The following is a 57,671-nucleotide window of genomic DNA, read 5'->3' on the forward strand; positions in this document are numbered from 1 at the left end:
CACTTGCCGTCCGCGTCCACCGCTGCGCTGCCGACGAGCTCGCCGTTGTCATAGATGTTGACGTGATCGATGTCGGCGGTTGCGTCGCCGGAAAGAGTCGGCCGCGCGTCATCGGTGACCGAGCCGCTGGCAATCTCGCCGGTGATCGCACCGACGTCGTCCGTCAGGGTGATGCTGTCGATGACCAGGCCCGAGGTCTGGTTATCCGGCGGCGTGCTGTCGCCGGGGCCGTCGATCACAACGCTGTTGCTGTTGCCCGCCTCGTCGGTGGCTTCCACCACGACGTCTTTGGCGTCCACGCCCGCCGGATTCGGCTGGATGCTCCAGTGACCATCCGCGTCCGCCACCGTGCTGGTCACGCTGTCGCTGACCGGATCGGTGATCACGATCACCGCGCCCGGCTCGGCGTTACCGGCCAGCTCGTCCTCGGTGTTGTTCGTGATTTCCGGAGCCGCCGTGCTGGTGTCAACGGTAAAGCTCCAGTCGCCGTCTGCCTGCGGGCCTTCGTTGCCCGCCGCATCCACCGCCGCAACCGTCAGGTCGTGAGAGGTGCCGTCCGCCATATCCTGCTCCGGCGTCCAGCTCCACTTGCCGTCCGCGTCCACCGCTGCGCTGCCGACGAGCTCGCCGTTGTCATAGATGTTGACGTGATCGATGTCGGCGGTTGCGTCGCCGGAAAGGGTCGGCCGCGCGTCGTCGGTGACCGAGCCGCTGGCAATCTCGCCGGTGATCGCACCGACGTCGTCCGTCAGGGTGACTGAGTCACTGACAATGCCGGAGTTGATGTTATCTGGAGGAGTTATGTCCGGTCGGGAACCGTTGGACGGCGGAGAGACATTACCCGCAGGATCGACAACCACGATAGTTACGTCGGTATCCCCTTCATGGACAGGGTTAGGCTGGATACTCCAGTCACCATTTTCATCAACTACAACCGTGGTGGTTTCACCGGTACTGCCATCGGAAATAACCACAGTTGAACCAGGTTCTGCTTTACCTGAGATTTGTTCATCATCATTGCTATTTATAACCGCCGCTTCTGGCGAAGAGGTGTCAGTAAACTCTTCAGTCAGGCTACCGCTATTGCCCGCACTATCAGTTACCGTAACAGTGACGGTGCCATTTGGTTGTGAAGTCGGTGCTTCCACATACCAGTTACCTTCACTGTCCGTCTGGGTCGTGATCTGGGTGCCATCAGGCAGTTGAATGACAACCTGTGAGTCAGGGCTATTCGATGTTCCGGAAAACTCTGGACGACCATCATTATCACTGTCCGCAACAGGATCAAGTGTCACCGATACACTCTTAGCGGAAGAGTCATGGCCACTGCTACCACGCCCGGACGCACCAATAGCAACGCCGCCTGCCGCGCCGCCCAGCAGCATAAAGGGCAACCAACCAAAATTGTTGTCACTGGCAGTCAGCGGATCGGCACTGGCATATCCTTCACCACCTAATACCTGTTCACCGCTCTGACCTTCAGTTAAAGCTGGCGGGTATTCAGCCACATCGCCGGAAGTCGGCACATATTCATAAAATTGACCGTTTTCGCCCAGCCCAATCAGATGAACGTTTTCATTATCATAATAATCTTCCAGCACAATATCAGGATGCTGAGAATCATCCTGGCTAAAGAAAAGCTGCAGATTATTGCCAACGCGCCTGGTTACAACCATTTGCGGAGCATGTCCTGTAGCGCTATCGATCAGTTCTATATTTAATGCACCCTGATGCGGAACTTTGATCGTTGTAGGATTTTCAGATTTTGTATCAACAGTGTATGAAGAGATAATACCCTTCACACCACGCAAGTTCACTTTCAACATAACAACCTTCTTAATTAACGAGGATTGATTAAATTCAATAGAAATAAGGCTTTCACAAACCCTTAATCTCTATATTCATATACTTCGAATAACCGTGATTTTATGACGAGATAATCTGCAATCCTGACATTGCTTCCAGCACAACTCTTGATTCTGGAGTCAGTGAACGGCATTATCAGAACTGATTAATAAAAAATATGGTGCCAGATTGCATCAATGCAGTGAGTATGCAGCGCCCTGAGCTTTACTGCTTTTATCAGCTATCTTCATAGCATTGCTCTGAGCATGACTACTGTCAGAATTTAATAGTGAAGAAGCCACCGGGTGATTCAATAGTTTTGACTCGCCCGCTTCAGAACAAGAACGTTCATTTACTACACGCGATAACGTACGTGATTGTGCTTTGAGACTGGTTAAAACAGATTCAGCTTCCTTTGCAGGCACCAGACGCGCCGTGATTTTCTGCTGATCATTTACCGCTAACTGATAGTAATAGCGCTCACCTGATTTCAGCGCTGGTGTGGATACTTCAATTTTTGCTGGCTGGACAAAATCATGCTGGCTGAACATGACGTCCAGTTTTTTCTGGCCAGGGCACACACTAATTTCAGTCCCTCTATCACCTGACATTACGCTCGTATAGTATTGATTATTAATAAATACGTTAACTAGGCGTTTTGATACGGCAGGATTTTTTTCATCAATACGGTAGACAATAATGTGCGCACGCGGGTCGCGTATCTGCTCCGGCGCCTTGTCAGTGTTGACCTCTTTAAACAACGATGGCGCAGGAGCGTTCTGCGATGGCGCCGCCTCAACATAATTGCAGTACAGGTAGCCTGTAAGTAATAAAACCATACTCAGCATTGCTCCCTGCATAAATTTAAAGGGACTATTCGATGCTTTGCATGTTAAACGTGAATTATTTTCCATATAACTCTCCTTAAGGTGCTTAACCTTTATATTTAAAACACCTTATATCCGATGTTGAACAGGAGCTGACAACTCCTTAAAAAATAAAAAATGGGAAATTTAAACAGCGCAGAAGGGTGAGCCTACGCCTCTGGATAACGTTAAATCTCATTTACATTGATAACTCCTTTGTAAAGTTCAAGCAACGAGACATCATTGATAAATGCATTAAATTCTTTATCTCCTTTCAGAGCGAACTTTCTCATCACATTATATTTATGTGCATAGATTGTTTTAACTGACAAATCTAACCTTTTTGCTGTCTGGATTACACTGTATCCTTTCTTCAAAAAACTAAGCACCTGAAGTTGCACCACGGTGATACGTGCAAATTCGCACCGTAAACAGTCTGAAGGCAGATATCCCATAACTCTTCCCTGAGTGTTTAACCAGGCCTTGGTTATTTTCTCAGTGATTAAACGTACCGAATCCCTTTTTGACACTTCAAGCAAAGATTGATAACAAAATGGTAACGGGTTTTTAATTTTCTCTCCGAAATCATCGGTAAATACCAATATGATACTGCCAGGCTTTCGCTCGCGATAAGCGGGTTGACACATATAAAGACGCCATTGCGAAACATTGATCAGGATGAAGTCAGCCTGCCGCAGGTTATGACTATCAAAACCTGATAAAAATTTTACTTCTGCATCAGATAGCAGTGCCTCCTCAATTACCTTTGATATGCCCAGTCTGAAGAAGTAATTGTCATCCGTACAAACCACATTAACATCCATTTTTTCCCTTCAGCATCACAAAATTCACGATGACAAATATTATATTCAGGTGAACTTACCGTTAATCAGTACCAATTCGCCTTTCTCTTTTAGTTCCTTGAGCACTCTGCAAATGGAACTTTTTGATAAATGAGAACTATTTTCAATAAGATATAGTGCTGAAAATCGTTTCTTTAAATGAGTCGGCAGTTTTTTCCATCTTTCAATCAAAGAAAGAACTTCATCATATGAGTTACTTTTTGGTAACTGAATGTAATTCATCAGATCAGAATACTGTCCTGATAAAATAGACATTGCGTCATTAAAAAGATCTTTCTCAAAAACCAATCGCCAGAACACGTCATAGTCAATGAAACTGACTTTTCCATAATCGACTCGTTCCAGATAGACTGGCGGCTCGTCTAAAGCTGGAGTGACGCCGACAACAAACGGAGCGGATAAGATATTCAAAACCTTATTCTCGCCTTTAAGTTTAAGTAAAAAATCGCCGTCAAGAATGAACATAACGCGACGTACATTATCTTTAGTCAAATGATAACGGCGCTTGCCTCTTGAAATTTCATCTGGATTAGCAATCTGCGTAAATCCTGCTAATGCATCGATGATCCGTTCATGATTTTCAGTCACTCTATACATATTAATTAACTCAATCTAACTGACGTATTGGTCAGTGATTAGCAACAATTCGTAAAATCAGTTTTTTATAGTCTCTTTCTCTTTCGCCTGGTGTACTCGCTTACCTGAGCTCGCCTCCATAACTCGGGCAGTTAAAAATAGTCTTTATCGGTTCCACTATAATAAAACCGCCCCAACAAAATTCAAAACCGCAAATACAAACAAATAAAGACACTCAGGCTAATAAAAGAAACAATAACCAGATCTTACACCATTTAAATGCTGTTTAGTTAGCACATAAATCTACTTTGTGGCACCTTACAGGCAGTGTTATAACTTTTTTCCTAAAAAAAGAATTTCCCATTACCATTTGAAAGATGATGTTATGAGCATGCTATTTTAAAAGCCCGTATTTAAACACCTCTCTCAATTTTCCAGCATGGCTGAAAAGAAACAAATCAAATTGGCATCAATGTTAATGCTCCTTACTAAAGTTACGCTGTCAGGCAGCATTGCATGGAAGGAATTAAACAACGGCACCCATCGAACAGATACTTAAATTGATTATCTTTATATATTTAGTTTTTTATCCTGATAAATATAATTTAATTAGCTTAAAGCACCAGAAACTGGCAAATGGGATTTTTCCCTTTTTAATTCCACTTCTCAAATGACTTCACATTCAGGCAAGTGAAATCATTAACTCATGGCTTTATACACAAGCTTATTCATAGATAAATCAGTTTCACTGAACCGCGTTCATGGCATGCGCTTCCCGGATGCCAGATAATTTTAAGCATCAGGCATAAGCAGTGCTGTTAATGGTTAAATCACGCATAAGAATAATGTACGCTCAAAAAATTCCAGAATACTAACAGCAGTTAATATTATGTAAAAATATAATAGCCATATCCTTGCTTACGATAACAAAAGAAGAATTATGGATGTTTTACTATTTCATTTTTTATGACCACCCATTCTAATAGCGCCGTTCGCTAGAAGCGGCATAAATAATAATATTGAAAAAATGATACATGGAGATATCGATGAGAGAGTTAACATCTTTTGAAATGCAAAACGTTTCAGGAGCAGGTTTTTTTGACTTTATTGGCGCTGTAGTTGTCGGTGCCGTTACGGGTATTAGTTCTTTTGGTCTTAAATGGGGAATGAGTGGCGGAAGCACCGGTGGCGTGTTAGGCGTTGGTATTGTCTCTGCCGGTGTAGGTCTGATTGTCGGCGCAGTCCTTGGTCTTGTTGATGGTGCTTTATATGGTGCTATGAATGGCTGGGATAGCACGGCAGGCTGGTTTAACGCGGTCGTTGAAAACCAGTTTGATCCTAATGCATCTGTAATTACAGCTTAAGGAAACAACATGCGTGAATTGAACAATAAAGAAATCGAAGGCGTTAGCGGTGGTTCATTAACTTCGGTGATCCTGGATTTCTTTAAGCAGCTAGGCGCAAGCTCAGAAGAGAAAACTGAATGGACGCGCCCAGACTCCATTCCAGCAGCGAACCCGGTTAGTGGGTCTGCCTTTGGCATGGGTATTGTTGGTGTCGCAGCAGCAGTCGTATTTGGATTGCTGATTTTCTAATTCTCTTGTGAGGAATGAATCCTCCAGGGAAGTGAACGATTATTAAACCGTTCATTAATTGATGTTATTAATTATTTTATACAAAGGAAAGTATATGAAAAAGTTATCTATGGTTGCTCTTGGTCTGATGCTGGCTGCTGCTCACGTTAATGCTGCTGAAGCTTCAGATGGCACCATTAACTTCACAGGAAATATTGCGTCTCAGACTTGTACTGTAAGCGTAAACGGCGGCGGCAGCACTGCAACCGTTACACTGCCTAAAGTAGCAAGTAGTATTTTAAGCACATCTGGTCAGACTGCAGGTAACACTCGCTTCACTATGGCGCTGAGCAATTGCTCAGCTACGACTGGTGACGTGTACGCTTACTTTGAACAAGGTGCCAACGTCAATGCTGATGGTCGTTTGACCAATACTGGTACTGCAACGAATGTTGACCTGCAGCTGCTGGATAGCGGAAATGGCGTGTTGAACGCGGGTAGCACTGAGCAGACCACCTCTCCAAAAACTGTCGCTCTGACTGCTGGTGCAGGTACTCTGACCTATTCTGCTCAGTACTATGCAACTGGTGCAGCTACTGCTGGTACCGTCTTATCAGCTGTGAACTATTCAATCAATTACCTGTAATTGATTATGGTGGGAGCATCTGTTCCCACCTCCCTTCCTCTATCATCATTTCTGTCAAAATCATGAAAAAAAAAAGTTTTAAATTTTTGATCTCCTGTCTGCTGGCTTTTACGGTGACCTCATCGGCTTTTGCCAGCGTGACGATTATCGGCACCCGGGTAATCTACCCCGCAACAGAAAAAGAAGTCACAGTCCGCTTAGATAACCATGGCAATCAACCTGCGCTGGTACAGGCCTGGATTGACAATGGAAATCCTGATGAAGCACTGGATAAAATAAACGTACCGTTTGTCTTGCTACCGCCTGTTTTCCGTATGGAGGCTAACAAAGGACAGACATTACGTATCGTTTATACCGGTTCAAACCTGCCCAAAGATAAAGAGTCGGTATTCTGGCTTAACGTACTCGACATCCCTCCTCGCGATAAAAGCCTTGCGAATCAAAATCAGTTGCAAATGGCTATTCGTAGCCGCATCAAAATTTTCTTTCGCCCAGCCCGGTTCGATGCGATGCAAGCAACAGAAGCAGCGTCGGGTCTTATCTGGCATCAAGGGGAGAAAGCGAATCAGCTGACAGCAACCAATAACTCTTCGTTTTACGTCAACGTTTCACAGATCAATGCCGAGGATAACGCGGGGCGAAAAGTAGTCAGTGAAAAGGGAGATATGCTTGCACCAGGCGAAACAAAAAGCTTCTCCCTAAAAGGATTGAACGCAAATCAAATAAAAACAAACTTTCATTATCAATATCTGGATGATTATGGCGCTGCACGCAATGTAGACGCCAAAATTAGTCAGTAACTTTGGTAACTCATCAGGGGTAATAATGATGGCAAGGATGATTAAAAATAATAAACCAACGGCAAAAATATTTTACCGATCTTTTCTGGCGCTTTTTTTAACTGCATCAACAGGCGCCGCATTTGCAGAAAATTCGTATGATTTTGACGAATCATTTGTGAAGAATCTACCGGGCGTTAAAGTTGATGTGGCCCGCTATGCAACCGGTAACCCTATTGATCCTGGTACTTATACGCTGGATATTTTCCTGAATGGTCGTCAGATTGGTCGGGAAAATGTTCAGGTCATTCGTGAAGGGGCGGGAACCAAAGCGTGCCTTTCCTATGATCTGGTCAAAAGCTTGTCACTTAAGGACACAGTTTTTAGCCCGGGACAAGCTGAAAATTTGCGCTCTGGTAAACAGTGTATGGCGCTGGAGGAGGTGGTTAAAGAGAGTCATGCAGCTATCAATTCTGCCGATATGCAGATGGATATCTCAATTCCGCAAATTTATCTGTTGCGATCTGCGCGCGGCTACGTTGCGCCAGAATTCTGGGATAAGGGTGAAACAGCACTTACGCTAACCTATAACACCAACTATTATCGCTCTGTAAATCACGGTCAGCCATATGACTCATTTTATGGCCGTGCACTGGCGGGTTTTAACCTTGGCGGATGGATGTTCCGTCACGATGGTTCTCTCAGCTGGCAACGTCAAAAAAACAACGAGTATCATCATTACGATGCAATTAATACCTATGTCCAGCGTGATATTCCGCAAATAAAATCACGGCTGTTATTAGGTGAAGGCAATACCAGTGGCGAAATTTTCGATACGCTTTCTTTTCGTGGTGCGCAAATATCTACAGTTGACCAGATGTGGCCAGACTCTCAGCGAGGCTATGCACCAGAAATCCGCGGCGTAGCCCGAACCAACGCTCAGGTAACTGTATCGCAAAATGGCAACAAAATTTATGAAACGACGGTTTCACCAGGCCCTTTTAATATCACCGATCTTTATCCTACAGGCTACGGTGGTGATTTAGACGTGACCGTGAAAGAAGCTGACGGCGGTGAGACCCGTTTCTCAGTTCCTTACGCAGCGATGACGCGTCTGAAACGTCCGGGCATGACTTTTTATAGTCTGACCGGTGGTGTATCCCGAAAAGACAATATGGTTTATACACCTTCGGTCTATCAGGGCACTATTCAGCATGGTTTTAGCAATAGTCTGACCGGTTACTCAGGTATTCTGGGATCAGATAACTACACCTCTGTGCTGTTGGGAGGTGCATTTGGTTTACCTGTTGGTGCGATCTCACTGGATATTACTGGGGCTCAGACAAAATATGGTGATGAGAAAAAGCAAGGTGTAAGTTATCGGGCAACTTATAGTAAGAAGGTTTCTCAGACTAACACGAATTTTACTCTGGCGGCTTACCGCTTCTCATCATCCGGTTATTACAGTTTTGATAATGCATTACAAATCAATAACTATTATAAAAAAAATCATAAAAACAGTTCGTCAAATTATCTTTCGCGCCCCAAACAACGTTTTTCTATGACGGCAAGCCAAAATTTTGGGGAGTCATATGGGAATATCTATCTTACTGGTTTTGTTCAGAATTACTGGGATTCTGCCGGAACAAATACGCAATTTCAGCTGGGTTACAATAATACAATTGGTCGGGTCTCCTATACTTTATCAGCAAACCGATTATTATATTCAACCGGCGGGCATGACACTCAACTGTCACTCGACTTCTCGGTGCCAATTGGCAGCGATAGTCAAAGTTATGTAACCGGAAGTGCGACACATAATAAACAAGGTGTGAATGCACAAACAGCAGTTAATGGTGTTCTGGGTGAACATGACCAATATAACTATAACGTTGGAATAGCGCGCGATACTGATAATGAGAAGTCCGGTTCAGTTAGTGGGCAGTACCGTTCGCCCTACAGTATGCTGACGGCGTCTTATACTAAAGGGGAAAACTATTATTCTGCCTCGGGTGGTATCAGCGGTGCGGTAGTCGCTTTACCTGATAGCATTAATTTCAGCGCTTATCAGTCTACGACTTATGCTGTTGTTACCGCAGAAGATGCAGAGGGCGCGCGTGTACTCGGCTATCCCAATATTGTGTTAAACGGCAGCGGCAAAGCTATTGTGCCAAACCTTAACCCGTACCGGATAAACGAACTGGCCATCGACCCAAAAGGAATTCCACTGGATGTTGAGCTTGAATCAACTCAGCAGCGCGTTATTCCTGTTGAGGGTGCAGTCGTCAGACTTGATTATAAAACCAGCAAAGGAAAGCCACTGTTAATTCGGGCTAATCAGCCGAACGGAAATGCCTTGCCATTTGGTGCAACGGTTAATGATGAAGACGGTAACCTTATCACCACTGTTTCACAGGGTGGTCAGATTTATGTGAGGTTAAATAAAGATGTCAGCCGCCTGCATATTTCCTGGGGTAAAGCAGCCAGTGATAAGTGTCTGGTTAACCTGGAGTCCGGTATTGTTAATTCCAGTGAAAACAACACCCTTGCAAGGCTCACAACAACATGCAGCAGCGATCAATCAAAACCTGTTCGCTACGTGTCTAACGGCGAAATGAACAAAGATAATCAGGGTTAATCGGGTGACATTATGATGTTTATTAACTTTAGAAGGACACTGACCAGAATAGTCAGCATCATGATTATGGTATCTGGTTTCGTCATGCTAGCACCAATTAATGCGAACGCGGCAGATGATGTCACACTGACGTGCAAAAAATCTCTTTCTGATGCGGTATTAGATTTCCGCTCACTGGGGATAAATATTTCGGCAGCTGTTCCGGTGGGCACGGTCGTTTATAGTGGCAATTTAACAGTCACGTTCAAATGTGCCCTGGATAATCTGCAACAGTTTTTTGATGGTTTAACGGGAGAAGTGTACTTAAAGCGTAAAACAATTGCTGAAGATGCACTCGGTTATGGCTTAACCATTTATACCGGTTACGGTGGTGAAATGTCCACCGACGCTGCCAATATTCCTACCGGCAACAAGATCGCTACTTACGCGTTAACCAGTGGCGGTACAGTCGGTGCTTATACTGATGTCACATTGAATGTGCCTTTTCAGATTGTGCGGACGTCAAACTCGATGGCTGGCCCCAATTTGCTTCCGGACTATGTCAACGTATTTGATGTAGGCTCATTGGTACCAGGAAATGACCTGAAACTTTATGTCAGATATATTAAAAGCGGCATCACTGTGAGGGATCAAACCTGCTCAGCAGCAGGCGATGTTAACCCGAGGGTGTCATTAGGGAGTTACACAGCGAATACCAGCAGTGGGTTGGGTTCCGGTATTGGACAAACCAGCCCATCTACCGCTTTTAATCTTCAGCTTAACTGTGAGGCACTTCTTTCAGGTACCTTTGACGTTATGATGCAGTTGGATGGGGATGCGGCTGATGGGCTATCGGATGTCGGCGTAGTTTCTCTGAACTCGACCTCAACTGCCAGCGGAGTGGGTGTTCAGATTCTGAATGAAAGTCAGCAACCTGTTGCACTGGCAGCACCATACAGAGTTGCAGCTTATCCACTGTCGTCAGCATTGATAACAGTGCCCTTATATGCACGTTATTACCAGACTGCTGCCACAATAACCCCTGGTAGTGCTAACGCAGTTGCTACCTATACCATTAGTTATCAGTAACCATATGGGCTCTTGGGACCCTTTACCAGACTTTATAAACTGAGAAAGGATTTTATCAGTGGATAGGCCATTAAAAGGAAGGAGGTTTAAAGTTGGTGTCTCTGATGAGAGTCCTTTTATTTTTTATTCAATACAAAAAATACTCTCAACCGGATTTCACAACCTGGACATTGCAGCATACCCGGTAGAAGCAGAAAATCTTTTTGTAAAAATGAATAGCGATCCTCCTGATATATTAATTACTGATTTTTGCTTTAACTTTGAACGTAATGATTTGAACGGCGTTAGAAAGCTAGAAGAAATTTACAACCATAATGCTAACCTTAAAATCATTATCTTTACGGCACAGAATAGCCCGGCCATTTTGAAAAGAATATTGCAAATTCCGGTAAATGCAATAGTGAGCAAACGTGATGATATACGGGATCTGGTAGAAGCTTTGCACTGGGTTTGCTCATCGAATTCTGAAATATTTTATTCAGAAAAGATGAAAGATCTGGCGCATTCTGCTTCAGAGGAGCCCGCACAGACTCTTTTATCACCCGCAGAAGTTGAAGTAATCAGACTTTTTGCTATCGGGTACAGTTTAATGGAGATAGCTAAAGCACGTAAACGTAGTATCAGTACGGTTGCAACGCAGAAATATAACGCCATGCGTAAACTTCAGCTGCAGTCTAATACTGATTTGATTAAATATGTCTTTGCCCAGCAACTCATTTAATTTCGGGCTTAATTTTTAAGAAACAGCGAGCATCATGAAATTTTATAATTTTAAAATTGCATTTATTGTACTGTCCTGCGTGCCATTTGGATCTTATGCGACCAGCTTACAGCAGGCTGCCCGAGCCGCATTAACCTATGACTCTGCATTGCAATCCAGCCAGATGACCAGTGAAGCCGATCAGCAAAAATACTGGCAGGGTATGGCCGGAATGTTGCCCACATTGACGCTCGAAGGAAACTGGGATCGTCAGGAACAGCCGGATAAAAAATATCAAAGTGGTGTAACAAATCACAGTTACGATCTCAGTGTCAGACAACCCCTGTTTGATATGAGTAAATATGCTGGCTGGCGTAAAGGCGTTGCTATTGCCAATACCGCTGAAGCCCAGTCAAAAAAAGCTGAAGAAAAGTTATTAAATGCGATCAGTAATGCCTACTTTTCGGTGCTCTATCAGCAGGAAGTTTTACAGGCTGCGAAAGCTGCCAGTCACAACTTCAAACAACAGCAGCAAAAACTGCAGGCCGGTATTCTGAATGGACAAAACACTCGTACAGAGCTGGATGAAGCTAAGGCCAATTACGCTCTTGCTCAGGCCAAAGAAATAGAGGCGAGTAGTCAGTTATTGCTGGCTGGAGAAGCATTTCGTCGCTTATCGGGTGTCAGCCCGGACACTGTCGAGCCGGTAAACTTTCAGTGCCTTAACGCTTCGCCCTACGCTTCTTTAACTGATGCGATTAATGCCAGCCAGCAACGTAACACTGAAATCAAAATTGCCCTGTTTCAGAATGATCAGGCCGATGCTGATGTATTGGCTGCAGATGGCGCACATATGCCTGTCGTGTCACTTTACGCCAGATATGGCAAAAACTGGAGCCGTAACGATAACGACGATAATTTACTTTATGATGCTATTTTTGGCACTAACTCTAAAAGTAATAATCTGCAGTATGGCGTTAACGTTTCTATTCCATTATTCGCGGGTGGCAGCCAGATTTCACAATCTTATGAAGCAGCCTATCGCCGTCAGGCAGCGAAATATTCCACCATGGAAGCACAACGCAAAGCGGCTACAGATACACGTTCAGCATGGCTTAGTCTTACGAATGGAAAAGCGTTAATCAACGCGCAGAAAAATGCCGTCGAGTCTTCACGCGAAAAAGTGGTGTCTGTTCAATATGGCCGGGAAATGGGTTTCCGTACGGTAAATGATGAGCTTGATGCTCAGCAAAAATATTTTAGCGCACTTAAAGATCAGGCTGAAGCTCGCTTCAATTACCTGAACGCCCTCATTAATCTGGCACAAAGTACCGGATCACTATCAATCGACATGCTGAATTTTTTTCAGTGCCGTTAATCCCTTACTCATGATGATTATATAAATGGAACAGTCACTATTCCGTCAGGAGGCACTTGATGCAGCCAACCGTGGAAACCTGGGTATCGTGGCGCTCTATTGCCCACCTTATCGCTGGTTAGTTATTTCCGTTGTAGTGCTGATCACTGCCGCGACAGCGCTGTTTTTTATATTTGGCAGCTATACAAAATATGAATCCTCTACCGGAGAACTGCTGCCTAAAAATGGCATGCTGATCATTCCGCCCCCCGTAAGCGCTACGGTGGTCGATATTCCGGTAAAAGAGGGCCAGCATGTTGAAAAAGACGATGTGCTGATGGTGTTGTCATCAGAGGTTTCTACACAGTTAGGTCAGACTCGTCAGGTTATTGCCGAGAATCTGAAAGGCCAGCGTGAAAGGCTTCAGCAGGATCTGGTGACACTTGAAAAGCTTCATCAGGTTGAAATGAAGGGCCTGACCGACACTATCGCCAGTCTGAAACTGCAGCAGGAGCAGTTGAAGCTGCAACTGACACACCGTCGGAAACAGGTTTCCCTGGCGAAAATGCAGTTGGACAAGCTGGAAGCCATGCACAACGAAGGGTATGCCTCAAGCCGTCAGATGGAAGAGCAGGAGTCTAATCTGCTCGATAGCCAGGCGCGCTACCAGGAATATCAACGTCAGCTGTTGGACATCTCGCAAAAAATTGTTCAGACCGAGCAACAGCTGCATGAAAAACCGCTGGATGACGAGAAAAAGCGTAACGATATCGAGCGCCAACTGGCTGATAACCGTCAGTCGATGGCTGAAAATGAAGCGCGCCGCTCGTTTGAATTACGTGCGCCTAAAAGCGGGTATGTCGGCATGATTATGGTCAAAAATGGACAGATGCTCACCGCCGGTCAGTCAGCCATAGCAGTTTTGCCAAGCAATACTGAACTGGTCGCCCGCATCATGGTAAACACGCAGTCCATTGGTTTTATCCAACCGGGACAGCGGGTGGTGCTGCGCTATAAAGCGTTTCCTTATCAAAAGTTTGGTCAACAGTATGGAAAAGTTATCGAGGTTTCACGCACCGCTCTGTCTCCTCAGGAAGTCACTACGTTAACCGGCAAAAACAATATTCAGGAACAGCAGTACCGCGTGCTGGTCTCCCTGGATAAACAATCAATTACTGCTTATGCGCAGAATGAAAAACTCAAGCCGGGTATGGCGCTGGATGCTGATTTTATCGTCGACAAACGTCGTCTTTATGAATGGGTGCTGGAGCCAATTTTTGCGCTTGGACACAAAATCTCTCTCTGATTAAAAGGTCTGTTCTGTGTTGTTATTAGAGAAACTCAATTTTAAATGGTTTAACCGCCTGCCGATGATTCGTCAGTCACAGGCGACGGAATGTGGTCTTGCTTGTCTGGGGATGATTGCCAATTACCACGGTCATGAAATCGACATGATCACCCTGCGTCGCAGGTTCGCAACGTCGCTTAAGGGTGCAACACTTAGTGATGTCATTGCCATGGCACAACAACTCAATATGAGTTCCCGTGCGTTACGCGTTGATATGGAAGAGCTGTCTAAATTACGCATGCCCTGCATTCTGCACTGGGAATTGAACCATTTCGTTGTGCTAAAAAAAGTGCGCGGCAATAAGATCACGCTTCACGATCCTGCACGCGGCATTCGGGAACTGACATTTAAAGAAGCATCACCGGCGTTCACCGGCGTTGCACTGGAGCTGGTTCCCTCCTCCACTTTTGAGGTCAAAAAAGAAAAAGAAAGCATCTCGATGATGAAGCTGGTGGGCAGTGTGACAGGGGTGAAATCTGCCTTTGCTCAGGTGCTTATCCTGTCCATCGCTCTGGAACTTTTCGGCGTACTCTCCCCCTTCTTTATGCAGTGGGTGATGGATATGGTGCTGGTCTCCGCAGATTACTCGCTACTCTCCTTGCTCGGGATCGGCTTTATCATGATTGCGTTGTTTCAGACCATGATTACAGCGCTGCGCTCATGGGTGATGAGCTGGTTCTCAAGCCAGCTCAGCGTGCAGTGGACGGTCAATGTCTGTCACCATATGTTAAAGCTGCCACTTGAATGGTTCGAATCCCGTCACGTTGGTGACATTCTGTCCCGCTATGGCTCGCTGAACACCATCCAAAGTACGCTGACCAGCCGCTTCATTAGTACTGTGCTGGATGGGGTAATGTCGATCGTGACAGTAGTGATGCTGTTTATCTATAACGCTAAGCTTGCCTGGCTGGTAATTGGCCTTTTTGTCGCCTATGCACTGTTACGCTTCATGGCTTATGATCCTGTTCGCCGCGCTAACGAAGAGCAAATCATCAGTTCAGCCCGCACGCAATCTTCATTACTGGAAACGCTTCGCGGTATCCAGGCAGTAAAAACCAATAACAAGCAGGTGCCTCGTCTCTCCGCCTATATGAATTTCCTGGTGGATACGACCAACAAAGGCATTGTGATTCAGAAGCTTAACATTTTGTTTGGTTCCGCCCAGGGATTGCTCACTTCTGTAGGCAGGGTAGTACTGGTCTGGCTGGCTGCGCTGCAAGTACTGGATGGCAACTTCTCTGCAGGTATGCTTACCGCCTTTATTAGCTTCTCCGATCAGTTTATGAGCCGCGGTGCAGGTCTGATCAACGCCGTAATCGACTTCAGAATGCTGCGTATGCATGGTGAACGACTGGCCGATATCGTGTTGTCAGAAACTGAAGTCAGCTCAGAAGCCAGTCCGGTACTGGTGAGTAAAGATACGCATGATGAGACAGAAACGCCGCAGGATATCAAACTAACGGATATCCGCTTCCGCTATGCACCTACCGAACCCTGGGTAGTAAATGGTGCCAGTCTGGAAATTAAGGCTGGCGAAAGCGTTGCGATTGTCGGCCCTTCAGGTCAGGGAAAGACCACCATGGCCAAAATCATTCTGGGTCTGCTGCACCCGGAAGGTGGAACAATCACCGTGGGCGGAATGGACATTACCCAGACAGGACTTGAACACCATCGTAACCGTATCGGCTGTGTTATGCAGGATGACATCCTGTTCTCAGGCTCGATCAGTGAAAATATTAGCTTCTTTGATAATAATCCTGACCACGCAAAAATTACCCGTGTAGCACGCCTGGCGCAAATTCACGGCGATATCATGAAAATGCCGATGAACTATCAAAGCCTTGTCGGTGATATGGGATCGTTTCTCTCTGGCGGGCAGCTGCAGCGTATTCTGCTAGCTCGCGCCCTCTACCGCGAACCAAAAATACTGGTACTGGACGAAGCAACCAGTCATCTGGATATCTATAACGAAGCACAGATCAACAATGCAATAAAGCAAATGAAAATCACCCGAATCATGATTGCACATCGCCCGGAAACCATAAGAAGTGCAGATAAAATCGTCCTGTTAAATAACGGTACGCTCAGTGAAGTTACCGCAGAGCAGTTATTTGGCCAGACAGAAAAAACTAAAGAAATGGAGATTACACATGGATAAAAATATTTGCCGGTTTAGCGAAGGTATGATTACTTTACCGGAAGGCTACTGCGAGCGAACCCTGAACACGCTGGCGGATCCCCGTTCAGCGATGCCACCCGTCACTATTTCTCGTGATAAACTGGCCAATCACAACAATCCAGAAGAATATATCAGCAGTCAGCTTGCTATTCTGCAGAGACAAATGAAAGACTGGCAGCAGCAGGCAAATCAACCCGTGGTGTTGGGCGATAATCTGAGCACAGGCATCATGATTACTTATGATTTTCTGCGCCCGGATAATATCCGGCTTTATCAAAAGCAGGCGATTTTCACCTTAAACCTGGAGGATGTATTAATTTTCTCTTTGTCAAAGGCTGCCCCCCTGACCGATGAAGAAATTCAGCTGTTTAATAATATCCTGAAGAGTTTCCAGAGCTGGCCCTGATACTTTTCCTCAGCAAAGCCTGACGACATAACGTTAAAAGAAAAACCGGGCAGGATAAACCCTTCCCGGTTTCATGCATTCTGAACACCGCTAAATTAGCCGTTTACAGAGCTTAGTAACGCTGGCAGGTAAAGAGATAGGAGATCGGCCCACCGATAATATAGGTATTTTTATCAATCTTATCGACATCCAACTGCAGATGCGTTGGATCCAGCGTGATCTCTGCTAACAACTTATTAAAGATGACATCAGGGGTAGTATCAGTATTCGAAGTGACAACTTTGCTGATCTGATACCGGTAAGTATCATCGGAAATTTTAGCGCCATTGATTAATGCAACCCTTCTGTTAAGAATAGTAACACCGTCATTGCTCGTTGCCTGCCCATTCAGCAACAGATAGCCTGAATCCTTTTGATCAAAACGTAAATCCTGGGCAACAGCGAACTCAATTCGTTTATCGTCATTACGACTGAGATCGTAACGGCTAAATGCTGAGCAGCGAAAAGGAAAATCTTTGGCCTGATGTGTTAAGTAATAAACCCCTGCAAAAGTCACCATTAATAGCGCAGCCAGCATGAAGATAATATTAATACCAATGCTCCGCTTCATCCCATTCTCCAGTCAAGATAATAAAAATTGTCGCATGAGATGATATGACCATCGCTATTAATTTTACACGATGAAAGAATTGTTCTTCCGAAATTCTTAGTAGTAAAAGAGGTGTTTTTATCAAAAATAATCCGGTGACCCGCATCGCAGGTTTGATTATTTTCCCTTAGAATTTGTACTATTTGCTTACCCAATGCCTGTCGTTCAACCTCATCCAGACCCTGCAATAATACTGCTTCGCAGCCACCTTCAAGTTTAATGGCACTCATTGGAATAATTTGCTCGTCAGGACGCGATACCGTGAAATACCAGAGCACCATGCCCAGCAATATCAGAGCAACAGAAGCAAACCAATATCGCCGGGTGACGTTAACGGACGTAGCTGGCAGCTGATTACCGGGCGGAGTGGCAGGCAGGACAACGTTTTCAGCAGACCCTTCAGTTATACTTCCTTCCGATATGTCATCAGTTAAAACTTCCGTCACCCCCATGACCGGGGCTGATTGACGTTCAATTTTAATATCGGTATTCAGGCGTATACCAATTTTCGGGATGGTGATAATCAGATTTTCACAGCCATAAGCCGCGAGTGCCCTGCGCACAATACTCAGATATTGATTCAGATTACTATTCGATCCACGCAGGCCATATTTATCCCAGACCTCGGTCAGCAACGTATCACGCGCCAGTATTTCTCCCCCGGAATTCAGTAACTGCTCAAAAAGCCGACCTGAAGAAATACTGAGGCTCAGCGATTCCTGAGTAGGAATGTGGCTAAGCGTGCAGTCATCAGAATTGTAAGAAACCTGATCATCGATTATGTAAATCATTAAGAAATCACTGAATTTCCGCTCATTTATCGACAGTATAATTCAGCTTATATGAAGAAGCACTACAGACGCGTTAATCAGGCGATTAAGGAAATTTTTACAGATTAGCCAGCAGAACGGGCCGGGCAGAGTGCGTCCCTGCCCGGCAGCTGGTTAATTATTTAAGAAACGACAAAGAATCATAAGGTTAGCGGCGATTTTTATGGCTGATTAGCGGCAGCAAACTCCGCATAATTACTTTGAGTAATGGTTTTATAGGGGATCCAGTTCAGTGATTCGACTTTCTGTTTGTCCAGTAACGCTTTCACGACTTTCACAGCGCCTGTCGCCTGCCCTTTCGCATCCTGGAAGATAGTCAGCGTCATCTTTCCATTTTTGACGAACTGCTGGCCATCTGGCGTGCCATCGATCCCGGCAACCAGAATGTGGCTGTTTTTCGCCTGATTCAGCGCCATAATCGCCCCGATAGCCATTTCATCATTATTGGCGGCGATTGCATCGATTGGTCGCTGATTAAGCAGCCAGCCCGAAACTACGTCTACCGCTTCATTACGCTGCCAGCGTGCAGTCTGTTTTTCGATTACCGCCATTTGCTTATATTTAGCGATCACCGCTTCAACAGCACGCGTCCGTTCCCGCGCTTCTTCATTTGATAATGCGCCCATTAAAATGGCGACATTGCCCCGATAGTTCATCTGTTTTGCCAGCGCTTCCATCTGCATCTCACCCCCCAGGGCAGAGTCAGAACCGACATAGGCCATACTGGACGGTAATTTCACTTCCGGTTTACGGTTAACAAACACCAGCGGAATGCCCGCCGCTTCTGCCGCTTTCACCATCGGCAGTACGCCCTGTGTATCGACCGGGTTGAGAATAATGGCATCCACGCCCTGATTGATAAAATCTTCAACCTGCTGTACCTGAAGAGCTACATCCCCTTTGGCATCGACGAACTGCCCATCCATTTTCAGCGCTTTTATCTCACCCACCATCTGCGTCCGCAGAATCGATACGAAGTTAAGATCGAAATTAGCCAGTGCGACACCGATTTTAGGTGTTTTAGCCCAGGCGGTAACGCTGATCATCAGGCTGAGCAGCAGTGCTAACATTTTGGTTTTCATCGCGTAATCCTGTAGGGTTTATTATTGATAGAACCGCCGGGCAACAGGCAAATACCCGGCGGCAGAGCTCACAACGTAAAGTGATCGCGGAACTGTGCCAGGGCTGTTTCGCTGTCGCCTTCGGCCCAGCCCTCCAGCGCAACGACGCCGCAATAGCCGACCTGCTCCAGCGCACGGGCAATGGCGCGATAGTTAATTTCCCCGGTGCCAGGCTGCATGCGCCCCGGCACATCAGCCACCTGGATTTCACCGATAGCGGGGCCGCAGCGTCGTATCAGCTCTATCAGGTTGCCCTCTCCAATCTGGGCGTGATAGAGGTCCAGATTCATCTTCAGTGCCGGGCTGTTGACCGCTTCGACCAGCGCCAGCGTATCGGCAGCCCGTGCGAACGGTATACCCGGATGATCAACTGCCAGATTCAGGTTTTCGAGAGTAAATACCCGCCCGGCCTGCTCGCCGAGCGCAGCGACACGCCGCAGGGTGTCGGCCGCTTTAAGCCACATCTCACCGGTAACCACCTCAACCGGACGAACCGCCTGGCCGTGAGCATCCAGCCCGGTGCCATGCAGATTCAGGCTCGGGCAGTTCAGACGATCTGCAATCGCCAGTGAGGTTTCTGCGCTATGCAGCAACTCTGCAATCTCATCATCATCAGTCAGGTTACCGTTGAGGTAGCCGGTCATGGAGGTAAAACGCGCACCTGTCGCCACCAACGCGTCGATATCTTTGTTGGCCCAGTTCCAGATCTCCACGCCAAATCCCAGCGCATGAATCCGCTCAACACGCGCGATAAAAGGCAGTTCGAGAAACACCATCTCCGCACAGACTGAAAGCTGATAACCGGCCATTAGCGTTCTCCCAACAGAATGGGTTTGCGTTGCTGCACCGATTCAATACAGGCCAGCGCAATTTCCAGCGCGTTACGCGCATCAGTGCCAGTAGCGCGCGTCGTGTCACCGTGCAGAATCGCGCGGGCGAATTCTGCCATTTCAGCAACATAGGCCTCACGCAGCAGATCGGTATCCATTCGAGACGTTGCGATGGCAATACCCTCGGCGTGATAGCGCACACAGTTGTCCTGATTGATGTTGCCCGCCTGCAGCATACCTTTACTGCCAAAGACCTCACCGCGAACGTCATAACCGTAAACTGCCTGGAAGTTGGCTTCCGCAGTGGCAATGGCACCGTTATCAAAGCGGATGGTCACCACCGCGGTATCAAGTAATCCCTTATCTTTAAAATCGGGACGCACCAGCGCATCAGCCAGCGCATAGACCTCAACCGGCCGGGAACCCGGATTGAAGTGCAGCAGGGTGTCGAAGTCATGGATTAAGGTTTCAAGGAAGATGGTCCACTGCGGGATCGGGGCCGGATCGCGCAGGCCAGGGTCGCGTGTCACCGAACGGCTTAGCTGGGTGGTGCCATTGGTGCCTGCTCTGACAGCTTCAATAGCTGCGGCGAAGCCTGCACTGAATCGACGATTGAAGCCGACCTGCAACACAACGCCCGCATCCTGTGCGGAGGCAATAGCCCGATCTGCCTCATCCAGCGTTACCGCCATCGGTTTTTCGCAGAACACGTGCTTGCCAGCCCGGGTTGCAGCGATCACCAGTTCGGCGTGAGTGCGAGCCGGCGTAGCAATAGCAACGGCATCGATTTCGCTGTCATTGAGTAACGCCTGGATATCGGTATAGGCTTTCTCCACCCCCAGCCGGTCTGCCAGTTTCTGCGCTGCGCCGGGTTGCAGGTCGGCGACCGCTGTCAGCCGTGCCCCAGGCACCCGCAGCGCCAGATTCTCTGCATGAAAACTGCCCATGCGGCCAGCACCGATCAATCCCACTCGTACTGTTTTAAGGTTCATAACTGCTCCTGTTTTTTGTTGTCAGCCCAGTCAGGCTGAATAGGGTGTCCGGATGTCGCCTGCGCTTTGGCGGCAAAACGACGGGATTTTGAAAGCATCAGCGGCTCGATGTGCTCCAGTGAGATGCCTCGGGTTTCAGGCAGAAAACGTTTTACAAACCAGAAGGCCACCAGGCAGCCAGCGGCGCAGAGCATCAGTGGAAAAGCACCATGGAAGTGATCCATCAGCAAACGGCTACGGTTCATCATCGGGAAAGTCTGAGTAACGATGAAATTGGCGAGATACATCGAAGAAAAGGCGTAGCCCATCGCGACGGCACGAATCCGGTTGGGAAATATTTCAGAGATCAGTAGCCAGGCACCCAGACTCCATGACATACCAAAAATCAGTACGAACGCCACCAGGCCCACAACCGGCAGCAGGCCACCGATCTGCGCTATAAAGGCCCAGGCGGTAATCACCAGGCTGACAGCGCAACCCAGCGCTCCCCAGCGCAGCAGACGCGTCCGTCCCCAGCGATCCACTGCGTTCAGACAAAACGCTACTCCGACCAGCAGCGCCAGTCCGAGGAAAATGCTGTGATAGAGGGAGGTCTGTGTATCCGGTGAGATGTTCTGCAGCAGCGACGGTGCGTAATACAGCAGGATGTTGATGCCCGAAACCTGCTGAAGAATTGCAATCGCGCAGCCGATCAACAGGATGTAACGCATTCTGGCGTCGCGGAGCAGACGGGTTCCCTGCTGACGGGTAACAGAATCCGCGTCCGGCGCACTGATTTCTGTCAGCAGACGCCGCGCATGTTCAGGCGTCGAAAGCCGGGTCAGCACTGCCAGCGCGCGTTCACGCTTGCCGTTTAACGCCAGCCAGCGTGGTGATTCCGGCATAAAGGGCACCAGTGCCAGAAACAGCAGGCAAGGCACCACACCCGACGCCAGCATCCAGCGCCAGCCTTCACTGACTATCCAGGCATGGGGCATACCGCGTGCAATCAGGTAGTTCACCACATAGACCGTGACCTGACCGCCAACCATCAGCATCTGCTGCAGCCCAAGCATGCGCCCTCGCCAGTCCTTAGGTGAGACCTCTGCGATATAGAGCGGCGTAATTGCCGACGCCATCCCGACCGCCAGGCCACCCACCAGTCGGTAAATCACAAAACCGGTTAGGGAATCTGCCAGCGCAGAACCCACCGCAGACACGGAAAACAACAGCGCGGTGATCACCAGTGTAGGTTTACGCCCGATCCGATCTGAGATCGCGCCGACACAGCCAGCGCCGATGATACAGCCGAGGATGACATTTGAAACAGCCCATCCACTTTGCCACGGCGTTAGTGCAAGGTGTTCCGTCAATGGCTCAATAACGCCGGAAATCACTGAGGCGTCATAACCGAGGATCACCCCGCTCAATGAGGCGATGGAACAGATGAACAGCAACAACTTCAGATTATGTTTACGCATAACACCTTAACTTTCCCATTGTTTTTGACAGGTGAGAGTTAGTGTCAGCGTTGCAAAGTGGATGCCAGTTTTAAAGCGGGCTTTTATGTGAACGCGCTCGCAGATGGCGCGTCCTGATTGAAAATAAAATTTACATGTCAACTTAACATGTCATTAAAATGGACATTCCATCGACCACGGGAGAGTGAAATGCAATCTCTGCATGATTTGCTGCCTAATAAAGAAGAGAGCGATGCCATATTCAGCCTGCCGGAAGGCGGTGATGCGGCACAGTGGGAAGCTCGGTTTGCCCGGGGCTGGCAGGCATTTAGCCAGGGTGAACAGCCGCGCTGGATCCGCCGCAGTATTTTGCAGTCATGGAACCGCTCGCGCGAACATGGCATCGATCCGGTATCTTTTGAGTACAGTGCCTCCGATCCAACGGAGCTGGCCGCCGTTCTGCGTCATAACAGTGAGCTGATTACTGTGGCGCATAGCGTGATGGAGAACCTGCTGGCTTACAATCCCGACGGTCATATCAATCTTACAGATGCGCAAGGCATTGTACTGAGTTTTTGCGGCAGCGACCTGACTCCGGTCGGCAGCATCCTGCGTGAGGAGGTGCTCGGCACCAACTGCACCGCGCGCTGCCTGCGCGAGCAGCGGCTGGTCTATGTACTCAGCGGAGAAAACTGGAAAATCGCGCTGCGTGAACGTAACCGGCAGTGCGCCGCAGCTCCTATCCGTGATGCCAGCGGTCGTATGACCGGCGTACTGACGCTGACCGCCACGCCTGACAATTTCAGTGCCCATACGCTGGGCACCGTGCAGGCTGCCGCAGAGGCAATTGGCCAGCAACTCACCTTACGCCGTCTGCTGGCCGAGCAGCAGTCGATACTGGAGACCCTGAATGAGGGCGTTGTGGTCTGCAACCGCGACGGGCGCATCAAAACCCTGAACCGCTACGCTCGTCAGATCTTTGCCGGTATTGATACCGACAACGCCCTGATCGATCAGGTGCTGCAGCCCCAGTCCGGTTCATTGCTCACACTGCCCTGCTGTAATGACCGCGAGATGGTGTTCCGCCCCGATGGCAGACCCAGTGTTTCATGCCTGGTCTCGCTGATGCCGGCACCGGACGGCGGTCGCATCCTGTCGCTGCGGGAAAATCAGCGCATCCGTGCCATTACCCGTCGTGTGCTCGGCGTCAGCGCCAGCTATACCTTTGAGATGATTCGTGGTCAGGCACCCACGCTGCAGAAGGCTCTTCAGGATGCCCGCGCCAGCAGTCGCAGTGACAGTACCGTTCTGCTGACCGGTGAAAGCGGAACCGGTAAAGAGCTGTTTGCTCAGGCGATCCACAATGCCAGCAGCCGGGCGCATGAGTCCTTTGTCGCGGTTAACTGCGGCGCACTGCCGCGTGACCTGGTGCAGAGTGAGCTATTCGGCTACGTCGATGGCGCGTTCACCGGCTCACGGCGCGGCGGTTCGGCAGGTAAATTTGAGCTGGCCGACGGTGGCACGCTGTTTCTGGATGAGATTGGCGAAATGCCACTGGAGGCACAGACCAGCCTGCTACGCGTGCTGCAGGAGAGTGAGGTGCTGCGCATCGGAGCGGCGCATCCGCTGAAAGTGGATGTCCGCATCGTGGCGGCAACCCATTGCGATCTGCTCAGTGCAGTGGAACAGGGTGCTTTCCGCCGTGACCTGTTCTATCGCCTCAATGTTATCTCCCTGACCATCCCTGCCCTGCGTGAACGCCAGAGCGACATTCCTGATCTGGTGAATACCTTCATTCACGCCCTGTGTCAGCGGCTGAATAAAACGCCTCCGCAGGTGAGCATTGAAGCAATGAACGCCCTGCAGGCATGGCACTGGCCCGGCAACGTGCGCGAGCTGGAAAATCTGGTCGAGCGGATCGTTAATCTTTGCCAGAGCAGCATCATCGACCTTGCCGATTTGCCGCCAGCGATGGTGACGCGCGCAGCCGAAAACAGACCAGCGGCCAGCAGCCTGTTGCAGGATAATGAACGAGCCTGCATCCTGCAGACCCTTCGCGCGCAGGGGGGTAATCTGCGGCAGTCCGCTAAGCTGCTGGGCATTTCTCGCACGGCGCTCTATAACAAGCTCAATCAGTGGAATATCTCTATAGATACGCTGCGCCAATAACCGGCTGGTGGCACTCAGCAACACCAGCATACATTCAGCCCGTTCAAAATATGGCTTTTGATCGCAACAGGGCCTAAAATGTGACCACCCTTAACAGTGGTCACTGAATTTTTTCACCCACCTTTGATCTGCCAGGTTCTGACAATGACTCAATCCGTAACGGAAAATGGCACACGCGGCCCGGCCGGGCACAATGTGCGTGACCAGATTGTCGATGCTGCCATGCAGCACTTCGCGCATTATGGTTACGAAAAAACCACCGTCTCCGATCTCGCCCGTGCTATCGGCTTTTCCAAAGCGTATATCTACAAATTTTTTGAATCAAAACAGGCGATTGGCGAAGTGATTTGCTCCACCCGGCTTGCGATGATTATGCAGCACGTCGAAGTCGCTATCGCCGATGCGCCTGGAGCATCGGAACAACTGCGGCGACTGTTCCGCACGCTTTCCGTCACCGGCACTGAACTCTTTTTTCACGAACGTAAACTCTATGATATTGCTGCCGTCGCGTCGCGTGACCGCTGGCCGTCGGCGATGGCGCATGAAGAACGACTGCTCAGCCTGATTCAGCAGATCCTGCGCAGGGGGCGTGAAGCAGGTGAGTTTGAGCGTAAAACCCCGGCTGACGAAGCGGCGGAGGCAATCTATCGGGTGATCAAACCCTACGCCAGTCCGGTACTGCTGCAGTACAGCCTTGATGACGCTGAAGAAGCCTCTGCACAACTGGCAGCGCTGGTGTTACGTAGCCTTGCGCCCTGAACAATGCGCATGATGTGACTATTGACTTATTTAGTCACAAGAGCAACGATAGCACTCTGTCTGGTTATCGCTCAGGATTCTGATGCTGCTAAGCTTATCTCTCTCTGCTCTATTCCATCCCTGCGTTCGTCCATCGCACCATTCTACGCAGGGTCTCACCTTCCGCGCTCAAGGCGTGTATCCATTGTCTGCGGCAGCATTTCAATCACTGTCCGGACTCTCTACGGGAGTAATCCAATGAGTCACTTAGCCTCATCACAACGCATTGTCATTACCGGCGCGGGCATCGTTTCGCCACTGGGTTGTGGCGTTGAAACCGTCTGGCGGCGATTAACGGCTGGAGAATCAGGTATACGTACCCTTCCCGATACGCTTACTGCTGGCACCGGTATTTCAGTAGGTGGCAGCGTGCCGGGCATCGATGAAGATCCGCTGGCAGGTTACGACCCCGAAGCGTTCATTGCGCCGAAAGAGCGTAAAAAGATGTCGCGCTTTATAGAATTCGCGCTGCTGGCAGCAGAAGAAGCGCTGAATCAGGCAGCCTGGCATCCTGAAGATGAGGCGACGCGTGAACGTACCGCGACGATTATTGCTTCAGGCGTCGGCGGCTTTGGTGCCATTGCCGACGCGGTGCGCACCACCGATGCACGCGGCCCGCGCAGGCTCTCACCCTTTACAGCACCTTCGTTTCTGGCCAACATGGCCGCGGGTCATGTCTCGATCAAACACGGCTTCACCGGCCCGCTGGGTGCGCCCGTTACCGCCTGTGCGGCGGGAGTTCAGGCAATTGGTGATGCAGCCAGGTTGATCAGAAGCGGTGAAGCGGACATTGCTATTTGTGGGGGCACAGAAGCGGCGCTTGATCGCGTCACGCTGGGCTGTTTCGCGGCTGCACGTGCGCTATGTGTGGGCTATGAAGATCAGCCGCACCATGCCTCACGTCCGTTTGATCGTGACAGAAACGGCTTTGTGATGGCCGAAGGTGCAGGCCTGCTGGTGATTGAGTCACTGGCCCATGCCGAAGCACGCGGCGCGACACCGCTGGCGGAGATTGTCGGCTATGGCACCAGCGCCGATGCATACCATTTAACCGCGGGTCCGGAGGATGGCAGCGGGGCTGCACGGGCGATGAGAACCGCCCTGCGTCAGGCGGGCATTAGCCCGGAAGACGTGCAGCATATCAACGCACACGCAACCTCAACTCAGGTTGGCGATCACGGTGAGCTGGCGGCTATTCGTGCAGTGTTTGGCGATGATTCGCAGGTCGCGATCGCCTCAACGAAATCCGCCACCGGCCATCTGCTGGGTGCGGCAGGCGGCGTTGAGGCGATATTCACCCTGATGGCGCTGCGGCAGCAGCTTATTCCGCCGACGCTGAACCTCCATCATCCCGATGAAGCCGCAGGCAATCTGGACCTGGTGGCGCTCAATGCACGTCCCACGGCGCTGACTTATGCCATGTCGAACGGTTTTGGTTTTGGCGGCGTCAACGCCAGTCTCCTGTTGCGTAAGTGGCAATGACTTCAGAGTGACGATTAAGCCCGCGCTGCCAGACACCCTCTCAGCGCGGGTAATACATCGGACGTCCTGAAAAATCATGCACAGCTGTTCCCTGTGTGCCGGGGTTTATCAAAACACCCTCTGTACAACACTCGCTTTATAAATCTGTACCTTTCCTGACAAAATTGCCTCCGCCAGCCCTCCTGCCCTTTTTCTTTCAGCACTACAATTAATCGGATGAAAACAACCTCAGAGAACGTTAATGAAGATTGCAGCTTTCGATATTGGTGGTACCTCTTTAAAAATGGGCGTGATTGATGAGCAGGGAAATATTCTGACCAGTGAGAGTGCTGATATTTCCCATAATTCACGCGACAAAATACTTGATGAGATCCTGGCCTGGCTGGAGAAAAATCCCGGCTGTGCTGGCATCGCCGTCAGCACGCCCGGTTATATTGATGCAGAAGCTGGATATATCGCCATGGGTGGCACCATTCGGGACTTCGACCAGTTTCATCTGAGCCAGTGGCTGACGGAAAAAACCTCACTGCCTGCCACGGTCGAAAATGACGCCCACTGCGCCTTACTGGCTGAACAGTGGCTGGGCAAAGCAAAAAAACTCAGTGATTTTCTGATGTTAACTATCGGCACAGGATTAGGCGGAGCGGCCTTCTGCAACGGCGCGCTGATCCGGGGCGGTCGTAACCGCGCGGGCGAGTTTGGCTGTCTGCTGACTTCGCGCCCCACCAGCAGCAATATTGAACGCCATACCATGAGCCAGAGTTGTACCATGACGGCGCTTCGGGAGAATTACAGCCAGCTCATCGAAAAATCTTCCGACGACGTCACGGGTAAAGATGTCTTTGACGCATACGATCGCAAAGAAGAAGCCGCGCAGCAGGTGGTGAATAAATTCTACCAGGATCTTGCAGCCTGCTTATATAACCTCTTCAGCGTGTTCGATCCGCAGATGATATTTATCGGTGGTGGAATTACCGAGCGGGAACCGTTCCTCGAGGAACTGGCAGAGCAACTGGCAAAATATGATCTTGATATCCGCATTGATACCGCGACCTACGGCAACGACTCCGGCATGTTGGGCGCAACCTGGAATTTCCTGCAGCGTCAGCCAGACAAATAATGGCTTGTAGTTCAGGACGTATGCAGGTTACACCTTTCTGATAATTATGATGATTTATCTGGTGCGGTATTCAAAACGATAACCCGGTCATGACCGGGTTCACTCTTGTTTATATTAGTGTCGTATTTGCGCCAGATCGTCTGACGTCAGGCCGGTCATTTCTATGACAGTTTTACGATCAAGGCCGTTTTGTAGCATAGTGCGCGCAATTTTCAGGGTAGCTTCACGCTGTCCTTCAGTACGACCTTTCTCAATACCACGCCGTTCACCAAGCTCGATACCTTCTGCGCGACCTTTTTCGATCCCTTTTTGTTCAAGCTGCTGTGCGATGGTCATCAGTGCGTCTCCGTGTTGTGGCACCCGCTGTGCCAGTTCGCGAACGAAAGCTTCGTAGTCAGCTGACTCACCAGCCTGCAGTAAATAGTGTATCAGCGTCATCACCTGGGGTGAAGAAAGATAATCGGCCATGAGTAGCGTGACCAGATGGTCAGTCAGGCTTGCAATGTCGCGTTGATGAATATGTTTCTGCAAAAGCGTCAGGGCGGCCATACTGCGATGAGTCATGATCTCATCATCCGGGATGACCGTAATGTCCACTAGCGGGAAGGCGCCTCTATAAAGGCTTTCCGCCACTACCGGATCATCAAATTCGTCGAACCAGCGGGTCGACCACGGATAGGGAGTGCGCTTACCGGTATAGAACAGTACAGGTATGACTAAAGGCAGCTTTTTATGGCCAGCTTCAAGGTGGCGCTGCATAGCGGCTACCGCATAACGTATCAGGCGGAATGCCATATGCCTGTCAGGGGTGGATTGGTGTTCAATCAGAACATGAATATATCCGTCACCGGTTGAGGTTCTGAGACTGTACAAAACGTCACTGAAGTATTGACGCAAATCGTCTTCAACAAATGATCCGGACTCAAGCTTCAGTGTGGTGAGATCGCAGATTTTAAGCAATTTCTCCGGAAGGTGGATCTGCATAAAATCTCTGGCAACATCCGGATGCGTAAGAAACTGTCTAAAAGTAGCATCATGAGGTGTAGCACTATTTTTATTTTTCATCAGTTCAGCCCCTGTAAATTCCATGCGCTGCTACCACAGCGAAGAGGCTATCTTAATAGATCACATTTTAATTTATAATATTTAAATCTTGCCCAATCCATATAGATTAACTACACCAATGCTCTTTTAAAAAATTTATTAGCAAGATGCATTATGACGCAATCTAAATTAACCACCTTAATCAATTTATATAGCGATAATTAAAACATCCGGATGTACCCGAAAATTCTAACGCTGACCATTAATGTCTGAACCGCTTTACGAAAAGTTAATTTTCTATTTAAGTCACGGCATAACCAGCCCGATCACGCTGTTTATACCGCTCGCTCCCTATCCCCGTCCCGGCGCATCCAACAGGCTAAGCGCCACGCCTGTCAGGGTATAGACCACGACATACAACAGAATCAGTGCCGCAAGCAAAAGGCGGTGGCTGCGCATCTCACTTTTCTTCATGGTGCCATTCAGAAGGTGTAGCTCAATGCCAGGGTGGCCGATGCGCCGTTGTGCCGTGCAACGATGGGGCTATCTGAAGCATGCTTATCCAGCCAGCTGTAGTCACCGATCACACTGGCAGCCCAGGCAGGCGTGAACTGATGGCTCCAGGTCAGGCTGGTATCGGTGCCATAAAATCCACCCGCGGCGTCGTACCGTTCAAATCCACTGCGCGCACTTTGCTTGCGGTTAACGCCATACCAGGTATTCATATAACGCCCGTCGCCAAACAGTCCCGCCACCTGCAGTGCCACGGTATCGTCACTGGTCTGCCAGGGGATCAGGGTAACGGAAGTGCGGTACTGCACACCCTGACTATCACTTAATGGCAGCGTCGCTTTGCCCTCCAGCACCAGCCACGGCGTTACCGACCATCCCAGCGCCAGCGCGGTGTTCATCGTTGCGTCGATGTTCCCCATGCCTCTGAGCCGGTCATCCCCATCTCGCCAGGATGAATTCTGGTCAGAACGGCCCAGCCCGTAGCCCAGCGTATGTTCCAGATACAGTCCATTATCTGCCTGCAGGTCATAGCCAATGCCTTTCTGTGAGTCTAAAAAGAAGGCCCCGTCGCGTGCCTGGATCACCGGCATCAGCTGCCAGTGTTGCTTATCTGCGCCGCTATAGCGTGGTGCATTGATACCTGCAATGCCCAGCGTGACGCTTGGCGGCGGCGTAGTCTCATCAGCCATGGCAGTCGCGGCACTGAATCCCAGCGAAAAACAGACCATGTGCAGCGTTATTTTTCCGGTTATCATCACGTTTCCTCATTATCACATCAGGTGCGGAGCTGAGGGGTTCAGAGCCGCGTCAATGGCCGGAGTATGCGAGGCGAGTGTCAATTAACGACCAGGGATTTATGAAGAAACAGTCAAGGTGATCCGAAAATGCAGTCAAAACGTGTACTGATTATTGAAGATGATGCTGATGCGGCGGGCGTACTTGAGGCCTACCTGAAACGTGAAAATTATGAGGTCATGATTGCCGGTGATGGGCCAGGCGGGCTGGATGCCGCCAGACGCTGGCAGCCCGATCTGATCCTGCTGGATATCATGCTGCCCGGCATGAACGGCACTGAAGTGCTGGCAGCGCTGCGACGTCGTGACGATACCCCGGTGATCATGGTGACCGCGATGGGTGATGCGCCGGACCGCATCGGCGCACTGCGCTATGGCGCGGATGACTACGTGGTCAAACCCTATCATCCGGGCGAAGTGGTGGCGCGCGTTCAGGCAGTACTGCGCCGCAGCCAGCAGAGTCAGGTGCCCGCGGCAGAAACCCTGCGTTGGGCGGGTTTAGTGGTGGACCCGGTGGCACTCACCGCAGTGGTCGATAGCGACAGTGCTTCACCGCGCCGCCTCGATCTGACACCAACCGAATTTTCCCTGCTGGTCACCCTGATGCGCGCTCCGACGCGTCCGTTTACCCGCCTGTTTCTGCTGGAGCACTGTCTGCCGGAAAGCGATGCGCTTGAGCGGGTGGTCGATACCCACGTCTATAACCTGCGTCGCAAACTGGAAGCCGCGGGCATCTCTGATGTCTTACCGGCAGTGCGCAGCGTCGGTTACCGGTTCAGACAGCCATGAAGAACGATACGCATACTTCATTGTGGCGCTGGATCTGCATCCGGGTGCTGTTTCTGGCGATTGGCAGCGTGGTACTCATCGCCATCTGTATGTGGCTGCGCTTCGCAGTGCAGGCGTACTGGGTCTATTACCGGATGCCGCCCGCGCTGCTGGAGGAGTTCACCCGGTTGCGCCACCACCCTGCCAGCGATCCGGCACGCTTTCATCAGATTATGGACCAGTGGTGGGGCATCAACTTCTCCGATCCGTCGCTGGCCTCGTCGGACTGGCTTACCGTGATCGTGCTGGTCGTGGTAACGATTCCGTTTATGGTGCTGATGGCGCTGCGTTTCGCCCGTCCGCTGTCGGCGCAGTTCAGCCAGCTGGCTACCGCGGCGCGAGCGGTTTCAAAAGGCGAATTTGGCCGATCGGCGGTAATCGTAAAAGAAGCCCCACAGGAGCTGGTGCGCTTTACCGAAGATTTTAATCAGATGACGCAGCAGCTGGCGCGTTACGAGCGTGAGCTGCGCACCTCGCATGTGGCGATGGCGCATGAGCTTCGCTCGCCACTGACGGCCGCAATGGGCCGCCTGCAGGGCATTCTGGATGGCGTCTTTCCTGCCGAACCGCAACAGCTGGCGATGATCATGAAGCAACTGACGCAGCTCAGTCGCCTGACAGACGAACTGCATCTCTTGTCACTGGCGGATGCCGGGCAGCTTACCCTGAACCGCGAGTGGTTTAATCTCAGCGAGTTACTGCGCGAGCGCTCCGGCTGGCTTCTGCCGCAGGCAGAACAGGCGGGGATTGCCATCAGCGTGACATCACCCAACGATCTGCGGCTGTATGCCGATACCTTCCGGCTGGGCCAGGTAGTGACCATCATCTGTGAGAATGCAATGCGCTACGCTGCCGACGGTGGCGCGTTGCTGATCACGGCCAGCCAGAACGATCAGGCGATCATAATGACCTTCCGCGATTATGGTCAGGGTGTGGAGCCGGACTTCCTGCCGCAATTGTTTGACCGCTTTACCCGCGCTGACTCCTCACGCGCCCGCCACTCCGGCGGCAGCGGTCTGGGACTGTCGATTGCCAAAGCGATTGTCGAGGCGCACGGCGGGTCGCTTCACGCCACACTGCCCGCCGACGGCGGTCTGCTGATCGGGATAACGCTGCCGACGAGATAAATTGTTCTGGCTTGACCATTTCTTGATGGTTCATGGAACGTTTCTGGACACATGCCGGGTTCAATGAGCACAACTCATTAAAGGAACCCGGTTATGACAGACTTCTTATCGGATGCTGCCCGCCAGGTGTGGCGTCATCTCTTCGGTATTCACATCTTTGCGCCGATCATCTTCGTGCTGCTCGGGGTATTCATCATGACCGGTTGCCGGGACAATAGTTCTGCTCCGCCTGCCGCCCCGCTCCGCCCGGTTAAATCGGTGATTGCTCCACCGCTCAGCAGTGATGCATCGCTGGTGCTGACTGGCGAAATCCGCGCTCATGAAGAGGTCGCGCTAGCCTTCAGACTGGATGGCCGGGTGGTGAGCCGTGCGGTTGAGCTGGGCGATCGCGTCAGCGCCGGGCAATCGCTGGCAGCGCTGGAAAATGATCAGTCACGCAATCAGCTAAGCAGCGCACGGGCCGATCTCGACAGCGCACGCGCCGCCGAACGGGTCGCCGCGCTTAACCTGCATCGGATGCGGCTGCTGATGCCCGGAGGGGCCATCGCCCGCAGCCAGCTGGACAGCGCCCAGGCGGACTGGCAGAGCGCGCAGTCCCGCCGTCTCAGCAGCGAAGCGGCTCTGAAAAATGCCCAGGATAACCTCAGCTGGACTCAGCTGACTGCGCCTGCAGCAGGCCGGATCACCGCCATCACGGTTCAGCCAGGTCAGGTGGTCAGCGCCGGACAAAATGTGATGACGCTGGCAGCAGGGGATGCACGCGATGCGGTGTTTGACCTGACAACGCCTGCGCTGCTGCATCCTGATGATCGGACACCGCTGAAAGTGACGCTGCTCGCCGATCCCGGCGTGCAGGCCAGTGGCACAGTGCGTGACATCAGCCCGCAGGCCGATCCACAGACCCGCACATGGCGGCTGCGCATCTCACTGAATCAGCCGCCTGAGGCGATGGCACCCGGTGCCACAGTCATTGTCACCCTTCCCGATGCGCAGCCGCCGGTCATCGCCCTGCCCGCCAGCGCCCTGACCCGCTCCGCAGACAAACCCGCGCTGCTGGTCGTTGATGCGGCGTCACGCCTGCAGCTTCGTCCGGTAGTGCTGGCCCGCTTTAACGCGCAGCAAATCTTCGTCACTGCCGGGATCAAGCCGGGAGAGCGCGTCGTCACCGCCGGAGTCAGCACCCTGCAACCTGGCGAAAAAGTGGCGCTTTCGCAGGAGGCTCCATGAAAAAAACGTCTGGCTTTAACCTCTCCGGCTGGGCGCTGGCGCATCAGCAACTGGTGATCTTTTTCATGCTGCTGGTCATGGCGGCGGGTGTGCTGAGCTATGAACATCTGTCACGCAATGAAGACCCGGCGTTTACTATCAAAACCGCCGTAATATCAGCCCAATGGCCAGGCGCTGATGTGAACACCACGGTGCAACTGCTCACTGACGTACTGGAACAGAAAGTGCAGGAGATCCCGTCGCTGGATGCGGTTGAGAGCGAAACCCGCGCCGGACAAACCGTCATCTATGTCAACCTGCGCGATGACACGCCGCCCTCTCAGGTGGCCGGCATCTGGTACCAGCTGCGTAAAAAGATGCAGGATGTTGCCCCTTCACTGCCGCAGGGCGTGCAGGGTCCGGCCGTTAACGACGAATTTGATGACACCTTCGGCACCATTTATGGCTTCACGGCGGAGGGTTTTACCGCCAGAGAGCTACGCGACCGGGTCGATAACCTGCGTCGCAATCTGGCCAGTCTGCCCGACATCGGTAAAACCAGCCTGTTAGGTGTACAGGAGCAGCAGGTGGTTATCGCCTTTTCGCCGCGCAAGCTGAACGGCATGGGGCTCGATTTACAGCAGGTCAGCGCCGCCATTAAAGCTCAGAACGATGTCGTCCCGGCGGGCAGCCTGCGTACCGACCGCGAGAATATTGCGCTGCGGGTCAGCGGCACCCTGACTTCGGTTGAAAATCTGCGGGCGATTACCCTGCATATCGGTGAGCGTTTTATTCCGCTGACCGATCTGGCCACCATCAGCCTGCAACCTGCCGAACCTCCGGCGCCGACGTTTAGAGTTAACGGCGTTCCGGCTATCGGGCTGGCGATCTCCATGGCCGGCAGCGGCAACATGCTCGATTTCGGTCAGCAACTCAGTCAGCGCATGCAGATGCTGGCCAGTCAGTTACCGCACGGTATTACTATGACCCGCGTGGCCGACCAGTCTTCCGTGGTGAAAAACGCGGTCAGCGGCTTTGTCCGGATACTGGGCGAAGCGGTCGTCATCGTGTTAGCCGTCTCCTTTGTCTCGCTGGGACTGCGTGCCGGTCTGGTCGTTGCGGCGGCGATCCCGCTGGTACTGGCAATGACCTTTACCGGCATGTTAATGGCAGGCATCGGACTCCAGCGCATCTCGCTTGGCGCGCTAATCATCGCGCTGGGGCTGCTGGTGGATGATGCCATGATCACCGTCGAGGCAATGGTGGCGCGACTGGAAGCGGGCGACAGCAAGTGGCAGGCCGCCACCTATGCGTTTAAAACCACCGCATTTCCGATGCTGACCGGTACGCTGGTAATGATCGCCGGGTTCATTCCGGTCGGGTTCGCCGCCTCCAGTGCCGGAGAATATTGCTACTCATTGTTTGTGGTGATTACCCTGGCGCTGCTCTGCTCGTGGGTCGTCGCGGTCATCTTCTCTCCGCTCACCGGCTGCTGGCTGCTGTCGGCCAGGCACATCAAGGCCGATAAGCCGCCGGGCGTGCTGACGCGCAGCTATCACCGGCTGCTGGAGGTGATTCTGCGTCACCGGCTGGTGACGATTGGCACAGCGATGGCGGTGCTGCTGGTCAGCCTTTACGCCACCACTTTTATGCAGGGTGAATTTTTCCCTGCGTCGGATCGCCCCGAGCTGCTGGTCAGCCTGACGCTTCCCGCCAGTGCAGCCCAGGCTGAAACCACCCGCCGAACCGCACAGCTGGAACAGATGCTGCGCAACGATCGGGATGTGGCGAACTACACCAGCTACGTTGGCTCGGGCGCGATACGCTTTTATCTGCCGATGGATGTGCTGCTGGATAATGAAAACATCGCGCAGCTGGTGGTGGTGGCGAAAGATCTGGCGGCACGCGATCGGCTGCGCAGCAGGCTGGAGCAGAAGCTGGCGGTGGATTTCAGTGATATCACTACCCGGGTATCGCCGCTGGAGCTGGGGCCACCGGTCGGCTGGCCGCTGAAATATCGCATCACCGGCCCGGATAATGCCAGGGTGCGTCAGGCGGCCGATCGGCTGGCGGCGCTGATCGCCCGCTCATCGCTGACACGCGAGGTCAATCTTACCGCCGGAGAGCCAGAACGGGTCATGACGCTGGCGGTGAACCAGACCGCAGCCCGCGCAGCCGGACTCTCTTCCGAAACGATAGCCACCTCGCTGAATACTCTGATGTCCGGCAGCGTGGTGACCACCCTGCGCGATCGTAACCGCCTGATCGACGTCGTGCTGCGCAGCAATGACCCGGAGCGGCAGGACACTGACACACTGGCAGGATTGATGATCACCAATGCCAGCGGACAGAAAATCCCGCTGCGACAGGTGGCAACCCTGAACTGGGGAGTGGATGACCCGGTGATATGGCGACGTCAGCGGCTGGCTTACATCACCGTACAGACCGATATTGCGCCCGGTCAGCGGGCTGAACAGGTCTCGCAGCAGCTCGCACCAGCCGTCGCCGCTCTGCGCGCCTCGCTGACGGCCGGATACGGTATTGAAGAAGGTGGCGTGGCGGCCGAATCGGACAAAGGCAACGGTTCAGTGTTTGCTCTGCTGCCGGTAACAATCTGCGTCATGCTGGTCTTGCTGATGATTCAGCTGCAACGCTTCTCCGGCATGCTGCTGGCGCTGAGCATGGCACCGTTTGGCCTGCCCGGCATCGTATCCGCGATGCTGCCGGCTGGCACACCGCTGGGGTTCGTGGCACTGCTGGGGATTATTGCCCTGGCGGGGATCATCATCCGCAACGCGGTGATCATGATCAGTGAAGTTGATGCGAATAGCCGGGCCGGACTGCCCGCGGGTGAGGCAATCCGGCAGGCTGCCCATCACCGTGCGCGTCCCATTCTGCTGACCGCCTGTGCGGCAATACTCGGCATGATCCCCATCGCCCATCAGGTTTTCTGGGGGCCCATGGCACTGGCGATTATTGGCGGTCTGGTCAGCGGTACGCTGGTAACGCTCACGGTGCTGCCCGCCGCGTTAAGTCTGTTGATGCAGCGCGGTTCACGTTAAAACAATACCCGGCGATCCCGTGCTGAGAACGGCGGGATCGCCGGAAAGGATCAGTTCATCACCTCGACCAGAATCAGCGGGCACTTTCTGACTTTGCAGGCCTGACTGTAGGCCAGCGAGCAGACCGAACAGAGATCGCGCACGTCAGACTGGTACTCATACTCCATGAAATAGCGGAACTGGCCGCCCGCCGAATCTGTTCTCCAGAATCGCTGCGGCTCCAGAATTTCATCCAGTTGCCTGAATGTCAGGGCTGACGGGTTGTGAAACCCGACTCTTACGCGGTATGTAGTCATGCACCGATTATTGGCATCCCGGTCCCTGGCCGCCAGTTGGTTATTGTTTTCAGTTCAATAGCTGGCGCTTATCAACCCGCTTCGCCTGGTGCCGCAGGCTGTTCTGCCAGCAGCGCCAGCAGGTGCAGCACCGCTTTTGACGGATGAAGCCGACGCCAGGCAAAGGCAACGTCGGTAAATAGCGTGTTGTTTTCGATATCGCAGAAGCTGACCCCGGGGTTATCGACGCAGCGCATCGACTCCGGCACCAGCGCAATCCCGCAGCCCGCCGCCACCATGCCCAGCGACGTAGTGATCTGCGGAGCCTGCTGAAAAGTGTGGCGCGAAAAGCCCGCCCGCAGACAGGCAGTGACAATCAACTCATACAGGCTGGGCGAGACGTCGCGCGGGAAGATCACCAGGGTTTCCCCCGCCAGCGCGGATAGCGCCACGGTGGGTGTGCCGCTAAGGGGATGGCAGCGCGGCAGCGCAATCAGCATCTTTTCGGTGGAGATGACGCGCAGATTAAACGCCTTGCTGCTTTCACACGGCAGCCGGATAAAAGCGGCATCCAGCAATCCCTCCTGTAAATCCTGCATCAGCAAAGACATATTCTCTTCGCGGGTCAGCAGCTCCATCGCCGGATAACGTTCTTTAAACTGGCGGATCAGGGTGAAGATGCGTGGATTAAACGCTACCGAGCTGGCAAATCCCAGCGACAGCTGACCACTGATCCCGCGCGCAATACCGCGTGCGTTCTCCAGCGCCTGATCGGCCAGTTGCACAATCTGCCGGGCATCTGCCAGAAACGCTTCGCCCGCTTCGGTGAGTTCCACTCCGCGCGTCAGGCGCTTCAGCAACGGTGTGCCAATTTCCTGCTCCAGCCGCAGTATCTGCTGACTCAGCGGCGGCTGCGATATGCCCAGTATCTCGGCGGCACGAGTGAAGTGAAGCGTCTCGGCTACGGCAACAAAATAACGCAGGTGGCGAAGTTCCATATCAAAAACGTCTCAAAGTTAACAGGTTTCGCTATTGGACCCACCGACTGAATCGGTTCACCATTAGGTTAACACGGCTTAACGGTTAATCGATGAGGCATCAAATGAGCAATTGTGTAACTGATTGTTCCTGTGAGGATCAACTAAAACATACTGTCCTGACGCTTTCCCAGGATGCACCAGAAAGCGTTATCTATCAGACCTCTTTAATGAGTGCGCTGCTGAGTGGCGTTTACGACGGCAATGTCCGTATTGCCGACCTGCTGCGTAAAGGGGATTTCGGCCTGGGTACCTTTAACCGGCTGGATGGCGAGATGATCGCGTTTGACAGCAAGGTCTATCAGCTGCACGCCGACGGCAGCGCGCACCCGGCCGATCCGGCGCAGAAAACTCCGTTCGCCGTGATGACCTTTTTTAAACCGCAGCATCTGTATGAATTTGACCGGCCGATGTCGCGTGAGGCGATTCATCAGGTGATCGACAACGAAATCACCTCCGATAACCAGTTCTGCGCGCTGCGCATCAGCGGTCGTTTCAGTCGCGTCGAGACCCGCACCGTGCCATGCCAGTGTCGTCCCTATCGCTCAATGCCGGAAGTTCTGGACGATCAGCCGACCTTTGCCTTCAGCCAGCGCGCGGGCGAACTGATCGGATTCCGTACACCGCAATATATGCAGGGCATTAACGTTGCGGGCTATCACGAACATTTTATTACCGACGACCGCGAAGGCGGCGGCCACATTCTCGATTATGCGCTGGAACAGGGCACCCTGACCTTTGGTGCCATCAGCAAGCTGGTCGTGGATTTGCCGCAGGATAGCGATTTTCTCAATGCCGACCTGAACCCCGCCAATCTTGACGCCGCGATTCGTGCGGTAGAAAGCTAATCAGAGGAATGACGATGAAAACTCCAACCGATACCACACTCTGGACCTGCGGCGCTGACCTGGTGGTGGCGCAACTTGAGGCACAGGGCGTCCGCCACGTCTTTGGCATTCCTGGCGCAAAAATTGATAAAGTCTTCGACTCACTGCTGGATTCCTCCATCCAGACCATCCCGGTTCGCCACGAAGCTAACGCTGCATTTATGGCCGCCGCAGTGGGCCGCCTTACCGGCAATGCGGGCGTGGCGCTGGTCACCTCCGGGCCGGGCTGCTCCAACCTGATCACCGGCATGGCCACCGCCACCAGCGAAGGCGATCCGGTGGTGGCTATCGGCGGTCAGGTGAAGCGCTCCGACAGCGCCAAGCAGGTTCATCAGAGCATGGACACGGTTTCAATGTTTCGCCCAATCACTAAATATGCGGTTGAGGTCACCGACCCCGCTGCACTTTCTGAATGCCTGTCGAATGCGTTTCGCCACGCCGAACATGGCCGGGGCGGCGGTGCCTTTATCAGCCTGCCACAGGATATTGTCGATCAGCCGGTTACCGGCAAAGCGTTGAGCAGCAAAGGCCGCCCGGTACTGGGCGCCGCACCTGACTCAATGATCGACGCCGTCAGCGAGGCCATCGCCGGGGCTAAAAATCCGGTCATCCTGCTGGGATTAATGGCGAGCCAGACAGAGAACAGCGAAGCGATTCATGAGCTGCTGACACGCAGTCACATTCCGGTTACCAGCACCTATCAGGCAGCAGGAGCGGTCAGACAGGATCACTTCTCACGCTTCGCCGGGCGCGTCGGGCTGTTTAACAACCAGGCGGGCGACAGGCTGCTGCAACAGGCTGACCTGATCGTCACCATCGGCTACAGCCCGGTGGAATATGAACCGGCGATGTGGAACAGCGGTAACGCCACCCTGATTCATATCGACGTAATACCCGCTGAGACCGACAACCGCTATCTGCCGGATGCAGAACTGGTGGGTGATATCGCCGCCACGGTGCGTAAACTCGCCGCGCGCATCACTGCCCCACTCCAGCTGACCCCGGAAGCCGCCACCATCCTTGAGGATCGTCAGCAGCAGCGCAAATTGCTGGCGATGCAGGGTGCCAGCCTCAATCAGTTTGCTCTGCATCCGCTGCGCATTGTGCGCGCCATGCAGGACATCATTAACAGTGACGTCAGCCTTACCGTCGATATGGGCAGCTTCCACATCTGGATCGCCCGCTATCTCTACAGCTTCCGGGCCCGTCAGATCATGATCTCCAACGGTCAGCAGACGATGGGTGTGGCCCTGCCGTGGGCGATTGGTGCCTGGCTGGTCGAGCCACAGCGCAAAGTGGTTTCAGTTTCCGGCGATGGTGGTTTCCTGCAATCCAGCATGGAGCTGGAAACTGCCGTTCGCTTAAAAGCCAACATTCTGCACATCGTCTGGGTCGATAACGCCTACAACATGGTGGCGATGCAGGAAGAGAAAAAATATCACCGCGTCTCGGGCGTCAATTTTGGGCCGGTCGATTTCAAAGCCTACGCCGAAGCGTTTGGGGCAGCGGGCTTTGCGGTGACCAGTGCGGCAGAGCTGGAGCCGACGCTGCGTAAAGCGATGGATGTTCAGGGACCCGCCGTGGTCGCGGTGCCGGTCGATTACACCGACAACCCGCTGCTGATGGGTCAGCTGCATCTGAGCCAGCTTCTTTAATTTCTCAAAAAGGAAATCATGATGAAAAACAGAGTGGCATTTGTGACCGGCGCAGGCCAGGGCATTGGTGAAGCGATCGCCCTGCGTCTGGCGAAAGATGGACTGGCGGTTGCAGTAGCCGATTTTAATCAGGAGACCGCACGCCAGGTCGCGGAGAAGATCAACCAGCAGGGTGGCAAAGCGATTGCGCTGAAAGTCGATGTCTCACAGCGTGATCAGGTGATGGAAGCGGTAGAAGAGGCGCGCCGCACGCTGGGCGGCTTTGACGTCATCGTCAATAATGCCGGTATTGCGCCCTCCACGCCGATTGCTGAGATCACCGAAGCGGTGGTCGACAAGGTCTACAACGTCAATGTCAAAGGAGTGATCTGGGGCATGCAGGCCGCGATTAAAGCGTTTGCTGCAGAAGGTCACGGCGGCAAAATTATCAACGCCTGTTCTCAGGCGGGTCATGTCGGTAATCCGGAGCTGGCGGTTTACAGCTCCAGTAAGTTTGCCGTGCGCGGCCTGACGCAGACCGCTGCGCGCGATCTGGCACCTGCCGGCATCACGGTTAACGCCTTCTGCCCTGGCATTGTCAGAACACCGATGTGGGAAGAGATCGACCGCCAGATCTCTGAAGCAGCCGGCAAGCCCGTCGGTTACGGCACCGAGGAGTTTGCGAAACGCATTACGCTGGGACGTCTTTCTGAACCGGAAGATGTGGCTGCCTGCGTCGCCTACCTGGCCAGTCCTGACTCCGATTACATGACCGGTCAGTCGCTGTTGATTGATGGCGGCATGGTGTTTAACTGATCTTCGTTCGCCTGCTGCGTCATCGCGTGGCAGGCGTTTTTCCTGACCGGGTTGAACCGTTAATTTTTTTTATCTGAAAAGCGGTTAACCATCAGCCTCTTGACCGTCTGGCCCCGTATTTCCTGCCTTTTTGTCGCCACAGAGATTAAAGCTGCTTATCACCCTGCCGATAAAACAGAGACTCCTCTCCCTGTTCGAAGCGACCATGTTAACGATCAACCATAACGAAACCGCCGCGATTACGAACAAAACGCGGTACAGCACTGACTCTGTTCTGGGACGAACGGTTGAACGGTTATCATCAGGGATGAGAATTAACAGTGCCAAAGATGACGCGGCAGGTCAGGCGATTGCCAACCGCATGACGGCCAATATTAATGCCGATGCGGTGGTAGCGCGTGGCCTCAATGACGCCATCAGCTATTCCCAGACCGCCAGTGGCGGCCTTGGCAGCATCGTCGATCTGCTGATCCAGGCGCGCACCCTGTCGGTCCAGGCAGCCAACGGCACGCTGTCGGACGCCGATCGACAGAGCATCAACGGCCAGTATCAGCAGATTATGGCAGGCATCAATGAAGTGGCAGACCACACTGAGATTTTTGGCCGCTATCCACTGGCGACTAATAATCCCGATCTACCGCCTGCGAAGCTGGGTAACGTTGACCCTATCAACACGAAGTTTCCGGTGCCGGGCAAGAATTACTCCTTTACCTCTGGCGTGATCCCGCTGGCCTATATCCCGGCAGGCTCGACAGCGATAAGCATCACGATTGATTCGCTGGGTATGGATGACGATCTCCAGCTCTTTACCCGCGACGGTAAGCACCTGGTCGGTACACCACTGGACGGCAGTGCGCCTGATTACACCTGGGCCAGCAAAAGCATCACTAATTCGGCTACCGCGGATAGTCGCCTGCTGACCAGCAGTAACGGATTTGCCAGCGGTGCGGCTTATGACAGCTCGCAGTTGCTGGAGGGCGGCCCGAGCTGGACGCTGGCAAGCAGTAACAGCAGCACCTACAACGGCATGAACATCACTTACAGCGGTGACGGCGATCGCTATGAGGATGTCGCCAGCGGCGATTTCAACAACGGCACCATCACCAGTAACCGGCTTGAGCGCATCACGCTGGATACCGTCAGCGAGGATTTGATTGTGGTGGTGGTGGGCAATGGTTCCTTCACCGGTAATCTGACCTGGGGAAATCTGCCGGAACCCAAAAGCCTGCCTGCAACGCCGCCGAAGAAGAGCGAACCTATGGAGGTGGTCACCAGCGCCGATTACGGTCAGCCGATCCAGTCGGATACTATTCCGGCAACGCCATCGGATACCAAAACGCTGGGGCTGAACAACACAACGCTGCTTACAGAGGGCGATATCTCAACCACCATGAAAGCATTGGATAGCGCGCTCGAGAAGATCAGCGGTTATCAGTCGACCTATGGCGCAAAGATCAACCGTTACGAATCGAACCGTAATGTGTTATCGCAGCAGGGCGTGGATACCTCAGCGGCTCGCAGCCGCATACAGGATGCGGACTATGCTGAAGAAGCAAGCCAGCTGGCACGCAGCCAGATTATTCAGCAGGGTCAGACGGCCGTCAGCAAAATGGCGAATAAAACCCCTGAGATGATTATTCAGCTGTTAGGCAGCTAATAACGTTAACTGGCTGAGCATCATGGCTCAGCCGGTTACCCTGTTTCTCCACCACTCTACTACCCGCCTGATTCAGCCTCAGCTGGCCCGAAACCCCGGTTACACTTCGACACCCTTTGATCTCAGTCACACAATCTCGTTTAAGAACCGTTTAAAGATGATCATGATCACCCTTCTTTGTTAAAGAAATGCTAAATACTGACAACTATTTATTATCATCTTTGAATGCAGGGTTAATTAAAACAACAGGTTAATCATTACCACGCTAAGTAATTACCTGAATTTTCCTGCCGGTATGTAACTTTTTCATTACTTTTCCGCCATTGCGAGGGCTGTTAATTTGCTGACGATACTGGGTTTTTCCATGGTTGTTTGCTTCATGTATCTGATCATGACCAAACGCATGTCAGCCTTGATTGCGCTGATCCTGATACCAACCATATTTGCGCTGATTGGCGGTTTTTACGCAGGTCTGGGTGCCATGATGCTGGACGGCGTCAAAAAGCTGGCCCCTACCGGCGTGATGCTGACCTTCTCCATTCTCTATTTCGGTCTGATGATCGATGCCGGATTGTTTGACCCACTGGTGCGCTTTATTCTTCGGATGGTGCGCGGTGACCCCCTGAAAGTGCTGGTCGGAACGGCGGTACTAACGCTGCTGGTTTCTCTGGATGGTGACAGCTCTACCACTTACATGATTGCCATTGCCGCATTCCTGCCGCTCTATCACCGGCTGGGCATGAACGTGCTGATGATGACCTGTCTGGTGAACCTTGCCAGCGGCATCATGAACCTCTCACCCTGGGGAGGTCCGACAGCCCGTGCAGCGGCGGCACTGCGCATTGACGCCCTTGATATCTTTATTCCGATGCTGCCAGCCATGCTGCTGGCCTGTGCCAGCCTGGTGGCGATGGCGGTGCTGTTTGGCCTGCGTGAGCGTAAGCGCCTTGGCGTGATGACCATGAAAGATCATCATCTCGACAACATTGAGCTGGGGCTGGGCGATGCCGAAGAGTGCGCAGCCAATCGCCGTCCGAAAATGTTCTGGCCTAACTTCATCCTGACCACCGTGCTGCTGGTGCTGCTGGTGATTGGTTTAATGCCGATTCAGATCCTGTTTATGCTGGCGTTTGCGATAGCGGTGATGCTCAACTATCCCACGCTGGAGGAGCAGAAAGCCCGCATCAGCTCTCATGCCGGTAACGTGCTGGCGGTGACCGCATTAATTTTTGCCGCCGGTATTTTCACCGGCATCCTCTCCGGCACCGGCATGGTTGACGCCATGGCGAAGAGCCTGCTGGCTGTGATCCCGCCCAGCTTCGGACCTTACCTGGCGGTGTTCACCGCGCTGGTCAGTCTGCCGTTTACCTTCTTTATGTCGAATGATGCCTTTTACTTCGGCATTCTGCCGGTTATCGCCCAGACGGCGGCTAGCTACGGCATTACCGCAGAAGAGATCGCCCGCGCTTCTATTGTCGGCCAGCCATTCCACCTGCTGAGTCCGCTGGTGCCGTCAGTCTACCTGCTGGTGGGTCTGGCGAAAGTCGACATCGGCGACCACCAGCGCTTTGCAATTAAGTGGGGGATTCTGGTCAGTCTGGTGCTGATGGCAGGCGGTCTGCTGACCGGTGCTTTCCCGCTGTTCCACACCTGATAATCCTCTGCTTTCTGGCGGATAACCGGCAATTTTGCCCGGTTATCCGCTTCACCGCTCCGCCTACTGCGTCATCCCTCTCTACACTCTATAGCCAGGCTGATGTGCTGCGCGCCGGACAGGGCGTAGCCTCTCAGAAATATCCCCATTGTCCCTATGGAGGCCCGATGAAAATTCACCACCTTAACTGTGGCTGTATGTGTCCGCTGGGCGGCGCGTTCTATGATGGATTCAGTAAAGGCCTGAAAGCACATCTGGTCTGTCACTGTCTGTTGATTGAGACGGATCGCGACGGGCTGGTGCTGGTGGATACCGGCTTTGGTCGCCAGGATATCCATACGCCCGGCAGCCGCCTGTCCGGCTTTTTCCGTGCATTAAACAATATTCAGCGCCGCGATAATCTCACCGCACTGTCACAGGTTACGTCACTGGGTTTCCGGGCTGAGGATGTGCGTCATATTATTCTGACCCATCTCGACTTCGATCATGCTGGCGGACTAACCGATTTTCCGCAGGCGCGAATTCATCTGTTGCAGCAGGAGGTGGATACCGCGCATCAGCGCCATAGCTGGCTGTCACGGGAACGTTACCGGCCCGGACAATGGGGTGGGATCAGCAACTGGGAAACCTATCAGCCGCAGGGAGAAAAGTGGTTTGGTTTTGAGGCGGTTAATCGCCTGCGTGACTTACCGCCGGAGATCTTGTTAGTTCCGCTGGCGGGCCATACGCCGGGTCACGCGGGTATCGCGATTCAGCAACCCGATGGCTGGCTGCTGCACGGCGGCGATGCCTGGTTTTACCGCGGCGAAATGCGGCAGCAGACACGGCACTGCACGCCAGGACTGCGCTTTTACCAGTGGATGATGGGCATGGATAACGTGGCCAGACGACACAATCAGCAGCGACTGCGTGAGCTCTCCTGCCAGCGCGGCGGCGAAATCACCTTTTTTTGCAGTCACGACGCCCGTGAGCTGGATGCGTTACAGGTTAATGCGCCGCTGCGCTGATGAGAAAATACCCGTATTCACTGATTCGAGCAGCATGGTGACCGGATGAAAACTCAGGGTTATGGTTTGTCAGGCGCCTGTTACTTTGTCGCTTTCGCGATTTCATATCCAGTCTTCTCACTTAAGCTTCCTTGTCATAGCTTATCATTGTACAATGATTTGTATTACTTACTACGGAGGTACTATGAGAGCAATCAGTTACAGCGAAGCCCGACAGAATCTGTCTGCCACTATGGTTCAGACAGTTGAAGATAAAGCGCCGGTATTGATCACTCGCCAGAACGGTGAATCCTGCGTGCTGATGTCGCTTGAGGAATATAACTCACTGGAAGAGACGGCATACCTGCTGCGGTCACCTAAAAATGCGCGCAGGTTGATGGATTCTATCGAAAGCCTGCAAAGCGGTAACGGGACTGACAGGGATATTATTGAGTGAAACTAACCTGGTCCGCAGAAGCCTGGGAAGATTATCTCTACTGGCAGGATGCCGATAAAAAAACCGTTAAAAAGATAAACGAGCTGCTCAAAGATGCCAGCAGGACGCCTTTTGAAGGCAAAGGAAAACCCGAGCCGTTAAAGCATAATCTTGCAGGTTTCTGGTCACGCAGAATCACGGCAGAACATCGGCTGGTGTACGCTGTCAGCGGGGATGCTCTATTGATTGCCTCATGCCGTTATCATTACTGACGGGCTCAGGAGCTTGCGCCTGAGCCCTTACAATGCACCAGTTTCAGCGGCGTAATCATCCACCGCAATCCGGATCACCCGCCCTCTTTTTCAGCTGTGCGGAAAGCCAGGGCGCAGTCAGACTCTCTGCAGATGCGCTGACCTCTTCCGGTGAGCCGGAGGAGACAACCCTTCCTCCTTTAAGACCCGAGCCGGGACCCAGATCAATCACCCAGTCCGCCTCTGCCACTATGCGCATGTTGTGTTCCGCCATAATTACGGTATGACCACGCTTTACCAGTTCATCCAGCACTACCAGCAGCTTATCCATGTCAGACGGGTGCAATCCTGTTGAAGGTTCATCAAGCAGATAAAGCGTGGGCGTACGCTGGACCCGCTGCAGCTCCCAGGCAAGCTTGATACGCTGGCACTCGCCGCCCGACAGTTCAGTGGCGGGCTGACCCAGGGTCAGATATCCCAGCCCCAGCGACGTCAGTGCCTTAAGCGAACGCTGGATCCCGTCATGTCCATGAAACACCTTAGTGGCGTCGTCCACGGTCAGATCAAGCACATCCGCTATCGTCAGGTTGTTCCATTTCACCTCCAGCGTTTCGGGGTTATAACGGCTTCCCGCGCAGACGGAACAGGTTGCGGTAGCGCTCGGCATGAAGAGCAGCTCAATCGAAATCTGTCCCTGCCCTTCACAGGCAGGACAGCGTCCGGCTGGCAGATTGAAGGAAAACCGGCTGGCGCTGAAGCCTTTGGCTTTCGCCGCGTCGGTGTCTGCAAACAGCCTGCGGACGATATCGAAAAATCCGGTGTAAGTGGCCAGATTTGAGCGTGGTGTCCGGCCAATAGGACGCTGATCGATTCTGACCAATCGGCCGATGGCGTCACTTCCGCTGACAACCTGACCCTTAACGTGCGGCACCAGATCCTCTTCCTCGCCCTCCTCGATGTCAGGCGTTTTGTCAAAACGTCCGAGCATTTCCGGAAGCACGCGATTCAGCAGCGTCGATTTTCCGGAGCCGGACACGCCGGTGACGGCCGTCATTCTCCCCAGAGGGATGGCGATATCCACTCCGGCAATATTGTTGCAATAGACCTGTTCAAAGCAGAGCCAGCTCTCTGCGGGCCGGCGCTGGCGCAGCCCGGTATAGTTTCGTGAGAAAAGATAGCCCGAGGTGGGTGACGCACTGACTTCTTCAAGCCCTGCTGGTTCGCCGTTATAGACGATCTCGCCGCCATGCGTTCCCGGGCCGGGGCCGACCTCAATGAGCCAGTCTGCCTCGGCGATGAGGTCAATATTATGTTCGACGACCACCAGAGAATTACCGGCACGCACCAGGTTCTTCAGGGATGCGAGCAGCGATTTGACATCATCGGGATGCAGTCCGGCTGACGGCTCATCCAGCACATAAAGCACGCCAAACAGCCGCGATATCAGCTGGGTGGCCAGACGCACGCGCTGCAGCTCGCCGGATGAGAGTACGGTGGTACGGCGTCCCGGCGCCAGATGACCCAGACCCAGCGTTTCCAGCTGCTCAAGCCGCATACAGATATCCGACGCCATCCGGATGACCGCCTCACGCAGTGCCGCCTCTGCCGGCAGGTCCGGTGATGCGCCACGCGCATAAGGCTTCAGCAGTTCAGCGAGCTCTGAGACCGACAGCTCACTCAGGCTGGCAATGTCATGCCCGGCAAAGGTCACGGACAGCGCATCCCGGTTTAGCCTTTTACCGTGGCATTCAGAACAGGGAGTGACCGTCACAAAGCGCGCCAGCCGTTTCTTCGTCGTCTCGCTGCCACCCGAATAACTCTGCAGCACGATTTTTGCTGCACTGGTGTACGTGCCGGTATAAGCCGGCTCTTCGCCCGCCGCCAGCGCGTTTTCGCGCTGCTCAGCGTTCAGACCGACAAAAATCGGCACAGATGGTTGTTCGTCAGTCAGTAGTATCCACTGCTGGTCGCGGGCTGAAAGCGTATTCCAGGGCGCATCGACATCGTAGCCGAGCGTCTCAAGGATGCTGCGCAGGTTTTTGTTATGCCAGCCTCTGGGCCAGGAAGCGATAGTCCCCTGGCGGATGCTCAGTGAGCCATCCGGCACCATCGACTCGGTTTTAACGGTGTGCACTCTTCCCAGTCCCTGGCAATGCGGACAGGCACCTTCAGGATTGTTAGGCGAGAAATAATCGGCGGTCATAAAGGGAACGCCTTCAGGCCTTACGCCCGCACGGGAAAACAGCAGGCGCAGCGTGACAGAAATTCGGGTGAGGCTGCCCACCGTTGAACGCTCCTGCGCGCCAGCCCGGCTCTGCTGAAGCGCCACCGCGGGTGGAAGTCCGTCAATATTATCCACATCCGGCGCAGCAGCCTGATCGATCAGACGACGGGCATGTGGTGACACCGACTCGATAAACCGGCGCTGGGCTTCCGCATAGAGGGTATCAAAGGCGAGGGACGATTTACCGGAGCCTGAAACCCCGGTGAACACCACCATGGCGTTGCGGGGAAATCGCAGTGAAACATCTTTGAGATTATGTGTTCTTGCACCCTGAACCGAGATATAAGGATCAATGTGCTCATCAGCGCGGTAATGATCGGCGTTGCGTTGTTCTGTCATGATTTCCCTGATTGATAATGCACGGCAGATTCACGATCGCCTGCCGTTAATGACTAAAAATTGCAGATGCTAATCCGGCGTTCAGGCTATCCGGCCCGCTTTGGGAATAGAAACAACAGCAAGGGTAGTCAGGGATCGCGGTCTGCACAACGCGAGGGGGGTTCATCGCTTCGTGGCAGCACAGACTGGTAACCAGCATGTACAGGAAGCCTTCTTATCTCTTAAGAAAACCCTGGAGCAAACTTAAATAAGGCAAAGCCATCACTAGCAAATCGCTTATGTGACTCTGATGTAGATTCCGGTGGTATCGATAAATGCAGGTCTATGTAAGGTATGGATATAAAGAATGGGAAATGTTTAATACCCCACGAACCTTTCTATAACCTTTATCTCTCTATGGCCAGGTATGCACTCCAGAGTGCCTGGTGCCGTCCCGCTCCCGTTATTCAGCGCGCTGACGGCATAAAAAATCATTTAAGACATAAGGATAGCGAAACCATGCCCATTTCTGAAATGATGCCGCGAGTGCCTGTAGGGAGATGAGGTGAAATTACCGTTTTTTATTATCCTGTCCCAGACCGTCAGGTTGTCAAGCATGAACGCGCGAGGTATTGTTTAAAAAGCATCAGGATGATGAATGAAGTGAACTTGTGGGAGCTGGCAGTGGATACGACTGAAGAACTCAATAACACCTATTTCTACGCAGGTAGACCGAACCTCACCGCTGGTGAGCTCTTTTTCATGATTTTCTGTGAAGAAGTCGCTGAACAGCTGGGCATTGATGACTTCGGAGCGATCGTGGCCATCCTGTCTGGACGTAATGTCCTGACTACCCGCACCAAACCGCGCGATGCTCTCAAAGGTACCTCCTATGCCTCACGGGCAGCACGCAGAGTATTCCCTAACGCCAAGTTTCCTTTCGGCATACAGCTCCCCACCATCGTAGGGGGATACCCGCCCCGGACCGCGCGTATCCTTTTTACGCATAAGCTCAGCACCTTTGTTGGTCGGGCGATACCCGTCGTGGGCTGGGTGATTCTGGCAAGAGACGTTGCCGATATCAGTTTCAATTCGGTCAGACTGTACAATGCCATCGCTCGCGGGGAGGATAAGTTATGGTAGATGACACACAGGCACGCGTAATGGCACTCATTGAGCCGTGGAACGGCCGATCGCTGCTTACGTTCCGGAAAAAAACACTCACGCCAGAGATGTCGCTTAATCAGGACATGAAGCTTGACCCGGAGGACGCTGCGGAATGCCTTCAGAACGTCTTCGATGCGTTTGGAATGGATTCTGATCTGGTGACTTTCAGCCTCTACTATCCAAAAAACCCGCGCGAGGCCATCCCTCTTACTATCGGGATGGTAATCGAGTCAGCCCGTGCCAAGCGATGGTGCTATGACTGATATGACCTGCTCCCCGTTGATTAGTACACCCCGATGTTAGTAATGTCTTCATAAGCCACATGAGGGCATCCCCATGAAGAAGCGTTTTCCTACGAACAGATCATCAGTATCCTCCGCGAGGCCGAAGCCGGGGTTTCTGCACGGGAACTCTGCCGTAAGTATGCTATTTCAGACGCTACTTTCTACACCTGGCGCAAGAAGTTTGGCGGCATGGAAGTCCCTGAGGTAAAGCGGCTTAAGTTACTTGAAGAGGAGAACGTCCGCCTTAAGAAGCTGCTCGCCGAAGCCATGCTGGATAAGGAGGCGCTTCAGGTGGCTTTGGGTCGAAAGTTCTGACGACAGACCAGAAGCGGGAAGCCGTGGAAGTCATATGTGATGCAACGGGTCTGTCGCAACGTCGTGCCTGCAGGCTGGCAGGTCTGTCTCTTTCAACCTGCCGTTATTCAGCTCAGCGTCCGGCTGCTGACGCGCAGCTATCTCTACGCATCACAGAGCTGGCACCTGAACGCCGTCGCTTTGGTTACCGGCGGATCTGGCAGTTATTGCGTCGTGAGGGCCTTCACGTCAACCACAAGCGGGTATACCGCATTTATCACCTTAACGGCCTGAGTGTGAAGCGCAGACGACGTCGTAAGGGTCTGGCGACTGAGCGGCTTCCGCTGCTTCGCCCGGATGCGCCCAATCTGACCTGGTCAATGGATTTCGTCATGGATGAACTGGCCACCGGTCGCAGGATCAAGTCCCTTAACTGCGTCGATGACTTCACAAAGGAATGCCTGACTGTCACTGTTGCCTTTGGGATTTCAGGCGTGCAGGTCACGCATATTCTGGACAGTATTGCGCTGTTTCGCGGATATCCGGCTACGATAAGAACTGACCAGGGGCCGGAGTTTAACTGTAGAGCACTTGACCAATGAGCCTTTGAGCATTGCGTGGAGCTGCGGCTTATTCAGCCCGGTAAACCGACACAGAACGGATTTATTGAGAGTTTTAACGGACGCTTTCGCGATGAATGCCTGAATGAACACTGGTTCAGCGATATTGTTCATGCCCGGAAAATCATTAATGACTGGCGGCAGGACTATAACGAGTCCAGACCTCATTCATCGCTGAATTACCAGACGCCGTCTGAATTTGCAGCAGGCTGGAGAAATGGAAAATCAGAAGGTGAACAAACCGACATTACTAACTGATCGTTGTATCTAATACTAGGGGCAGGTCACGAATAACGTACACACACTTAAGACGAGAGCTCTATACAACTTTCAATGTGGCCATTCTCCGTCAACGGGTGTCAGGTCTAAGTGATGCCATTAAATTGCCTACAGAATTTCAGTGTGATTTATGAAAAAAACCCGTCTGCGACGGGTTTTCAGGCATAGAAGGCGACAATCACCGCTCCGGCATTACGGCTTTTTAAACTTGTCTTCGACTTTCTCTTTCGCTTCTGCGATTTTATCACCAGCTTTCTCAGCAAAACCCTCTTTATGCGCTGGCTCGCTGCCTGGCGTTACCGGACGAGTGTCGTGGTCAGCGCGGGCCTGACGTGTGCTTTCAAGCAACGGATCGGCCACAGTACGATTCCCGGTCAGCCGGTCTGCACCGAGAGGATCTGTACTGGCATGGTCAATATCCACTTCCTGACGGCGTACCGAATCGTTGATAGTTTCAACCCGATCGCTTGTCTCTTTGCGTAACACCACCTCTTCAATGATCTCCGCGGTCTTATTAATTACGGGCTGCTCATGCGTCTCTTCCACTTCGACAGTTTTTTCAGACCAGTCAACATGAGTGGGTGAACCTGATTCATTCACCGGACGACGGAAGATTGCGGCGTGCTGCTCATGCAGCGAGACATTTTCTGAGACCTGATCGGTGACAGTGTAGCGACGAACGCGGGTTGAACCTTCACTTACCAGACGTTTACCCACTTCCAGTCGCTCCTCGGCCAGACGCAGTACATCCTCGTCACTTTCGTCACCGGTCAGGGCGGTACGGGCAGCGCCACGATGGGCAGGATCGTTAGAGAGCGGATCGACGGCGGCATTATCCTGAAGCGTTCCACTGGCAGGTGCAGTCAGACCATCACTGGTCGCGTAACCGGGCGCGTAATCATCGGGCAGCGCCGCACTGCGCTCGGTAAGTTCTTCATGTGCATCAAGGATGCCCAGGGCGCGAGGTAACTCATCTTCATCGGCCCGCAGCGACAGCACTACTCCGCCGGTTCGCATCGCGTCTTCATACACTTCGGCCTGATCCTCCTCCAGCGTATTGCCGAACAGGCGTTGCCAGAAGCCAGGGTGACGGGCCTCCTGACCTTCGGTACGCAAACGATCACCGGAGATGATATCAATGTCATCATCCAGGAACCCGGCCTTGATCAGGTTACGCTTTGCACCCTCTGCCAGTGAGATATTGCTGAACATTGTTACGATTGTTTCACGCGCCATGTTGTGTTCCTCGGTGATGGATTCGGACGGCTCTGAATAGGGTGTACGGGTCAGGTGAGCGTGCTGTTTGCGCAGGGAGACGACCTGTTCTGTCGCTTCCTCACTGACAACTTTGCGGATATGCCACTCCTCTTTCAGCACCAGATGACGAACGATCTCGATTTCCTCTTCAACGACAGGAATGATCAGAACGCCATTTTCTTCACGGATCTCCGGCATCTCAGCCAGCCGTTCCGATTTAGGAATGCGTTCTATTTCCGCCGTCTGGTGCCGGAGCATCAGCGCAATCTTCTGCTGATGCTCAGTGACCTGTCGGGTAACCCTGACATGACCGTCGATGACCCGCTGTTTCGAGACCTCAACGGTTTCCTCCGCCAGGCTTAGCACCTGGTCGCTACCCTCTGACCCTGGTTTTTCAGGAGGTTGATTGTTCATGTTTAACCTGCCTGTAATACAGAGCGATCATTTGTACTTTTCTTTACCTTGAGCATAAGTCACTGCTTTTCGGTTAGTTAAAGCCTGGCACAAACAATGACAAAAGACAGTAAAAAGCAGAAAAACGCCATTATATGAAGATAACGTGGTGCTAAAATCGATTAAGCGGTGCGGCAGATAAAAAACAGCTAACGAAGCGGCAGACAGTGAAATCTCTTTTATCGCGTGCGGAAAGAGGATCAATCAGGCGTTAACCCGACCCGAAGTGAATCAGGCATATCGGGTCAGGGGTTAAGCCATTCGCTTTCCTGCAGTTCGCCATTAGCCGAATAGCGAAACAGGGCGCGCTGATTTTCGTTTCGCTGAAGCTGATAGGCGTCCAGCACACTGGCCTGCAAAATCACCACGCCAAAGCGGGATTCCCCGGTTTCCGTTGCTGCCGCGTCAGGCGTCTCATCAGCCGTTGCCCGTGCTTCCCCCGGAGGTCCGCCGGTGTAAGTCTGCCGCGTGTGCTGCGGTAACGCACGCCAGGCTGCCCGGGCAACATCACTTCCCGCCGCATAACACGCAACCCGCCCTGCCAGCCGTAACTGCAGGCGACGCTGATGGCAATATCCCAGCACGGTGACCTGCGGATTCGCCGCCATCTCCTGCCACTTCGGGCTGCGAACATCCGTATGAAATGTCAGCATCCTGCGGTCATCGGCACACTTGCGCAGAACCACGGTGCGCGCCTGAGGTTGTAGCAGAGCATCGACCGTACAGAGCATCAGATAACGAAATCCACCCTGTGGATCGGTTGCAGATTCCTGCAGCGCAGCCCAGGCTCCAGTTTCAAACGTTTTCAATTCCATGGGGATTACTCTCATCAGGATCAATTTTCAGCCATCTGGCTAAAAGCGTAGCAATGAAGTGGACAGAAGGCCTGACAGCGCAGCGATAAGAGCAAATGTGGCAAGCGGGAGCTGGACAATGCACGAGAGCAGGAGCTGTTGAGATAGCGTCGGGATTGCGGGATACCTCGCAGAGCGGCAAAAGCGCGTCCCGCCAGTCAGCCACTCTGTGTTATTTTTGCGCCATCGCCACAGAGATCCGATCCGCAGGGAGTTGCACGATGACAACTGAAGAGTCTGCTAAAGTACCGGCTGAAATACCGCTGAAAGTCACCTCGCCGCGCCTGACTTATCGGCCACTTCGGCAGGAAGACTGGCCCTTCTATCTGGCAGTCAGTCAGGATAGATCGGTGATGCAGTACATCAGCGATCCGCGCAGCGCTGAAGAGATCAGAACCCACTCATTTGATGTCCGCCTGCCCGCCTGGTACAAGGGCTGCAGGCACTGGCTCTGTCTGGTTATCGGAGAAAAAACATCCGGTGCTCCGGCTGGCTTTTGCGGGTTTATCGATCGTGGAGAGGGTATTGCGGAGTTTGGCTTTATTCTGGCCGCAGATGCGCAGGGCAAAGGCTACGGCAGCGAGTCTCTGCATGCCATTATCACGTTCTGCTTTGAGCAACAGGAATACCGCAAACTGATCGCGACGGTGACAGCAGGCAATGCGGCCTCACGCCGGACCCTGATTTCAGCGGGCTTTGTGCAGGAGGGGACGTTGCGGCAGAACTTCTTCCTCAACGGCCAGTGGCAGGATGACTGGATCTTCGGCTTGCTGAAACAGGAATACCAGCCCGCACACTCACCCTGAGGCGCAGACTATCAGCGTCGGGCATCCTCCGCTCCGTTCGCCACAATCATACCGATTAGCGTGGCGTAACGTCATAACCGCTGGCGATAGCGATAGCGGGCGCACAGTGCTCCTCTCCGCACAGCATCGCCTCAAAGTCCGCCGGCGTCAGTGGCTGGCACAGGCCATTGCCCTGCATAATGTCGCATCCGGCGGCCGTAACAAAAGCGATCTGCTCTTTGTCTTCCACCCCTTCGGCGGCCACCCGGATACCCAGGCTTTTGCCGAGCGCGGTAATGGCCCGGAACATCATACGCACCCGCATGCTGGAACCCAGCTCGTGCGTCATCGACTTATCGATTTTAAAACCCGTCACAACGCTATAGCGCAGCAGGTTAATCGCCCCCAGCGTACGCCCGTAATGATCGATAACGAACGAGGCTCCCGTTCGGCGTACGGCGTCAACCTGAACCGGCATATCCTGCATCAGCACGGCCAGCAGTGGCTCATCCACTTCCAGCTCAACAAAACCGGCATCGCCTCCGGCACTCTCACGTATTACCGTCTCCAGGCTGTTCCCTGCCAGCTGGCGCGGAAACAGGTTAATGCTGACGCGAAGCTGAGGAGAGCGAACCTGCCACTGCCGGACCTGTGCCAGAGCACTGCGGATGATCCATTCACCCAGCGTGACTGAAAGCGGACTTTTAACCAGCATGCCGATAAATTCAGCCGGCAACAGCAGCCCGCGCGTCGGATGCTGCCAGCGCACCAGCGTCTCGCAGCCAATAAGCTTTCCGCTTTCAACGTCGTAGCGGGGCTGATAGTAAAGAGTGAACTGCTGCTGCCGCACCGCCGTTTCCAGTTCGCGCTCAAAACGGCGCCGCTGCTGCTCCGCTTCACGAAACGCGGGCATAAACAGCATGCTGCAGCCTTTACCCGACGCTTTGGCGCGATAGAGCGCCAGATCAGCGGCGGACATCACCGAAGAGGGATCCCTGCCGTGCTCCGGATAGGAGGCGATGCCGGTGCTGGCACCGACCACCACTGGTGAGTCGTGATAGCGGAACGGCGTCTGAACGGCCGCAATCAGTTTCTCCGCCGTGATCGCCGCCTCTGCGCTGCCGCCCGCTAACAGGATCACAAATTCATCACCGCCCAGGCGCGCAGCCGTCACGGCACTGGCGCAGACCGCACGAATCTGTTCGGCAACGTGGCACAACAACGCATCGCCTGCAGCATGCCCCAGCGTATCGTTAACCTCTTTAAAACCATCGAGATCGGTCATCAGTAACGTATAGGGGACGCCCGCCCTGGTCAGCTGGCCGACCTGATCCATAAACGCGCTGCGGCTGGCGAGACGTGTCAGCATATCCAGTGAGGCCAGCTCACAGAGCCGCGCCTCACTCTCATAGCGGGCCGTGACATCGCGGATGATCATGCCCACCAGCCGTTCGCCCTCTTCACGCCAGCCCGAAAAAGAGACCTCTGCCGGAAATTCACGACCTTCACGCGTAACACCCCATATCTGCAAAGAGCGAGGGTGCGAGATAGCCGCTTCGTCAGAGGTAATCCGGACCAGTTCATTACGGTAGTCAGCCTGGCAGCGAGCAGGGATCAGCTCGCTGATATACTGGCCGCGCATCTCCTCTGCGCTGTAGCCGAACAGCGCGGTGGCGGCCGGGTTCCAGAAGGTTATGCCACGCCGAAGGTCAGTGCAGACAATGGCGTCAGGCGAAGTGGATGAGATCGCCTCGAGTCGCTGCTGGCTGGTGTAGCGCAATAACTCCAGACGATGCATCTCCATGCGATCCATCACCAGTGCAGCAATATCGTTCAGATGCTTTCGATCCTCTGCAGTTAACGGCTCACGAGGATGGCTGTCGGTCAGGCAGACCGTGCCAATATGATGCCCATCCGGGGTCGAAAGCGGGATCCCCGCGTAAAAGCGGATAAAGGGGTAGCCGTGAACCAGCGGACTGTCGCGGAAGCGCGGATCTTTCAGCGTATCGGGCACGCAGAGGATATCGCCCTGCGCCAGCGTATGGTGGCAGAAGGCGACGTTGCGTGCCGTACCTGAAATATTTAAACCGTACCGGGAGGCGAAGAACTGCCGCTTTTCGTCGATAAGCGAGACAAAAGCGACCGGCACCCGAAACAGCCGCGCGGCAAGCGTAGTGAGGCGATCCAGCGCATCGGTCGGCGGTGAATCCATCAGATGATACTGCTTAAGTGCGTCGAGGCGAGCCGCCTCGGCATCATGATAAACTGGACGTTTCAGCGTAACTCTCCTCTGGTGTTATCTGCTGTGGCTGGCCTGACACAGCATAAAGAGGACACGTTCAATCAGACAGAACGCGCAGAGTTCGCTGCCGATCCGTTGCCGGAAGAAAGGCCCGTCAGTAAACCCGGCAGCAACAGGTTGCCGCGCTGAGTCCGATAAAGCTGACACCGCAGACAGCGAGGCATCAGTTAACACGTTATGCCTGCCAGAGAGAGTGCGGCGGACCGCCCAGGATTATCTGGCCAGAGCAGATCAGACAGGCGGTAATGCGCCTCGCTTAGCTCTCTATATCGGCCCGACATGACTTTACTTA

Annotated in this window: 49 protein-coding genes and 1 pseudogene; 31 read left to right on the forward strand and 19 right to left on the reverse strand. The window is 52.8% G+C overall.

What is annotated here, in order from left to right:
• The 4 genes from ACO6VX_RS13205 to ACO6VX_RS13220 form a co-directional block, all read right to left on the reverse strand.
• The coding region (locus ACO6VX_RS13205; protein ID WP_422458179.1) for an Ig-like domain-containing protein at positions 1-1,676 on the reverse strand (1,676 nt) is incomplete at its 3' end.
• A 363-nt stretch (positions 1,677-2,039) separates the two neighbouring features.
• Positions 2,040-2,759 (reverse strand): hypothetical protein, encoded by a 720-nt coding sequence (locus ACO6VX_RS13210; RefSeq protein ID WP_167423817.1) that lies wholly within the window; start codon positions 2,757-2,759, stop codon positions 2,040-2,042.
• Positions 2,760-2,899: 140 nt separating this feature from the next.
• Entirely contained in the window at positions 2,900-3,535 is a 636-nt protein-coding gene (locus ACO6VX_RS13215) for a helix-turn-helix transcriptional regulator (protein WP_010256756.1), read from the reverse strand.
• 45 nt (positions 3,536-3,580) lie between these two features.
• The gene (locus ACO6VX_RS13220; RefSeq protein WP_010256759.1) at positions 3,581-4,171 is read right to left on the reverse strand and encodes a helix-turn-helix domain-containing protein; all 591 of its coding nucleotides are present in this window, start codon (positions 4,169-4,171) and stop codon (positions 3,581-3,583) included.
• Between the two features lie 1,025 nt (positions 4,172-5,196).
• Between ACO6VX_RS13220 and ACO6VX_RS13225 the strand changes: the two genes are divergently transcribed.
• The 11 genes from ACO6VX_RS13225 to ACO6VX_RS13275 all read left to right on the forward strand — a co-directional run bounded on the left by ACO6VX_RS13225 (position 5,197) and on the right by ACO6VX_RS13275 (position 16,845).
• Positions 5,197-5,514, forward strand: a complete 318-nt coding sequence (locus ACO6VX_RS13225) for a hypothetical protein (protein ID WP_010256762.1) — start codon at positions 5,197-5,199, stop codon at positions 5,512-5,514.
• A gap of 9 nt (positions 5,515-5,523) precedes the next feature.
• The gene (locus ACO6VX_RS13230) at positions 5,524-5,745 is read left to right on the forward strand and encodes a hypothetical protein (RefSeq protein WP_010256766.1); all 222 of its coding nucleotides are present in this window, start codon (positions 5,524-5,526) and stop codon (positions 5,743-5,745) included.
• A 94-nt stretch (positions 5,746-5,839) separates the two neighbouring features.
• The gene (locus ACO6VX_RS13235) at positions 5,840-6,370 is read left to right on the forward strand and encodes a fimbrial protein (RefSeq protein WP_010256772.1); all 531 of its coding nucleotides are present in this window, start codon (positions 5,840-5,842) and stop codon (positions 6,368-6,370) included.
• A gap of 62 nt (positions 6,371-6,432) precedes the next feature.
• On the forward strand, positions 6,433-7,170 hold the full coding sequence (locus tag ACO6VX_RS13240; RefSeq protein ID WP_033759838.1) for a fimbrial biogenesis chaperone: 738 nt from the start codon (positions 6,433-6,435) through the stop codon (positions 7,168-7,170).
• 25 nt (positions 7,171-7,195) lie between these two features.
• Positions 7,196-9,787 (forward strand): fimbria/pilus outer membrane usher protein, encoded by a 2,592-nt coding sequence (locus ACO6VX_RS13245; protein ID WP_346465485.1) that lies wholly within the window; start codon positions 7,196-7,198, stop codon positions 9,785-9,787.
• Between the two features lie 12 nt (positions 9,788-9,799).
• Entirely contained in the window at positions 9,800-10,855 is a 1,056-nt protein-coding gene (locus ACO6VX_RS13250) for a fimbrial protein (protein WP_010256778.1), read from the forward strand.
• 58 nt (positions 10,856-10,913) lie between these two features.
• The gene (locus ACO6VX_RS13255; protein ID WP_422431674.1) at positions 10,914-11,576 is read left to right on the forward strand and encodes a response regulator; all 663 of its coding nucleotides are present in this window, start codon (positions 10,914-10,916) and stop codon (positions 11,574-11,576) included.
• Between the two features lie 34 nt (positions 11,577-11,610).
• Complete coding sequence (locus tag ACO6VX_RS13260) at positions 11,611-12,933, forward strand: TolC family outer membrane protein (RefSeq protein ID WP_010256785.1); 1,323 nt, start codon at positions 11,611-11,613, stop codon at positions 12,931-12,933.
• 25 nt (positions 12,934-12,958) lie between these two features.
• On the forward strand, positions 12,959-14,218 hold the full coding sequence (locus ACO6VX_RS13265) for an HlyD family secretion protein (protein WP_022624194.1): 1,260 nt from the start codon (positions 12,959-12,961) through the stop codon (positions 14,216-14,218).
• A 16-nt stretch (positions 14,219-14,234) separates the two neighbouring features.
• Positions 14,235-16,418, forward strand: coding sequence for a peptidase domain-containing ABC transporter (locus tag ACO6VX_RS13270; RefSeq protein WP_033786428.1), 2,184 nt, complete (start codon positions 14,235-14,237; stop codon positions 16,416-16,418).
• The gene (locus ACO6VX_RS13275) at positions 16,411-16,845 is read left to right on the forward strand and encodes a DcrB-related protein (protein ID WP_010256796.1); all 435 of its coding nucleotides are present in this window, start codon (positions 16,411-16,413) and stop codon (positions 16,843-16,845) included. The genes ACO6VX_RS13270 and ACO6VX_RS13275 overlap by 8 nt, the downstream gene beginning before the upstream one ends.
• A gap of 112 nt (positions 16,846-16,957) precedes the next feature.
• On the opposite strand, the gene ACO6VX_RS13280 is transcribed toward ACO6VX_RS13275, so the two are convergent.
• The 6 genes from ACO6VX_RS13280 to ACO6VX_RS13305 form a co-directional block, all read right to left on the reverse strand.
• The gene (locus tag ACO6VX_RS13280; RefSeq protein WP_182505133.1) at positions 16,958-17,455 is read right to left on the reverse strand and encodes a FidL-like protein; all 498 of its coding nucleotides are present in this window, start codon (positions 17,453-17,455) and stop codon (positions 16,958-16,960) included.
• Positions 17,452-18,285: a winged helix-turn-helix domain-containing protein gene (locus ACO6VX_RS13285; protein ID WP_022624197.1), complete on the reverse strand. Its 834-nt coding sequence runs from the start codon at positions 18,283-18,285 to the stop codon at positions 17,452-17,454. The genes ACO6VX_RS13280 and ACO6VX_RS13285 overlap by 4 nt, the downstream gene beginning before the upstream one ends.
• Before the next feature lie 200 nt (positions 18,286-18,485).
• On the reverse strand, positions 18,486-19,406 hold the full coding sequence (locus ACO6VX_RS13290; RefSeq protein WP_033759854.1) for a substrate-binding domain-containing protein: 921 nt from the start codon (positions 19,404-19,406) through the stop codon (positions 18,486-18,488).
• 68 nt (positions 19,407-19,474) lie between these two features.
• Positions 19,475-20,254 (reverse strand): TIM barrel protein, encoded by a 780-nt coding sequence (locus tag ACO6VX_RS13295; protein ID WP_422431678.1) that lies wholly within the window; start codon positions 20,252-20,254, stop codon positions 19,475-19,477.
• On the reverse strand, positions 20,254-21,267 hold the full coding sequence (locus ACO6VX_RS13300) for a Gfo/Idh/MocA family oxidoreductase (RefSeq protein WP_422431680.1): 1,014 nt from the start codon (positions 21,265-21,267) through the stop codon (positions 20,254-20,256). The genes ACO6VX_RS13295 and ACO6VX_RS13300 overlap by 1 nt, the downstream gene beginning before the upstream one ends.
• Entirely contained in the window at positions 21,264-22,727 is a 1,464-nt protein-coding gene (locus tag ACO6VX_RS13305; protein WP_422431682.1) for a sugar porter family MFS transporter, read from the reverse strand. Before ACO6VX_RS13305 ends, ACO6VX_RS13300 begins: the two co-directional genes overlap by 4 nt.
• A gap of 189 nt (positions 22,728-22,916) precedes the next feature.
• On the opposite strand from ACO6VX_RS13305, the gene ACO6VX_RS13310 reads away from it, so the two are divergent.
• From ACO6VX_RS13310 to ACO6VX_RS13325, 4 genes are all read left to right on the forward strand, one after another.
• A complete protein-coding gene (locus ACO6VX_RS13310) occupies positions 22,917-24,875 on the forward strand; it encodes a sigma-54-dependent Fis family transcriptional regulator (protein WP_422431684.1) in 1,959 nt (652 codons plus the stop codon).
• Between the two features lie 144 nt (positions 24,876-25,019).
• Positions 25,020-25,634 carry a TetR/AcrR family transcriptional regulator gene (locus tag ACO6VX_RS13315; RefSeq protein WP_010671991.1) on the forward strand — a complete coding sequence of 205 codons (615 nt, stop codon included), beginning with the start codon at positions 25,020-25,022 and terminating at the stop codon, positions 25,632-25,634.
• A gap of 237 nt (positions 25,635-25,871) precedes the next feature.
• On the forward strand, positions 25,872-27,155 hold the full coding sequence (fabF, locus tag ACO6VX_RS13320; RefSeq protein ID WP_033759862.1) for a beta-ketoacyl-ACP synthase II: 1,284 nt from the start codon (positions 25,872-25,874) through the stop codon (positions 27,153-27,155).
• A gap of 241 nt (positions 27,156-27,396) precedes the next feature.
• Complete coding sequence (locus ACO6VX_RS13325; RefSeq protein WP_010256830.1) at positions 27,397-28,275, forward strand: ROK family protein; 879 nt, start codon at positions 27,397-27,399, stop codon at positions 28,273-28,275.
• 114 nt (positions 28,276-28,389) lie between these two features.
• On the opposite strand, the gene ACO6VX_RS13330 is transcribed toward ACO6VX_RS13325, so the two are convergent.
• From ACO6VX_RS13330 to ACO6VX_RS13340, 3 genes are all read right to left on the reverse strand, one after another.
• The gene (locus ACO6VX_RS13330; protein ID WP_029519683.1) at positions 28,390-29,340 is read right to left on the reverse strand and encodes an Rpn family recombination-promoting nuclease/putative transposase; all 951 of its coding nucleotides are present in this window, start codon (positions 29,338-29,340) and stop codon (positions 28,390-28,392) included.
• Between the two features lie 330 nt (positions 29,341-29,670).
• A complete protein-coding gene (locus tag ACO6VX_RS13335; RefSeq protein ID WP_254920079.1) occupies positions 29,671-29,793 on the reverse strand; it encodes a hypothetical protein in 123 nt (40 codons plus the stop codon).
• A gap of 8 nt (positions 29,794-29,801) precedes the next feature.
• On the reverse strand, positions 29,802-30,587 hold the full coding sequence (locus ACO6VX_RS13340) for a MipA/OmpV family protein (RefSeq protein ID WP_111534836.1): 786 nt from the start codon (positions 30,585-30,587) through the stop codon (positions 29,802-29,804).
• Between the two features lie 129 nt (positions 30,588-30,716).
• Between ACO6VX_RS13340 and ACO6VX_RS13345 the strand changes: the two genes are divergently transcribed.
• The 4 genes from ACO6VX_RS13345 to ACO6VX_RS13360 all read left to right on the forward strand — a co-directional run bounded on the left by ACO6VX_RS13345 (position 30,717) and on the right by ACO6VX_RS13360 (position 36,849).
• The gene (locus ACO6VX_RS13345; RefSeq protein ID WP_010256840.1) at positions 30,717-31,415 is read left to right on the forward strand and encodes a response regulator; all 699 of its coding nucleotides are present in this window, start codon (positions 30,717-30,719) and stop codon (positions 31,413-31,415) included.
• A complete protein-coding gene (locus tag ACO6VX_RS13350; protein WP_045139825.1) occupies positions 31,412-32,581 on the forward strand; it encodes a sensor histidine kinase in 1,170 nt (389 codons plus the stop codon). The genes ACO6VX_RS13345 and ACO6VX_RS13350 overlap by 4 nt, the downstream gene beginning before the upstream one ends.
• Before the next feature lie 93 nt (positions 32,582-32,674).
• Positions 32,675-33,808: an efflux RND transporter periplasmic adaptor subunit gene (locus tag ACO6VX_RS13355; protein ID WP_010256842.1), complete on the forward strand. Its 1,134-nt coding sequence runs from the start codon at positions 32,675-32,677 to the stop codon at positions 33,806-33,808.
• Complete coding sequence (locus ACO6VX_RS13360; protein WP_422431688.1) at positions 33,805-36,849, forward strand: efflux RND transporter permease subunit; 3,045 nt, start codon at positions 33,805-33,807, stop codon at positions 36,847-36,849. The genes ACO6VX_RS13355 and ACO6VX_RS13360 overlap by 4 nt, the downstream gene beginning before the upstream one ends.
• A 50-nt stretch (positions 36,850-36,899) precedes the next feature.
• On the opposite strand, the gene ACO6VX_RS13365 is transcribed toward ACO6VX_RS13360, so the two are convergent.
• Together ACO6VX_RS13365 and ACO6VX_RS13370 are read right to left on the reverse strand one after the other, a co-directional pair.
• Positions 36,900-37,145 carry a hypothetical protein gene (locus ACO6VX_RS13365; RefSeq protein ID WP_010256845.1) on the reverse strand — a complete coding sequence of 82 codons (246 nt, stop codon included), beginning with the start codon at positions 37,143-37,145 and terminating at the stop codon, positions 36,900-36,902.
• 71 nt (positions 37,146-37,216) lie between these two features.
• A complete protein-coding gene (locus ACO6VX_RS13370) occupies positions 37,217-38,122 on the reverse strand; it encodes a LysR family transcriptional regulator (RefSeq protein WP_022624205.1) in 906 nt (301 codons plus the stop codon).
• Between the two features lie 104 nt (positions 38,123-38,226).
• Here ACO6VX_RS13370 and budA point away from each other — a divergent pair, with 104 nt between their 5' ends.
• The 8 genes from budA (at position 38,227) to ACO6VX_RS13410 (ending at position 46,503) form a co-directional block, all read left to right on the forward strand.
• Positions 38,227-39,009, forward strand: coding sequence for an acetolactate decarboxylase (gene budA / locus ACO6VX_RS13375; protein WP_033759870.1), 783 nt, complete (start codon positions 38,227-38,229; stop codon positions 39,007-39,009).
• A 14-nt stretch (positions 39,010-39,023) separates the two neighbouring features.
• A complete protein-coding gene (alsS, locus tag ACO6VX_RS13380; RefSeq protein ID WP_010256852.1) occupies positions 39,024-40,703 on the forward strand; it encodes an acetolactate synthase AlsS in 1,680 nt (559 codons plus the stop codon).
• A 21-nt stretch (positions 40,704-40,724) separates the two neighbouring features.
• Positions 40,725-41,498 carry a (S)-acetoin forming diacetyl reductase gene (locus ACO6VX_RS13385; protein ID WP_022624207.1) on the forward strand — a complete coding sequence of 258 codons (774 nt, stop codon included), beginning with the start codon at positions 40,725-40,727 and terminating at the stop codon, positions 41,496-41,498.
• Between the two features lie 205 nt (positions 41,499-41,703).
• Positions 41,704-43,155, forward strand: a complete 1,452-nt coding sequence (locus ACO6VX_RS13390) for a flagellin (protein ID WP_422431693.1) — start codon at positions 41,704-41,706, stop codon at positions 43,153-43,155.
• 340 nt (positions 43,156-43,495) lie between these two features.
• Positions 43,496-44,809, forward strand: coding sequence for a CitMHS family transporter (locus ACO6VX_RS13395; RefSeq protein WP_010256858.1), 1,314 nt, complete (start codon positions 43,496-43,498; stop codon positions 44,807-44,809).
• 167 nt (positions 44,810-44,976) lie between these two features.
• Positions 44,977-45,816, forward strand: coding sequence for an MBL fold metallo-hydrolase (locus ACO6VX_RS13400; protein ID WP_159227283.1), 840 nt, complete (start codon positions 44,977-44,979; stop codon positions 45,814-45,816).
• Between the two features lie 184 nt (positions 45,817-46,000).
• A complete protein-coding gene (gene yefM / locus ACO6VX_RS13405) occupies positions 46,001-46,252 on the forward strand; it encodes a YoeB-YefM toxin-antitoxin system antitoxin YefM (RefSeq protein WP_010256861.1) in 252 nt (83 codons plus the stop codon).
• Positions 46,249-46,503 (forward strand): Txe/YoeB family addiction module toxin, encoded by a 255-nt coding sequence (locus ACO6VX_RS13410; RefSeq protein ID WP_010256862.1) that lies wholly within the window; start codon positions 46,249-46,251, stop codon positions 46,501-46,503. Before yefM ends, ACO6VX_RS13410 begins: the two co-directional genes overlap by 4 nt.
• A gap of 55 nt (positions 46,504-46,558) precedes the next feature.
• Here the strand turns inward: ACO6VX_RS13410 and ACO6VX_RS13415 are convergent, their stop codons facing one another.
• On the reverse strand, positions 46,559-49,105 hold the full coding sequence (locus ACO6VX_RS13415; RefSeq protein WP_422431697.1) for an excinuclease ABC subunit A: 2,547 nt from the start codon (positions 49,103-49,105) through the stop codon (positions 46,559-46,561).
• A 663-nt stretch (positions 49,106-49,768) separates the two neighbouring features.
• On the opposite strand from ACO6VX_RS13415, the gene ACO6VX_RS13420 reads away from it, so the two are divergent.
• The 3 genes and pseudogenes from ACO6VX_RS13420 (at position 49,769) to ACO6VX_RS13430 (ending at position 51,707) form a co-directional block, all read left to right on the forward strand.
• Positions 49,769-50,227: an STM2901 family protein gene (locus tag ACO6VX_RS13420; RefSeq protein ID WP_031292265.1), complete on the forward strand. Its 459-nt coding sequence runs from the start codon at positions 49,769-49,771 to the stop codon at positions 50,225-50,227.
• Complete coding sequence (locus ACO6VX_RS13425; RefSeq protein ID WP_256844750.1) at positions 50,221-50,514, forward strand: DUF1493 family protein; 294 nt, start codon at positions 50,221-50,223, stop codon at positions 50,512-50,514. The genes ACO6VX_RS13420 and ACO6VX_RS13425 overlap by 7 nt, the downstream gene beginning before the upstream one ends.
• A 99-nt stretch (positions 50,515-50,613) precedes the next feature.
• Positions 50,614-51,707: pseudogene (locus ACO6VX_RS13430) on the forward strand (IS3 family transposase).
• Positions 51,708-51,920: 213 nt separating this feature from the next.
• Here ACO6VX_RS13430 and ACO6VX_RS13435 read toward each other — a convergent pair.
• Positions 51,921-53,399, reverse strand: coding sequence for a YsnF/AvaK domain-containing protein (locus ACO6VX_RS13435; RefSeq protein ID WP_061902429.1), 1,479 nt, complete (start codon positions 53,397-53,399; stop codon positions 51,921-51,923).
• A 284-nt stretch (positions 53,400-53,683) separates the two neighbouring features.
• On the reverse strand, positions 53,684-54,253 hold the full coding sequence (locus ACO6VX_RS13440) for a pyridoxamine 5'-phosphate oxidase family protein (RefSeq protein WP_010671973.1): 570 nt from the start codon (positions 54,251-54,253) through the stop codon (positions 53,684-53,686).
• Between the two features lie 260 nt (positions 54,254-54,513).
• Here ACO6VX_RS13440 and ACO6VX_RS13445 point away from each other — a divergent pair, with 260 nt between their 5' ends.
• Positions 54,514-55,098: a GNAT family N-acetyltransferase gene (locus ACO6VX_RS13445; protein ID WP_010671972.1), complete on the forward strand. Its 585-nt coding sequence runs from the start codon at positions 54,514-54,516 to the stop codon at positions 55,096-55,098.
• 55 nt (positions 55,099-55,153) lie between these two features.
• Here the strand turns inward: ACO6VX_RS13445 and ACO6VX_RS13450 are convergent, their stop codons facing one another.
• Positions 55,154-57,289: a putative bifunctional diguanylate cyclase/phosphodiesterase gene (locus ACO6VX_RS13450; protein WP_033759888.1), complete on the reverse strand. Its 2,136-nt coding sequence runs from the start codon at positions 57,287-57,289 to the stop codon at positions 55,154-55,156.
• Between the last annotated feature and the right edge of the window lie 382 nt (positions 57,290-57,671).

This window comes from Pantoea sp. BJFS-204, assembly GCF_049310725.1.
Classification (GTDB): Bacteria; Pseudomonadota; Gammaproteobacteria; order Enterobacterales; family Enterobacteriaceae; genus Pantoea; species Pantoea agglomerans.

Coding starts and splice junctions, on each gene's coding strand:
- ACO6VX_RS13210 (WP_167423817.1), bottom strand. CDS start 2,759: ATGGAAAATAATTCACGTTTAACATGCAAAGCATCGAATAGTCCCTTT.
- ACO6VX_RS13215 (WP_010256756.1), bottom strand. CDS start 3,535: ATGGATGTTAATGTGGTTTGTACGGATGACAATTACTTCTTCAGACTG.
- ACO6VX_RS13220 (WP_010256759.1), bottom strand. CDS start 4,171: ATGTATAGAGTGACTGAAAATCATGAACGGATCATCGATGCATTAGCA.
- ACO6VX_RS13225 (WP_010256762.1), top strand. CDS start 5,197: ATGAGAGAGTTAACATCTTTTGAAATGCAAAACGTTTCAGGAGCAGGT.
- ACO6VX_RS13230 (WP_010256766.1), top strand. CDS start 5,524: ATGCGTGAATTGAACAATAAAGAAATCGAAGGCGTTAGCGGTGGTTCA.
- ACO6VX_RS13235 (WP_010256772.1), top strand. CDS start 5,840: ATGAAAAAGTTATCTATGGTTGCTCTTGGTCTGATGCTGGCTGCTGCT.
- ACO6VX_RS13240 (WP_033759838.1), top strand. CDS start 6,433: ATGAAAAAAAAAAGTTTTAAATTTTTGATCTCCTGTCTGCTGGCTTTT.
- ACO6VX_RS13245 (WP_346465485.1), top strand. CDS start 7,196: ATGATGGCAAGGATGATTAAAAATAATAAACCAACGGCAAAAATATTT.
- ACO6VX_RS13250 (WP_010256778.1), top strand. CDS start 9,800: ATGATGTTTATTAACTTTAGAAGGACACTGACCAGAATAGTCAGCATC.
- ACO6VX_RS13260 (WP_010256785.1), top strand. CDS start 11,611: ATGAAATTTTATAATTTTAAAATTGCATTTATTGTACTGTCCTGCGTG.
- ACO6VX_RS13265 (WP_022624194.1), top strand. CDS start 12,959: ATGGAACAGTCACTATTCCGTCAGGAGGCACTTGATGCAGCCAACCGT.
- ACO6VX_RS13275 (WP_010256796.1), top strand. CDS start 16,411: ATGGATAAAAATATTTGCCGGTTTAGCGAAGGTATGATTACTTTACCG.
- ACO6VX_RS13280 (WP_182505133.1), bottom strand. CDS start 17,455: ATGAAGCGGAGCATTGGTATTAATATTATCTTCATGCTGGCTGCGCTA.
- ACO6VX_RS13285 (WP_022624197.1), bottom strand. CDS start 18,285: ATGATTTACATAATCGATGATCAGGTTTCTTACAATTCTGATGACTGC.
- ACO6VX_RS13290 (WP_033759854.1), bottom strand. CDS start 19,406: ATGAAAACCAAAATGTTAGCACTGCTGCTCAGCCTGATGATCAGCGTT.
- ACO6VX_RS13295 (WP_422431678.1), bottom strand. CDS start 20,254: ATGGCCGGTTATCAGCTTTCAGTCTGTGCGGAGATGGTGTTTCTCGAA.
- ACO6VX_RS13300 (WP_422431680.1), bottom strand. CDS start 21,267: ATGAACCTTAAAACAGTACGAGTGGGATTGATCGGTGCTGGCCGCATG.
- ACO6VX_RS13305 (WP_422431682.1), bottom strand. CDS start 22,727: ATGCGTAAACATAATCTGAAGTTGTTGCTGTTCATCTGTTCCATCGCC.
- ACO6VX_RS13310 (WP_422431684.1), top strand. CDS start 22,917: ATGCAATCTCTGCATGATTTGCTGCCTAATAAAGAAGAGAGCGATGCC.
- ACO6VX_RS13315 (WP_010671991.1), top strand. CDS start 25,020: ATGACTCAATCCGTAACGGAAAATGGCACACGCGGCCCGGCCGGGCAC.
- fabF (WP_033759862.1), top strand. CDS start 25,872: ATGAGTCACTTAGCCTCATCACAACGCATTGTCATTACCGGCGCGGGC.
- ACO6VX_RS13325 (WP_010256830.1), top strand. CDS start 27,397: ATGAAGATTGCAGCTTTCGATATTGGTGGTACCTCTTTAAAAATGGGC.
- ACO6VX_RS13330 (WP_029519683.1), bottom strand. CDS start 29,340: ATGAAAAATAAAAATAGTGCTACACCTCATGATGCTACTTTTAGACAG.
- ACO6VX_RS13335 (WP_254920079.1), bottom strand. CDS start 29,793: ATGAAGAAAAGTGAGATGCGCAGCCACCGCCTTTTGCTTGCGGCACTG.
- ACO6VX_RS13340 (WP_111534836.1), bottom strand. CDS start 30,587: ATGATAACCGGAAAAATAACGCTGCACATGGTCTGTTTTTCGCTGGGA.
- ACO6VX_RS13345 (WP_010256840.1), top strand. CDS start 30,717: ATGCAGTCAAAACGTGTACTGATTATTGAAGATGATGCTGATGCGGCG.
- ACO6VX_RS13350 (WP_045139825.1), top strand. CDS start 31,412: ATGAAGAACGATACGCATACTTCATTGTGGCGCTGGATCTGCATCCGG.
- ACO6VX_RS13355 (WP_010256842.1), top strand. CDS start 32,675: ATGACAGACTTCTTATCGGATGCTGCCCGCCAGGTGTGGCGTCATCTC.
- ACO6VX_RS13360 (WP_422431688.1), top strand. CDS start 33,805: ATGAAAAAAACGTCTGGCTTTAACCTCTCCGGCTGGGCGCTGGCGCAT.
- ACO6VX_RS13365 (WP_010256845.1), bottom strand. CDS start 37,145: ATGACTACATACCGCGTAAGAGTCGGGTTTCACAACCCGTCAGCCCTG.
- ACO6VX_RS13370 (WP_022624205.1), bottom strand. CDS start 38,122: ATGGAACTTCGCCACCTGCGTTATTTTGTTGCCGTAGCCGAGACGCTT.
- budA (WP_033759870.1), top strand. CDS start 38,227: ATGAGCAATTGTGTAACTGATTGTTCCTGTGAGGATCAACTAAAACAT.
- alsS (WP_010256852.1), top strand. CDS start 39,024: ATGAAAACTCCAACCGATACCACACTCTGGACCTGCGGCGCTGACCTG.
- ACO6VX_RS13385 (WP_022624207.1), top strand. CDS start 40,725: ATGAAAAACAGAGTGGCATTTGTGACCGGCGCAGGCCAGGGCATTGGT.
- ACO6VX_RS13390 (WP_422431693.1), top strand. CDS start 41,704: ATGTTAACGATCAACCATAACGAAACCGCCGCGATTACGAACAAAACG.
- ACO6VX_RS13400 (WP_159227283.1), top strand. CDS start 44,977: ATGAAAATTCACCACCTTAACTGTGGCTGTATGTGTCCGCTGGGCGGC.
- yefM (WP_010256861.1), top strand. CDS start 46,001: ATGAGAGCAATCAGTTACAGCGAAGCCCGACAGAATCTGTCTGCCACT.
- ACO6VX_RS13415 (WP_422431697.1), bottom strand. CDS start 49,105: ATGACAGAACAACGCAACGCCGATCATTACCGCGCTGATGAGCACATT.
- ACO6VX_RS13425 (WP_256844750.1), top strand. CDS start 50,221: ATGGTAGATGACACACAGGCACGCGTAATGGCACTCATTGAGCCGTGG.
- ACO6VX_RS13435 (WP_061902429.1), bottom strand. CDS start 53,399: ATGAACAATCAACCTCCTGAAAAACCAGGGTCAGAGGGTAGCGACCAG.
- ACO6VX_RS13440 (WP_010671973.1), bottom strand. CDS start 54,253: ATGGAATTGAAAACGTTTGAAACTGGAGCCTGGGCTGCGCTGCAGGAA.
- ACO6VX_RS13445 (WP_010671972.1), top strand. CDS start 54,514: ATGACAACTGAAGAGTCTGCTAAAGTACCGGCTGAAATACCGCTGAAA.
- ACO6VX_RS13450 (WP_033759888.1), bottom strand. CDS start 57,289: ATGGATTCACCGCCGACCGATGCGCTGGATCGCCTCACTACGCTTGCC.